The sequence below is a fragment of the Nostoc sp. 106C genome (assembly GCF_002154725.1).
Classification (GTDB): Bacteria; Cyanobacteriota; Cyanobacteriia; order Cyanobacteriales; family Nostocaceae; genus Aulosira.
Window position 1 is genome coordinate 1 of record NZ_MTAW01000166.1, and the last position, 57,671, is coordinate 57,671.

The 57,671-nt window shown below is 41.6% G+C and carries 54 protein-coding genes and 2 riboswitches; of the genes, 35 read left to right on the plus strand and 19 right to left on the minus strand.

The window, feature by feature from the left end; translation table 11 throughout:
* Positions 1-1,232: 1,232 nt before the first annotated feature.
* Positions 1,233-1,382, plus strand: a complete 150-nt coding sequence (locus BV375_RS37160; protein WP_166507525.1) for a hypothetical protein — start codon at positions 1,233-1,235, stop codon at positions 1,380-1,382.
* Positions 1,361-2,341, plus strand: coding sequence for a DUF1517 domain-containing protein (locus BV375_RS24960; protein ID WP_086765506.1), 981 nt, complete (start codon positions 1,361-1,363; stop codon positions 2,339-2,341). The genes BV375_RS37160 and BV375_RS24960 overlap by 22 nt, the downstream gene beginning before the upstream one ends.
* Before the next feature lie 197 nt (positions 2,342-2,538).
* Here BV375_RS24960 and BV375_RS24965 read toward each other — a convergent pair whose 3' ends face one another.
* From BV375_RS24965 to BV375_RS24985, 4 genes are all read right to left on the minus strand, one after another.
* Positions 2,539-3,162 (minus strand): Uma2 family endonuclease, encoded by a 624-nt coding sequence (locus BV375_RS24965; RefSeq protein ID WP_086765507.1) that lies wholly within the window; start codon positions 3,160-3,162, stop codon positions 2,539-2,541.
* 125 nt (positions 3,163-3,287) lie between these two features.
* Complete coding sequence (locus BV375_RS24970) at positions 3,288-5,078, minus strand: bifunctional serine/threonine-protein kinase/formylglycine-generating enzyme family protein (RefSeq protein WP_086765509.1); 1,791 nt, start codon at positions 5,076-5,078, stop codon at positions 3,288-3,290.
* Between the two features lie 281 nt (positions 5,079-5,359).
* Entirely contained in the window at positions 5,360-7,204 is a 1,845-nt protein-coding gene (locus BV375_RS24980; protein ID WP_086765513.1) for a bifunctional serine/threonine-protein kinase/formylglycine-generating enzyme family protein, read from the minus strand.
* Between the two features lie 354 nt (positions 7,205-7,558).
* Positions 7,559-8,359 (minus strand): ABC transporter permease, encoded by an 801-nt coding sequence (locus BV375_RS24985; RefSeq protein WP_086765515.1) that lies wholly within the window; start codon positions 8,357-8,359, stop codon positions 7,559-7,561.
* A gap of 508 nt (positions 8,360-8,867) precedes the next feature.
* On the opposite strand from BV375_RS24985, the gene BV375_RS24990 reads away from it, so the two are divergent.
* The gene (locus tag BV375_RS24990; RefSeq protein ID WP_086765517.1) at positions 8,868-9,953 is read left to right on the plus strand and encodes a glycosyltransferase family 4 protein; all 1,086 of its coding nucleotides are present in this window, start codon (positions 8,868-8,870) and stop codon (positions 9,951-9,953) included.
* A gap of 745 nt (positions 9,954-10,698) precedes the next feature.
* Complete coding sequence (locus BV375_RS24995) at positions 10,699-12,819, plus strand: DUF1565 domain-containing protein (protein WP_086765519.1); 2,121 nt, start codon at positions 10,699-10,701, stop codon at positions 12,817-12,819.
* 54 nt (positions 12,820-12,873) lie between these two features.
* Here the strand turns inward: BV375_RS24995 and BV375_RS25000 are convergent, their stop codons facing one another.
* The gene (locus BV375_RS25000) at positions 12,874-13,797 is read right to left on the minus strand and encodes a pyridoxal-phosphate dependent enzyme (RefSeq protein ID WP_086765521.1); all 924 of its coding nucleotides are present in this window, start codon (positions 13,795-13,797) and stop codon (positions 12,874-12,876) included.
* 190 nt (positions 13,798-13,987) lie between these two features.
* On the opposite strand from BV375_RS25000, the gene BV375_RS25005 reads away from it, so the two are divergent.
* From BV375_RS25005 to BV375_RS38345, 3 genes are all read left to right on the plus strand, one after another.
* On the plus strand, positions 13,988-14,548 hold the full coding sequence (locus BV375_RS25005; RefSeq protein ID WP_086765523.1) for a pyridoxamine 5'-phosphate oxidase family protein: 561 nt from the start codon (positions 13,988-13,990) through the stop codon (positions 14,546-14,548).
* Between the two features lie 348 nt (positions 14,549-14,896).
* Positions 14,897-15,241, plus strand: coding sequence for a hypothetical protein (locus tag BV375_RS38340; protein ID WP_243714041.1), 345 nt, complete (start codon positions 14,897-14,899; stop codon positions 15,239-15,241).
* A gap of 20 nt (positions 15,242-15,261) precedes the next feature.
* Complete coding sequence (locus tag BV375_RS38345) at positions 15,262-15,465, plus strand: GNAT family N-acetyltransferase (protein ID WP_243714042.1); 204 nt, start codon at positions 15,262-15,264, stop codon at positions 15,463-15,465.
* A gap of 40 nt (positions 15,466-15,505) precedes the next feature.
* Here the strand turns inward: BV375_RS38345 and BV375_RS25020 are convergent, their stop codons facing one another.
* Both BV375_RS25020 and BV375_RS25025 read right to left on the minus strand, forming a co-directional pair.
* Positions 15,506-16,174: a glutathione S-transferase family protein gene (locus tag BV375_RS25020; RefSeq protein WP_086765527.1), complete on the minus strand. Its 669-nt coding sequence runs from the start codon at positions 16,172-16,174 to the stop codon at positions 15,506-15,508.
* A gap of 8 nt (positions 16,175-16,182) precedes the next feature.
* Positions 16,183-16,455: a hypothetical protein gene (locus BV375_RS25025; protein WP_166507526.1), complete on the minus strand. Its 273-nt coding sequence runs from the start codon at positions 16,453-16,455 to the stop codon at positions 16,183-16,185.
* 177 nt (positions 16,456-16,632) lie between these two features.
* On the opposite strand from BV375_RS25025, the gene BV375_RS25030 reads away from it, so the two are divergent.
* Entirely contained in the window at positions 16,633-17,526 is an 894-nt protein-coding gene (locus tag BV375_RS25030; protein ID WP_086765529.1) for a LysR family transcriptional regulator, read from the plus strand.
* Here BV375_RS25030 and BV375_RS25035 read toward each other — a convergent pair.
* A complete protein-coding gene (locus tag BV375_RS25035) occupies positions 17,523-18,164 on the minus strand; it encodes a Uma2 family endonuclease (protein ID WP_086765530.1) in 642 nt (213 codons plus the stop codon). The two genes, BV375_RS25030 and BV375_RS25035, sit on opposite strands and share 4 nt — an antisense overlap.
* Positions 18,165-18,270: 106 nt before the next feature.
* On the opposite strand from BV375_RS25035, the gene BV375_RS25040 reads away from it, so the two are divergent.
* The 4 genes from BV375_RS25040 (at position 18,271) to BV375_RS25055 (ending at position 22,400) form a co-directional block, all read left to right on the plus strand.
* Entirely contained in the window at positions 18,271-18,684 is a 414-nt protein-coding gene (locus BV375_RS25040; RefSeq protein WP_086765532.1) for a GNAT family N-acetyltransferase, read from the plus strand.
* A gap of 13 nt (positions 18,685-18,697) precedes the next feature.
* Positions 18,698-19,159, plus strand: coding sequence for a cupin domain-containing protein (locus BV375_RS25045; RefSeq protein ID WP_086765534.1), 462 nt, complete (start codon positions 18,698-18,700; stop codon positions 19,157-19,159).
* A gap of 286 nt (positions 19,160-19,445) precedes the next feature.
* The gene (locus tag BV375_RS25050; RefSeq protein ID WP_086765536.1) at positions 19,446-21,536 is read left to right on the plus strand and encodes an S-layer homology domain-containing protein; all 2,091 of its coding nucleotides are present in this window, start codon (positions 19,446-19,448) and stop codon (positions 21,534-21,536) included.
* Between the two features lie 105 nt (positions 21,537-21,641).
* Positions 21,642-22,400, plus strand: coding sequence for a hypothetical protein (locus BV375_RS25055; RefSeq protein ID WP_243714043.1), 759 nt, complete (start codon positions 21,642-21,644; stop codon positions 22,398-22,400).
* A 175-nt stretch (positions 22,401-22,575) separates the two neighbouring features.
* Here BV375_RS25055 and BV375_RS25060 read toward each other — a convergent pair whose 3' ends face one another.
* The 4 genes from BV375_RS25060 to glsA all read right to left on the minus strand — a co-directional run bounded on the left by BV375_RS25060 (position 22,576) and on the right by glsA (position 27,515).
* A complete protein-coding gene (locus BV375_RS25060) occupies positions 22,576-23,838 on the minus strand; it encodes an ABC transporter ATP-binding protein (RefSeq protein WP_086765540.1) in 1,263 nt (420 codons plus the stop codon).
* A 2-nt stretch (positions 23,839-23,840) separates the two neighbouring features.
* Positions 23,841-24,713, minus strand: coding sequence for an ABC transporter permease (locus tag BV375_RS25065; protein WP_086765542.1), 873 nt, complete (start codon positions 24,711-24,713; stop codon positions 23,841-23,843).
* A gap of 249 nt (positions 24,714-24,962) precedes the next feature.
* A complete protein-coding gene (locus BV375_RS25070; protein ID WP_086765543.1) occupies positions 24,963-26,387 on the minus strand; it encodes a WGR domain-containing protein in 1,425 nt (474 codons plus the stop codon).
* A 132-nt stretch (positions 26,388-26,519) separates the two neighbouring features.
* On the minus strand, positions 26,520-27,515 hold the full coding sequence (gene glsA, locus BV375_RS25075; protein ID WP_086765600.1) for a glutaminase A: 996 nt from the start codon (positions 27,513-27,515) through the stop codon (positions 26,520-26,522).
* Between the two features lie 813 nt (positions 27,516-28,328).
* Between glsA and BV375_RS25080 the strand changes: the two genes are divergently transcribed.
* The 7 genes from BV375_RS25080 to BV375_RS25105 all read left to right on the plus strand — a co-directional run bounded on the left by BV375_RS25080 (position 28,329) and on the right by BV375_RS25105 (position 36,140).
* Complete coding sequence (locus BV375_RS25080) at positions 28,329-29,432, plus strand: septal ring lytic transglycosylase RlpA family protein (protein ID WP_086765544.1); 1,104 nt, start codon at positions 28,329-28,331, stop codon at positions 29,430-29,432.
* A 182-nt stretch (positions 29,433-29,614) separates the two neighbouring features.
* Positions 29,615-31,219, plus strand: a complete 1,605-nt coding sequence (locus tag BV375_RS25085; RefSeq protein ID WP_086765546.1) for a bifunctional pantoate--beta-alanine ligase/(d)CMP kinase — start codon at positions 29,615-29,617, stop codon at positions 31,217-31,219.
* A 690-nt stretch (positions 31,220-31,909) separates the two neighbouring features.
* Positions 31,910-32,512: a superoxide dismutase gene (locus BV375_RS25090; RefSeq protein ID WP_086765548.1), complete on the plus strand. Its 603-nt coding sequence runs from the start codon at positions 31,910-31,912 to the stop codon at positions 32,510-32,512.
* A 411-nt stretch (positions 32,513-32,923) separates the two neighbouring features.
* Positions 32,924-33,130, plus strand: a complete 207-nt coding sequence (locus BV375_RS25095; protein WP_086765550.1) for a hypothetical protein — start codon at positions 32,924-32,926, stop codon at positions 33,128-33,130.
* A gap of 279 nt (positions 33,131-33,409) precedes the next feature.
* Positions 33,410-35,041 (plus strand): tetratricopeptide repeat protein, encoded by a 1,632-nt coding sequence (locus tag BV375_RS25100; RefSeq protein WP_086765552.1) that lies wholly within the window; start codon positions 33,410-33,412, stop codon positions 35,039-35,041.
* A 62-nt stretch (positions 35,042-35,103) separates the two neighbouring features.
* Positions 35,104-35,226, plus strand: a complete 123-nt coding sequence (locus BV375_RS38840) for a hypothetical protein (protein WP_279432963.1) — start codon at positions 35,104-35,106, stop codon at positions 35,224-35,226.
* 155 nt (positions 35,227-35,381) lie between these two features.
* Positions 35,382-36,140: a hypothetical protein gene (locus BV375_RS25105; protein WP_086765554.1), complete on the plus strand. Its 759-nt coding sequence runs from the start codon at positions 35,382-35,384 to the stop codon at positions 36,138-36,140.
* A 252-nt stretch (positions 36,141-36,392) separates the two neighbouring features.
* On the opposite strand, the gene BV375_RS25110 is transcribed toward BV375_RS25105, so the two are convergent.
* The gene (locus BV375_RS25110) at positions 36,393-36,827 is read right to left on the minus strand and encodes a hypothetical protein (RefSeq protein WP_086765555.1); all 435 of its coding nucleotides are present in this window, start codon (positions 36,825-36,827) and stop codon (positions 36,393-36,395) included.
* A 462-nt stretch (positions 36,828-37,289) separates the two neighbouring features.
* On the opposite strand from BV375_RS25110, the gene BV375_RS25115 reads away from it, so the two are divergent.
* From BV375_RS25115 to BV375_RS25145, 7 genes are all read left to right on the plus strand, one after another.
* Entirely contained in the window at positions 37,290-37,634 is a 345-nt protein-coding gene (locus BV375_RS25115; protein WP_086765557.1) for a hypothetical protein, read from the plus strand.
* A 57-nt stretch (positions 37,635-37,691) separates the two neighbouring features.
* Positions 37,692-39,842, plus strand: coding sequence for a pentapeptide repeat-containing protein (locus tag BV375_RS25120; RefSeq protein ID WP_086765559.1), 2,151 nt, complete (start codon positions 37,692-37,694; stop codon positions 39,840-39,842).
* Between the two features lie 172 nt (positions 39,843-40,014).
* Positions 40,015-40,509, plus strand: a complete 495-nt coding sequence (locus tag BV375_RS25125; protein WP_086765561.1) for a hypothetical protein — start codon at positions 40,015-40,017, stop codon at positions 40,507-40,509.
* A gap of 132 nt (positions 40,510-40,641) precedes the next feature.
* Positions 40,642-40,797: riboswitch (cobalamin riboswitch) on the plus strand.
* A 22-nt stretch (positions 40,798-40,819) separates the two neighbouring features.
* Complete coding sequence (locus BV375_RS25130; RefSeq protein WP_086765563.1) at positions 40,820-41,239, plus strand: DUF1636 domain-containing protein; 420 nt, start codon at positions 40,820-40,822, stop codon at positions 41,237-41,239.
* On the plus strand, positions 41,236-41,982 hold the full coding sequence (locus tag BV375_RS25135) for a cobalt-precorrin-6A reductase (protein WP_086765564.1): 747 nt from the start codon (positions 41,236-41,238) through the stop codon (positions 41,980-41,982). Before BV375_RS25130 ends, BV375_RS25135 begins: the two co-directional genes overlap by 4 nt.
* A 70-nt stretch (positions 41,983-42,052) precedes the next feature.
* Entirely contained in the window at positions 42,053-42,763 is a 711-nt protein-coding gene (locus BV375_RS25140; RefSeq protein WP_086765566.1) for a Uma2 family endonuclease, read from the plus strand.
* Positions 42,764-42,873: 110 nt separating this feature from the next.
* Entirely contained in the window at positions 42,874-43,302 is a 429-nt protein-coding gene (locus BV375_RS25145; protein WP_086765568.1) for a hypothetical protein, read from the plus strand.
* A 21-nt stretch (positions 43,303-43,323) separates the two neighbouring features.
* On the opposite strand, the gene cbiE is transcribed toward BV375_RS25145, so the two are convergent.
* The gene (cbiE, locus tag BV375_RS25150; protein WP_243714044.1) at positions 43,324-44,541 is read right to left on the minus strand and encodes a precorrin-6y C5,15-methyltransferase (decarboxylating) subunit CbiE; all 1,218 of its coding nucleotides are present in this window, start codon (positions 44,539-44,541) and stop codon (positions 43,324-43,326) included.
* 96 nt (positions 44,542-44,637) lie between these two features.
* A riboswitch (adenosylcobalamin-variant (AdoCbl-variant) riboswitch) is annotated at positions 44,638-44,750 on the plus strand.
* A 31-nt stretch (positions 44,751-44,781) separates the two neighbouring features.
* On the opposite strand from cbiE, the gene cobG reads away from it, so the two are divergent.
* The 6 genes from cobG (at position 44,782) to BV375_RS25180 (ending at position 49,159) form a co-directional block, all read left to right on the plus strand.
* Positions 44,782-46,251, plus strand: a complete 1,470-nt coding sequence (cobG, locus tag BV375_RS25155) for a precorrin-3B synthase (protein ID WP_086765604.1) — start codon at positions 44,782-44,784, stop codon at positions 46,249-46,251.
* A 51-nt stretch (positions 46,252-46,302) separates the two neighbouring features.
* Complete coding sequence (locus BV375_RS25160; protein ID WP_086765570.1) at positions 46,303-46,929, plus strand: precorrin-8X methylmutase; 627 nt, start codon at positions 46,303-46,305, stop codon at positions 46,927-46,929.
* A gap of 2 nt (positions 46,930-46,931) precedes the next feature.
* Positions 46,932-47,636: a precorrin-2 C(20)-methyltransferase gene (locus BV375_RS25165; RefSeq protein WP_086765572.1), complete on the plus strand. Its 705-nt coding sequence runs from the start codon at positions 46,932-46,934 to the stop codon at positions 47,634-47,636.
* Positions 47,637-47,737: 101 nt separating this feature from the next.
* Complete coding sequence (locus tag BV375_RS25170; protein WP_086765574.1) at positions 47,738-48,328, plus strand: Uma2 family endonuclease; 591 nt, start codon at positions 47,738-47,740, stop codon at positions 48,326-48,328.
* A gap of 118 nt (positions 48,329-48,446) precedes the next feature.
* Entirely contained in the window at positions 48,447-48,812 is a 366-nt protein-coding gene (locus BV375_RS25175) for a papain fold toxin domain-containing protein (protein WP_086765576.1), read from the plus strand.
* A gap of 11 nt (positions 48,813-48,823) precedes the next feature.
* Positions 48,824-49,159: a hypothetical protein gene (locus BV375_RS25180; RefSeq protein WP_339376853.1), complete on the plus strand. Its 336-nt coding sequence runs from the start codon at positions 48,824-48,826 to the stop codon at positions 49,157-49,159.
* A gap of 26 nt (positions 49,160-49,185) precedes the next feature.
* Here BV375_RS25180 and BV375_RS25185 read toward each other — a convergent pair whose 3' ends face one another.
* From BV375_RS25185 to BV375_RS36235, 5 genes are all read right to left on the minus strand, one after another.
* Positions 49,186-50,325, minus strand: a complete 1,140-nt coding sequence (locus BV375_RS25185) for an FAD-dependent monooxygenase (RefSeq protein WP_086765580.1) — start codon at positions 50,323-50,325, stop codon at positions 49,186-49,188.
* Between the two features lie 117 nt (positions 50,326-50,442).
* Positions 50,443-52,059, minus strand: a complete 1,617-nt coding sequence (locus BV375_RS25190) for an ATP-binding protein (protein WP_086765581.1) — start codon at positions 52,057-52,059, stop codon at positions 50,443-50,445.
* A gap of 60 nt (positions 52,060-52,119) precedes the next feature.
* Complete coding sequence (locus tag BV375_RS25195) at positions 52,120-52,725, minus strand: chemotaxis protein CheC (protein ID WP_086765583.1); 606 nt, start codon at positions 52,723-52,725, stop codon at positions 52,120-52,122.
* A 7-nt stretch (positions 52,726-52,732) separates the two neighbouring features.
* Positions 52,733-53,098 (minus strand): response regulator, encoded by a 366-nt coding sequence (locus tag BV375_RS25200; protein ID WP_086765585.1) that lies wholly within the window; start codon positions 53,096-53,098, stop codon positions 52,733-52,735.
* A gap of 174 nt (positions 53,099-53,272) precedes the next feature.
* A complete protein-coding gene (locus tag BV375_RS36235; protein ID WP_086836210.1) occupies positions 53,273-53,545 on the minus strand; it encodes a hypothetical protein in 273 nt (90 codons plus the stop codon).
* A gap of 138 nt (positions 53,546-53,683) precedes the next feature.
* On the opposite strand from BV375_RS36235, the gene BV375_RS25205 reads away from it, so the two are divergent.
* From BV375_RS25205 to BV375_RS25215, 3 genes are read left to right on the plus strand one after another with little or no spacing between them, the layout of a single operon-like run.
* Positions 53,684-55,822 carry a chemotaxis protein CheA gene (locus BV375_RS25205; protein WP_086765587.1) on the plus strand — a complete coding sequence of 713 codons (2,139 nt, stop codon included), beginning with the start codon at positions 53,684-53,686 and terminating at the stop codon, positions 55,820-55,822.
* Positions 55,812-56,282, plus strand: a complete 471-nt coding sequence (locus BV375_RS25210; RefSeq protein ID WP_243714045.1) for a chemotaxis protein CheW — start codon at positions 55,812-55,814, stop codon at positions 56,280-56,282. Before BV375_RS25205 ends, BV375_RS25210 begins: the two co-directional genes overlap by 11 nt.
* A 20-nt stretch (positions 56,283-56,302) precedes the next feature.
* Positions 56,303-57,610, plus strand: a complete 1,308-nt coding sequence (locus tag BV375_RS25215; RefSeq protein WP_086765589.1) for a methyl-accepting chemotaxis protein — start codon at positions 56,303-56,305, stop codon at positions 57,608-57,610.
* Positions 57,611-57,671 lie beyond the last annotated feature (61 nt).

Consider the following 57,671-nt stretch of genomic DNA (forward strand, 5'->3'; position numbering starts at 1 on the left):
AGGGGGGAAAGAGGAAACTATAGTACCCAACGTATTAAATTTAACTGCAATTGCTCTGTTTAACTTTTCGTTACATATTTAGGAATTTTCCTGCCCACTTACTTATCTAATTTTCGCCTGTTTTATCATCTTCACTAATATCTACCTTGCAAAAACCAGGAATATACATTATTTTTTACTATTAGTATTTATCTCAGGAATGGCAAGGATATTGGTAATAAATAATTATCACTTTATGATACATAGGCTGTAGAAACATAATTCTATATCCTTGTTTCAGCGATTGGATAATACAAATTTCAGCAGTATTTTATAACAGTAGTTGGAAATATTTTGTTTTTAATGTTGTTGATTTTTTTAATTTAAATTCCTCACCACATAAGATTTGTCTATCTGATTAACAAGCATTGAAGATCGGTACTGCCAGCTAAATCAATTGTTCATAGACTATTGTGGTAATTGCTTAATTTAGTTTCTATAAATAGATTATCCTGAAAAAAACTCAAAATTCTGCCAAAATGCCAAAAAGACTCTGGTTTGTTTTGAGTCTCAGATCAAGCAGATTTTAAGTATTAAGCCTACGGACCTCCAGTTAGATAAGTAAATGAGCCTAAATAAATATAGCTGCTTTGGCATGGGCAAAGGAGAATGTGGCTTGGTTTAATACCACCTGCCTACTTACCCATAGGCTAAAATGCAGTTAACAAAATACCCCCAACTAATTATGGTAGTTAACTGATATGCAAAAGTAAACCACTATTACTTGGTCGCTAAATCAATTTTTGTAATGAGTTCCATAAATTACTGTAATTAAGATTACGAATTTTAAAAGTGCGAAATCATTACCAGAAATTACTTAAATGATAAGTATAATTGCGTTTTATTTCAAATAAAGCACTATATTCGCTTTCTGACTGGAAGCCTAGAGCTACACAAACAAAGCTCACCTTCATAGAGAAACGGTATAAATTAGTGTTTGTCGCATCTGTACAAAAACTATAAAATCCTTTTTCCTTCTAAGGTTTGAAGCATAACTCTCTCTCCAGACACAAGATGAGCACTGGGACAACTCCTATGGGGAATGGTAAACAGGGTAATGATTAATTGATCCCAAAATTCCCACAATAGAGAAAAGATCTAAGGTACGGTTATCTACTCAAGAAATCCCCCCTAAGCTTGCTGCCTAGGCAATATAAGACGCGGTACATTGAATATGTAGCCGACGAAGACTAATGTTACGAGAGCTACTGCCAATCAAAACTCGCTTGCTTGCTACGGGCTGGCGTTACCGACCAAGCACAACTCTCCTAGCAGCGTTGGGAGAAATCATCACCAATACCGTTTTTCAAGCGACTGTATTATGCGTAAAAAACTACAACTAGCGATCAAACCGCTGTTAAAAACTTTCTTTATCCTGAGCCTGGTGTTAGCTTTGGCACTTGGTCACGCCGATGGAGCATTAGCTGCCCGTAGTGGTGGTAGAATCGGCGGTGGTTCCTTTAGAGCGCCTTCCAGCCGCACTTACACACCTCGTACCTATGCGCCTCCTGGCGGGGGAGGATATTATGCTCCTTATCCTGGTGGTGGTTTTGGATTTCCTTTCCTGATTCCCTTTTGGGGTATTGGTGGGGGATTTGGCGGGTTGTTTACCATCTTAATTTTTCTTGCGATCGCTAATTTCTTACTCCAAACCTTCCGCCGCGTTACCAGTGGTGACACTACAACCGAAGAAGGCTACAGCAGCAACCCTTCTGTGTCTGTAACTCGTTTGCAAGTAGGTTTATTAGCTCAAGCTCGTGGCTTGCAAACCGAACTCGACCGCATTGCCGAAACTGCTGATACCAACTCCCCAGAGGGGAGAGCAGAAATTCTGCAAGAAACTAGCCTAGCTTTGCTCCGCCATCCAGAGTACTGGGTATATGTTGGTGGTGGTACACAACAAGCTAAGTTAAATTCTGCTGAGGCTCAATTCAACCGTCTCTCACTAGCAGAACGCAGCAAATTTAGCGAAGAAACGCTATCTAACGTCAACAACCAACTTAGAGCAGCACTGGCGAAAGAAGCTCTACCTGGTGCTGGAAATCCTGAAAATCCTACAGACCTCATTACCTCTGGTCCTGGAGAGTATATTATTGTTACCTTGCTGGTGGCAACTCTAGGCAAGTATGCAATTCCTGAAATTAACAGTGCTGATGATTTGCGTCAAGCTTTGCGTCAAATTGGTGGCATTCCTAGCGAGCAAACCTTAGCAATAGAGGTGCTTTGGACTCCTCAAGCTGAAGGTGATACTCTTACTTCTGATGATTTGTTAGCTGAGTATCCCGATTTGAAGCTTGTTTAATCAAATCAAGCTGCTACAGTAGCATAAAAACCGCTTGCTTAACGGCAAGCGGTTTTTTGTTTCAGTATAAGCATATTTAGCATATATCTTCCTTATCGATTTTAGTATAGCAAATTTAGGATCAGCAGTCAATTACATTTTTCCCCTGAAATGTTGTGTCATTGTTAAGAACTACCCTACAAAAAATATTCCATACTCTATGTGTGTGGTACTGGGTCAAATACCTGTTCGGCAGTCAAATTAAACTCTGGCAATGTTGGTGATATTATCCGGTCAGTACCCCGAAACTGACTAACTTGATATTCATCTTCAATGAGTTGATAAACTGAAATCGTCGGTTGTTTGGGATTACCGATAAACTTCTTAGCGCCTAATGCTGCATAGTCAGCAATCCAATATTCAGGAATGCCCATCGCTTCATAATCGGCAAGTTTCAGATAGTAGTCATCGCGCCAGTTAGTACTGACAACTTCAATTACTAAAGGAATTGATGCGCCATTAATAATAGTAGAAGATTTTTCCCAAAAAGGTTCGTCAGCTAAAGCCGCATCATTTAATATCAATACGTCTGGGAAATAACCTGATTCTCTTTCGGGTGGTTTGACGATTGCTTGATTGGGGATAAAGTAGGGGAGATTTAATCTCTCAAATTCCACAGATAGCTTTCTTACTAAAAATCCTTTTACTCTTTCATGTTTTCCTGTAGGCTGTGACATTTCGACAATTTCCCCATTGTGGAGTTCGTAGCGTACCCCAGCATTTTCTGGATACCAGGCGATAAATTCATCAAAGGTGACTATTTTTGGTAAGACTTGAGTCATAACAATTGAGGTTTTTCATGACTTAGGATGCTGAACTAACAGTTAAAATGCCAATTTATCAAATGAATAACTCAGCAATTTTCAAAGTTTCTAAAATTATAGGCAGAAAGTTTAAAACGAATTCCTCACGCGCTAACGACAACACGAAATCCAATGTAGAGGTTACGGATAACTGCTCCGACGCTGCTGCGATTCGCACTGCGACAGTATCCTGGAACGTGATACCAAGAACCACCACGTAGCAGATGAGATGTCTTATCTCCGCTAGTTAACCAAAAACTACCATCAGTAGGTGCGCCTTGGTAATTTTGATAATAATTATCTTGACACCATTCCCATACATTACTGTGCATATCGTATAAACCAAAAGCGTTGGGCGGAAAACTACCTACTGGTGTTGTTTGCTGGCGATATTGACCTTTTGTCCCAGAAGCGTATGCATAATTTCCGTCGTAGTTGACTAAATCACTGGTAATAGTTTCACCAAAATAAAAGGGTGTAGTAGTTCCAGCACGACAAGCATATTCCCATTCTGCTTCACTAGGTAGCCGATAGGTGCGTCCTGTTTTCTGGCTTAACTTTTGGCAGAATTCTACAGCATCACTCCAACTCACCTGTTCTACAGGACGTTTCTCATCTTTGAATTTGGAGGGATTACTACCCATTATTGCTTGATACTGCGTTTGGGTGACTTCATATTTACCCATGAAGAACCCAGGAACCTTAACTTCATGCTGCGGTTTTTCACGATTGTCTCCTTCTCCTTGCGGTGAACCCATCATAAATGTACCGCCAGGAATGGATACCATTTCTAGAATTACTCCATTTCCCAAGTCTTCTTCAAAGAAGTTTGCACTACGACGGTTACGGCTAATTTGTTTACCTCTTGCGTCTACTGTTACTACATCAAATTCAAAAGTTTTTAGAGATGAAGTATTACTGGGTTGACTGGATTGAACAGGAATGCATTGAGGTTGTGGAATCGCTTGAATTGTTTTGGTAGAATTCAAGTCTTGCAAAACTTCTGCGGCTGATTGATATCTTTCCCTAGCTAGATGTTTTAGCAACTTATCGAGAACTTGCCCTAATTCGTTGCTAAGAGTAACACCTTTATCTTGTAACCTTTCTCGCCACAGCCATTGAGCATTATAAGCATCATACAAGCGATCGCAAAGATTACCATTGGCATCTGGTAAAGCCAAGCATTGAGTTAACAGCCGCACACAAGTCGCACCCAAAGCATATAAATCACTTGCTGGGGAAGCAAATCCATTCATTTGCTCACTCGGAGCGTAACCGATAGTATAAATTCCTGTGGCTTGTCTGGCTAAACTAGTTTGGGTTACTTGTTTCGCTCCACCAAAATCAATTAGAACAAGTTTGCCATCTTTTTGACGGCGCATGATATTTTCTGGTTTAATATCTCGATGGATGACGTTGCGATCGTAAATGAATTGCAGAACTGGCAATAAGTCAGCTAAAAGTTGCCGAATTTTTTCCTCGCTAAAGGCTTGTTGCTGAAGTTCTGTTAATAAAGTCTGTCCTTGAATAAATTCCTGTACCAGATACAAGCTTGAGCCTTGTTCAAAGTAAGCTAACAATCTGGGAATTTGGCTGTGATTTTCTCCCAGTTCATAAAGACGTTTTGCTTCTTGCTTGAATAATTCTGCTGCTTTACTTAATGCGGCTGTTCCGGAGACTTGAGGAAAGAATTGCTTGATGACGCAAACATCATCAAATCTACCTGTGTCTTCTGCTGTATAGGTTTTGCCAAACCCACCTTCGCCTAAGATTTTCAAAACACGGTAGCGGTTCCCCAGAAGCTTACCAAAGCTGCTTTGTCCACAACTTATGCAAAACCTGTTGCTATCAGGGTTGAAGGGATTTGAGCAATTAAGATTTTGGCAGATTTGCATAACTTGGGATGATTTAGCGCTTCTGGTTTATGGTTCCCAAAGTTAAGCCTAAGAATTCCCCGCAGTTATTGATAATGATGCAAAAGTTAGTTTGAAAGTCACAATAGCTAGTTTGAAAGTTACAATAGCTAGTTTGAAAGTCACAATAGCTAGTTTGAAAGTCACAATAGCTAGTTTGAAAGTCACAAATGCTAGTTTGAAAGTTACAAATGCTAGTTTGAAAGTCACAAATGCTAGTTTGAAAGTTACAAACGCTAGTTTGAAAGTCGCAAACGTTGATTTTACAGCTTCCCTTCAGCAGAAAATACCACCCGAAATCCACAAATCCTCAACCCACCATCTGATTCGTTCCAACTACGGCTGGCGCTGCGACAAAGTTCTGCACCAAAACTCCAAGAACCGCCACGCAACACCCGGCGATGCATATCACCACCATCTTCCCAAACACTTGCATCGGCGGGTGCGCCATCATAATTGTTGTGCCAAGGATCAGCGCACCATTCCCAAACTAACCCGTGCATATCGTACAACCCAAAGGCGTTCGCTATTTCAAAACTGCCAACATTGGCAGTTTCTTTACGGGATTTACTATCACTACCACTACAGCTGACTAACTCAGGAGTAATAGTTTCGCCAAAGTGAAAGGATGTCTTCGTTCCAGCACGACAAGCATATTCCCATTCCGCTTCGCTGGGTAAACGATAGTCACGTCCAGTTTTTTCGGCTAGCCTGAGACAAAATTCTACAGCTTCATGCCAGGATACATTCTCTACTGGTCGATTTGGTCCTTTGTTTTTGGATGGGTTGGGATTTAAAGGTTGTTTGACTTTAGGTAAAGTGGCTACGGCTTTCCACTGTGCTTGAGTTACAGGAAATTTCCCCATAAAAAAAGGTGCGACTGTAACTTTGTGTTGGGGACGTTCGTCTGCATCACCTTCAAATTTTGGGGAACCCATCAGGAAAGTACCGCCAGGAATCGATACCATTTCTAGGGCGATCGCTTTACTCAATTCTTCTGTAAAATATTTGCTATAAAGGCGATCGCGGTTTACTTCTCTACCAGCTGTATCTACTGTTACTACGTCAAATTCAAAGCTTTGTAAAGAGGGTAGGGGTTTTATGGCTTTTTGTGGTCTTGTTGGTGGTGATATAGGCAGTAATATCCGTTGAGATATTGCCAAAATCTCCGCTTCTAGTTCAGATGTGGTTGTAGACTTCAAGTCATTCAGAACTTCGGCTGCGGATTGATATCTATCTTTTGGTAAATGTTGGAGTAATTTATCTAGAATCTTCCCTAAACCATCACTAATAATAATGCCATGTTCGTGCAAACGCTCCGGCCATAACCACTTAGCATTCATGGCATCATAAAGATTGTCATAAATCTGTCCATCAGTATTTTGTAAGGGCAAACATTGAGTTAAAAGACGTACGCAAGTTACACCCAAAGCATATAAATCACTAGCATGGCAAGCAAACCCAGCCATTTGTTCTGTGGGAGCATAACCAATTGTGTAAATTACCGTAGCTTGTCTAGCTAAACTAGTTTGGGTTACCTGTTTAGCACCACCAAAATCAATTAATACGGGTTTACCATCACTATCGCGGCGGATAATATTTTCAGGTTTGATATCCCGATGAATAACATTACGCGAGTGAATGAAATCAAGAACTGGCAATAAATCAGCTAAAAGTTGGCGAATTTCTTGTTCAGTAAAGGATTGTTCTTGAACTTCTTGTAAAAGTGTTTTTCCTTGAATAAATTCTTGGACAAGATATAAGCTTGAACCTTGTTCAAAGTAAGCTAGTAAGCGAGGAATTTGGGTATGATTTTCTCCCAATTCATACAAGCGAAATGCTTCTTCTTTAAAGAATTCTGCTGCTTTAGTACGTTGTCCGGTTCCTTGAACTTGGGGAAAAAATTGCTTGATTACACAGGGAGCATCTAATCTATCTACATCCTCTGCTGCATAAGTTCTACTGAAACCACCTTCACCTAATAGCCTTAACACACGGTAGCGGTTTCTGAGTAGTTTGCCAAAGTTGCTTTGTCCACAACTTATGCAAAATCTATTGCCGTCATGATTGAATGGATTTGAGCAATTGGGATTTTGGCAGATTTGCATAATGAAGAGGAAGTAGCATCTTGTCCAAAGTTAGCCCCAATATTATCGAAGTGAAAACAGATCTATAGACAAATAAATATGGACAGACTTAATCTGAGTAGATACTTAGATAAGTAAATACTGATGGAGCCATTTTATTTATTTTTTTGATCTCTGTTTGTAACTTTTTAAATATGAGTATATATGAAAGCAATGATTTACATTACAGAAAGAATAATAATGGTAATTTACTAGATTTGTCAAGGGGATGATAGTTGTATTTGTAAATACAGCTACTTTTAAAGTCTATTAATTGATATGGCAAAATTCAGTTCCGCTTCGGGAATACGTTTGCTTTTCAATTAACTAACAAATTTAAATTTCATCTCCGTAAGCGCGAATTAATTCTGCTACAAAAGCGACCATTGCAGATGCTAAAATTAAGATAACGCTGAGAGCATTAATATCAGGTTTAACTCCAGTTCTAATGCGACTAAAAATTTCCATTGGTAGGGTGTTAGAACCACTACCTGCGGTGAAACTAGCGATCAAAAAGTCATCTAAACTCAGGACAAAGGCTAGCAGACAGCCAGCGACAATACCAGGCATTAACTGTGGTAATAATACTTTGATGAAAGCCTGTACTGGTGTTGCTCCTAAATCTAAAGCAGCTTCCTCTAAATGGGGATTTAAGTGCGAGAGTCGGGAAGCAACCACAAGTCCGACGTAGGCGAGACAGAATACTACATGAGCCGCGATAATTGTCCACAAACTCAAGGGAATTGCAAATGCTGCTAAAAAAACTAGGGTAGCTACGGCGATCGCAATATCAGGGATAATCAACGGTAAATAAGAAATGCCGCGATACAATTTCTTAAGTGGAAACTGATAACGTGCTAAACCCACAGCCATTAATGTTCCTAGCACGGCTGAAATAATCACTGCACTAAAGGCAACTATTAAACTATTCTGCAAAGCCGATACAATGCGCTCATCATTGAACAATTGGCGATACCAATCGAGGGTGAATCCTTGCCAAGTTGCACTGTAAGGCGACTTGTTAAAGCTGTAAAATGCAAGTACTAATATAGGCAAATACATAAAGATAAATATAATTACTGATAAAACCGCCTGCCATACGACACGCGGTTTTTTTGAGGATGGAGAAATATTCATGTTATTTATTTTTTAAATAATTTTAATCAGCCAATGATTATATTATCCTTACCCTTAAAAGTCAATACTATCTAGCTCAGAAGCGATCGCGCCTAGCAATTGATAGCCTTTTCACTGATCGGTAATGACAACCGCAACTGCTAGAAATTAGCGATTCACGTCTTCTCAAAAAGGTAATAAGCGCAAATACTTGATAACCCTTAGAAACCATTAACCTAGTGCTGAATTAATCAATTTCAGCAACATTCGTGGAAAACTCTAAATATAGAGATGTGGTGCGGTTTGAGTAAATAACATAATTTTTCTCTCTTAAGGAGAAGATAATTTCCCTACAAAGATAGAAGATAAAGCGAGAAGTGAAAGCGTAGGATTAGAAAGTAATTCATAATTTGCTTGGCTTTCAAAGAGAGCTTAGGGCTTAGGTTTTATTGCTTGTAATCATTCATTAAATACGAAGCTCACAAAGCATAAATCTCTTAGCCAAGACTAACTTTTCAGGAGGTTTGTGATGCGAATTGCTCAGATAGCCCCACTATGGGAAAGAGTGCCCCCTCCAGGTTATGGAGGTATAGAGTTAGTAGTGGGGTTGCTGACCGATGAACTGGTGCGACGTGGACATGAAGTTACACTATTTGCATCGGGAGATTCTATCAGTTTGGCAGAGCTAGAATCAGTTCACCCCCGTGCCCTCAGACTTGATCCTAATATCAAAGAGTATGGCATCTACGAGATGTTGCAATTGGGTTTAGTTTACGAGCAGGCAGAAAAGTTTGATATTATTCATTCCCATATGGGTTGTGCAGCACTGCCCTATGCGAATCTTGTAAAAACCCCCACAGTTCATACCTTGCACGGTATTTTTACCCCTGATAACGAAAAGATGTTTCAATTTGCTAAACATCAACCTTATATCAGTATTTCTAATTCCCAACGGGAAGCAAGATTAGGACTGAACTATGTAGGAACTGCATATAACGGGATTGATGTTAGCAGTTATAAATTTCATGCCCAGCCAAACGATCCGCCTTACCTAGCATTTTTAGGCCGGATATCTCCAGAGAAAGGAACACATATAGCGATAGCTGTTGCCAAACAAGCTGGTTGGCATTTAAAAATCGCCGGGAAGGTAGATGTCGTTGATGTAGAATATTACGAAAAAGAAGTCAAACCGCTAATTGACGGCAAACAAATTGAGTACTTGGGTGAAGCAGGCCATGCTCAAAAAAATGCCCTCATGGGAGGTGCGGTAGCAACTTTATTCCCCATCACTTGGCGAGAACCATTTGGGTTAGTCATGGTTGAATCAATGGCCGCAGGTACGCCAGTGATTGCAATGAAACTTGGATCTACAGTCGAAGTAATTGACCACGGAAAAACAGGCTTCCTCTGCGAAAATACTGAAGACTTTGTCAGTGCCATTAACAAGGTAACAGAGTTAGACCGCCACGCTTGTCGGCAGCATGTTGAAAATCGCTTTAGCCTTCAGAAGATGACTGACAGTTACGAAGAAGTTTATCGACAAGTTCTGCAAAAGCGATTTGCTCAAAATGGCCGTTCCCGTAGTTTAGCTGGTTTAAGCAAGAGCAGCATTTAGGTGAATCTTTCTGGTTCACCTTTTTATTGTCTGTAGCTATTACGTAAGCTAGAGAGCAATTAGCTTCCTACCTAATTAAATATCCCCCTAACTAATCAACACAGATATTCAGTTATCTGTGTTTTTATTTTTGGACGCTGTTAGTCTCCCAAAGGGTAGAGATTTTCTCTACAGTAGACTTCTTGCAAAAATCCGAATAAGAACAAAAAAACCACAGATGTAGACACGTAGACGCGAAGCGGCTTCTCGAAGAGTAGTGGCTTCCCGTAGGGTACACAGATAAACACCAATATTTATCTGTGTTCATCTGCGTTTATCTGTGGTTCGATATTCAAAAAATCGACTTATGCAAGAGGTCTAATCAGCGTCAAGCTTTTTTGTCTTCAATCTTTTGCCATATTTGCAAGACACATACCACAAATATGGTTAATATAGTTTAAAAATGTTGAATCTACTGAATTTAACATTTTTCTGAACTAATTAGTTCTTTGAACGCAACAGTTAGCATCTGCCATCAGAGCTATATTTTTCGGCTCTTTGAGGATTTACCAGGTCTGAGCCATTAAAGACGGGTGTGATCTACCAGGGTTTAAGAATACTTCATATTTCAGTTCGTAAAACCAGTCTTTTAACTCATGACTGTGTATTCCCAATAGGCAATCCGTCAGATGTTGAGTAACATAATCGACATAGTATTACTTCAGAGTATAAAAATTTATTCTATTTTCACAGGAGTGCTGTCAAGGTGATTTCCCCTATTGTGTTTCCTAGAAATCGTAGGTCTGATATTCTCCCAGCAACGGTAGTTGCTAAAGGCGATCGCCCATATTCTGAGCGAGAATTCGGACTAAATACAGTTATACGTGCTTCAGTATTATCTCTGAGCGTTGGTATAAGTTTAGCTACTTTTGCTTTACTGGGGATAAGCTTTGGCAGCGCTATTGCGCAAGTGCCGCCTGTGGGTGAAAAACAACTTTCTCAGGTTAATGTGCTGTTTGTCAATCCTGCTATTGGGGAAGACAAAGAAGGTAATGGTGGTGAACGCACTCCCTTGAAAACCATTACCCAAGCGTTACAAAAAGCTACTCCCAATAGCGTGATTACGCTGGCGACCGGAACTTACAGTGCCGAAACAGGAGAGGTATTTCCCTTAATCCTCAGACAAGGAATTTCTATTCAAGGGGACGCTGGCAATCAAGGTAAGGGGATTACGATTCAAGGAGGTGGTGAATACCTCAGTCGTAGTTACGGTGGTCAAAACGTCACAATTGTCGGGGCAAACCAAGCAGGTTTAACTGGGGTAACAGTAACAAATCCCAACCCTCGCGGTTATGGTTTGTTCATTGAATCGAGTAATCCAGTAGTTTCGCAAAACACATTTACTGGCAATACCCAAGATGGGGTGTTTGTTACTGGCAATGCCACACCAACCATTAGCCAGAATAACTTTTATCGTAATGGAGCCAATGGGATCACGATCGCTGGTAATTCCCAAGCCCAAGTTCGAGAAAATCTCTTTCAAGAAACTGGCTATGGCATTAATATTGCGCAAAATGCTGCTCCCACAATTTCAAACAATCAAATTCAAAACAACAGATCTGGGATTATCGTACAAGCTAGCGCCCACCCAGTTTTGCGAAATAACATCATCGAGGGTAGTAAAGAAGATGGTATGGTAGCGATCGCCCAAGCAATGCCAGATTTGGGTAATGATTCCGAACCAGGTGGTAATCAATTTCGCAATAATGCTCGCTACGATATTAACGCCAGTGCTGCTAAACAAGTAATTGCTGCTGTTGGTAACAGTCTTATTAACAATCGCATCGCTGGTAAGGTAGATATTAGAGTTCCAACAACGGTTATAGCTCGGAATGCGCAATCGGCGGCTGGTGGGCCTCAAGACGTACCTACAAATGGTGAAATCATCTTCTCAGCCCCGGAACTTTCTGAAGCTCCCAACAGGCTAAACGTACCTGCCGACAACAGCAATCCTCGTAATAATCTGACAATTGGCAAATTGAATCCCCAACTATTACCACTGCTACCAGCCAATGCATCGCGTGTTGTTCCCAAATTCGATCCACCACCATCTACCCCTACACTCAACTCTCCAGTTCCCGGCTTTCCTGTTCCCAGCAGCTTGGTAGGTAAAGACACACCACTAAATCCTCCAGCTCCCCCAACGGCAAGTATGCCTCCTGTACCTGGTAATTCACCTGATACACCACAGTTAAATTACGTACAGGTGAATACCAATGCAATTGAGTTTGCCCCACCTCAGCCTCCGAGCAATTCTGTAGTCAAACCACACGCTACAAGAGGTAGAGGTAAGAAGCAGCCATCACAAAAGCGACAAGCAGCTCCTCCTGTAGGTAACTCAAATCTTTTGCCCGTTCCTAATTCCAATATCCCAATGGGCAATACTCGAAATATGCGAAAAGTACCAGTACCAGAAGGTTATCCCAGTGGGAATGATGGTGGTTCATTGCCAAATAATGTAGCTCCGATGGGTGCCGGTTCACTGCCCTATCGTGGTACAACTCCAATGAATCCCGACTCATTACCCCCCGGTGCAGTTCCGATGGGTAACAGTCCATTGCCCCCTGGTGCGGTTCCGATGAGTAGCAATCCACCACAATATGGTGCTATCAGCCCGATGGGTGTACGTTACCGCGTATTAGTAGAAGTAGCTACCGAAAGGGATCAAGAGTTAGTCCGATACCTTGCCCCTGGTGCTTTTTCTACAGTCTCCCAGGGTCGAAGCTTCATGCAAGTGGGAGTATTTAGCAATCGCTCTAATGCTGAAGGCATGATGAACACGCTCAATAGCAACGGTTTAAGAGCGATCGTTGAAGTGTTAAATTGATTAAAAGGGAACAGGGAACGGGCAACAGGGAACAGATGCCCTTACCCTGTTCAATTACTGAAGCAACCGCTTTTCCATGCCGAGATTGCCCTGTAAGCCGCCAGTGTGGATCAATAGTAGGCGATCGCCTCGATGAAAGAATCCCTGCTTCATTAAATCCATCACTCCATAAAACATTTTGGCGGTGTAGACATAATCTAAAGGGATGCCGTGTTCTTGGGTGAATTGCTGGCTAAACATTAATAGTTCTTCGTTCACCTTGGCATAACCACCCATGTGATAATCACATATCAGTTCCCAGGATGCGATTGCCTTATCAACAATTGATAAACCAGAGGCGAGGTAATTCTTTAGCCAACTATCTATTTCCGGCGCGAGGAATCCCCCATCTTTGAGAACAGGAAAGCCGATGGCGCACTGCCCTTTTTGCAGCGACAGTATAATTCCAGCTAAGGTAGTACCTGTACCACAAGCCACGCATACAGTATCAAATGCTGCCGTGTTTACTATTTCCATGCAGCCACGCACACCGTTGAGATTGCTGCCACCTTCAGGAATGATAAACACCTCACCGAAGCGCTGCTGTAATTCTGCTTGTAATGCTGTGGTTTGTCGCTGTCGGTATTTCTGGCGGTCGAGGTAGTAAAGCTGCATCCCTTGCTGCATGGCATAACTTAGCGTCGGGTTCAGTGGCAATCTCTCCTCTCCCCGAATCATGCCAATAGTGCGGAAGCCGAAAAGATTTCCGGCTGCGGCGGTGGCAAAGATATGGTTAGAATAAGCACCACCAAAGGTCAACAACGTTGTGCAATTTTTCTGTTTAGCCTCCAAGAGGTTGTACTTCAGCTTGAACCACTTATTGCCATTAACCCACGGATGCATACAATCGAGGCGGAGTACAGATAAATCAACTCCAGCTCGTTGAGCAATTGCGCTATAGATAGGTTGTATCGTAGGAGGCAAAAAAGTTGAAGACATTCACAACTGAGAAATGGGGATGCAATGATTGTGATGAGTCAACAGCGCGTAGGCGTAGCTCATCGTAGATATCGCCAAATTTGTGGGTATTAATTTAGCTTGAACAGCATGACAGTAAAAGTCAACCCTTGCTTAATCCCTAGCTAAGAAATAGGCTGAGGACATAGAAAATTTCTAAATTTACTTGGTTATGGCTAAAGTTTTTGACTGTATCACTGAGGAACTACAAGAATTTATTGCTGCCCAACACCTTTTTTTTGTAGGTAGCGCACCTTTGAGTCCTACAGGTCACGTTAACCTTTCTCCCAAAGGAATGGAGAGTTTTCGCGTGCTTTCTTCCAACCGCGTAGGCTACTTAGATCTAACAGGTAGTGGTAACGAAACTTCAGCTCACCTGCAAGAAAATGGGCGAATTACGTTTCTATTTTGTGCTTTTCAAGAACCTGCCCGCATTTTACGGCTCTACGGTCAAGGATACACGATTTTGCCAGGTACTCCAGATTGGAAAGCTGTTGACTCTCTTTTTCCTTCCTTGCCTGGATCTCGCCAAATTATCATAGCTGATATTGAACGGGTACAAACTTCATGTGGCTTTGGTGTACCACTCTATGAATATCAAGGACAGCGCCAGACTTTAGTAAATTGGGCAACTAAAAAAGGCGAAGAGGGAGTTAGAGAATATCAACAGCAAAAAAATCTTGTCAGTATTGATGGTTTACCAACTCCACTGAGCAATTTACCTGGGGATTGAGAAAGAATCAGGGGAATATGGAGGGGCAAGAGAGACAAAGGGGAGATTTCGTTACTAACATCGAGGCGTTCATCAATAACATTGCGACGTTCATCAATAACATCGCGGCGTTCATCAATAACATCGCGGCGTTTATCAATAACATCGTGGCGTTCATCAATAACATCGCGATGTTTTTAAATAAATTAGGAAAAACTTATATTTACAACAGACCATGCAGTTAGAATATTTTGTCTTGAAGAGATAGGTAGGTCAAATAAAGGGAAATGGCTGTGAATATCGATTTTTTTATTCTTAAATATTTCTCGTAGCAGCCTGAATAGATACCTGTTTTCAAAATATTGACATATGAATTATTCAATTCGTCCACTGACGCAGAAAGATGAGCCTTTCCTCTGGCAAATGCTATATGAAGCGGCGCACATGACCGAAGAAGGGAATCTGACGGTACAGGATGCGATGAATCATCCTGAATTAGCTAGATATGTTAATAACTGGGGAACTAAGGATGATATGGGCTTCCTTGCTAGCCAGGTAAGTAGTAATCAGCCAGTAGGTGCTGCATGGCTGAGGTTACTGACAGGCGAAAATTGTGGGTACGGTTATGTTGATAGCCAAACGCCTGAACTTGCGATGTCTGACGACAAGCCGCTTCGCGTCTACGCTATTCTCCCCGAATATAGAAATCAATAGGTACACAGTTACTCACTCACTTGTTGTCAGCAGCGAAAGCTTATTATCCTTTTGTATCACTGAGCATTAGAAGCTCAAATCCGGCTTTACGTTTATATCAACGATTGGGTTGGGAAGTTGTTGATGGTAGTGAGACAATCAACCGAGTTGGTGGTATTTCTTTCAAGATGAAATTTGATTTAATGAGAATTCAACCACAGATAAACACCGATAAACACAGATGAATAATTTGTCTGTTTTCTGTCTCTAAAAGTGATTTAGGAATCAAATCGGATTGCTATACAACTCGTATTGAGAAAGAACTTCTGTCTCATTTTTAGCTGCTTGTATCCAGTCTTGGATTGCAGGAAGTTCTAAAATTGTCTCCACATATTTTCTAGAAATACTATCTAATTGCACATCGTAAGTGACAAACCGCAATACCACAGGGGCAAACATGGCATCAGCAATTGTAAACTTGCCAAATAACATATCGCCCTCTGCTGCAAATTTTTGACGGAATTCTTGCCAAATGTTTGTAATGCGGTCAATATCTTTTTGCACTTCAAGTGTTAGACCTTTCCCAGGTAATTTAGCTCGGCAATTCATGGGCATATTCTGCCGGAGATTTTGAAATCCTGAGTGCATTTCTGCACTAATAGAACGAGCTAATGCCCTGGCAATTTTATCTTTTGGCCACCAATGCGGATGGGGGAATTCTTCAGCTAAGTATTCGCAAATCGCTAAAGAATCCCAGATGGTTTGATGATTGTGTAACAGCACTGGTACTTTTGCTGAAGGCGAATATTGCCGAAGTTTTGATGTTGTTTCTGGAGTGTAAAGAGGAATGCGAATTTCATCAAATTGCACCCCAAATTGCTTCAAAGCTAGCCAAGGACGTAATGACCAAGATGAATAATTTTTATTACCAATTACTAAGGTAAGTTGTGTCATGTTGATTTTTAGTGTCTGTAAAGCTGCTCAATCCACATAGATACATCAACTTCCGAACCGGAAGAGAAGGACTTTCCTGTTACAGGATCGTAAGCTTGCCAATAGATATTACCGTGGCGATCAACCTTTTGTATAACTTGTAATTCGTCAGGTGCTAGTAGTGTTTGAATCGCTTTTTGCCAAAAAACATGCAATGCTTGGTAGACAGATGTGAAGATATTTCTGGTTCTAGAAGTTATTTCTATCTCTTCGGGTTGCAGACATCTAATTTCATTTCTCATAGCATTATTCCCGATAGATGCTCATTACATACGAACTGTAACAACCCCTAAGTTATTAATCAAAACATGGCTTGTATAGTTTCTATAAATGGCATTTATAGATATAAAAAACACGAATACAATCTTTTTGAGACAATTAAATCAGGAATTTTCTCACTTCTATCTGATTAATTGACCATGAAACTCTCCCAACTTCGAGCCGTAGTTGCAGTAGCAGATTGTGGTAACTTCAGTGAGGCAGCCTTAGAATTGCAACTTTCGCAACCAGCAATTAGTCATGCGATCGCCACCTTAGAAGAAGAATTAGGTGTGCCTTTATTTGCTAGAGGTCGTCATGGTGCTGTCCTCACACCTGCTGGAGAGCGCATCTTATATCATGCCCGTCAGTCATTGCAACATCTAGAGATGATGCAAAAAGAAGCGAATCTGCATAAAGGATTACACGGTGGTCATGTGCGGATTGCAGCTTTTCGCAGTGTTGCTACTCATTTACTCCCAAAAGCGATCGCGCAGTTTCACGATCAATTTCCAGAAGTTGCTGTGACAATCATAGAGTGTCTTTCCTACATTGAGGTAGAACAGTGTTTGCGCGAAGGACGTGCCGATATTGGCATTACCTATCTACCTACTAGTGATGAGTTTGAAGTGTGGGAAATTATCAGGGATGAATATGTAGCGCTGCTACCACCAAACGCTAAAGTTAGTAGTTCGACAATTACTTGGGAAGATATAGCTGTATATTCTCCAGTTTTGCTATCTTGCCTACCTTGTGGACGCCCTCTGCATAATCACTTGAAGATGGTAGCAAACTTTATGAATACTATTAGCAATATTCAGGAAGACTCTACTGTTGTCAGCTTAGTAAATCAAGGACTGAGAGCCGCTATTCTGCCTCGTTTAGCAGCTGTGCCGATTCCACAAAATGTCCAGGTGTATAGTTTACCAATACCGCTAGAAAGAGTTATGGCAGTTGCTGTTTTATCTAATGGACTCCATATTCCGGCCGTCTTTACATTTTTAGAAATGCTGAAGAAATTTGATTTTTATACTTTGGCTAAATCCACTTATTAATGAGAGAAATCTTGGAGTTGCTGTTTAAGGTGGCGGATAGCTGCGCTGGTATTGCGTTCATAGGCAATTTGGACACAGCGAGCGATGGCACTTTGCAAGTCAAACTCTGGAAAATAGCGACTCTGGATTTGCAGTTGGTAATCTTCTCCTTGCAGTTGGTAAATCAATAACCGCTGCTTTTTGAATAACCAAACTTCGGGAACGCGGTAGGGAAGATAATCTTGGACATCAGAATAACTGGTCACGTCAATTTCGATGACGAGATCCGGTGGTGGATCTTGTTGCCAGTCAATCCGCTTTTTGCCGGAAACAGCTTGCCAATTGTCGATGTAGAAACAATAGTCAGGTTCAATGCCGCTTTCTTGGGGCAGTTCCATCGTCACGGGTGTAAACGCATCGTATTCCCGTCCATCGTGATCCAAAAGAGTGACGACGATATTGGCAATCAAATGAGCATCTCGACCATGCACAGGTAAAGGTGACATCAGCAATACTTCTCCATCGCGGTATTTGATGCGCGGAATTGACCCATCTCCTCGCTGCTCACAGAGGATTTGATACTCTTGCCAGGTAGCTGGCAACCGCACTACACATCCAGAGGGTAATTGAATTTTTTCTAAGGAGACAAGGGCAAACATGGCTTAAGCTCCTCTTGGTAGCGGCTTATTGCCATGATAACAAGATTGATATGAGCGATATTCTACTGCTTATTGCTCGTTCCCTTTTTCAATTCCTTAACCGCTCATGAATTATCAGATTGTTGACCATCTGACAGACAATCAAATTGTGGAATTAGTTGATTTGTACAAAAACGAATTTTGGAGTAAAAAACGTACATATCAAGATGTTGCCAAGATGCTTGCTGCGTCAGATATTATTATTGGTTTAGTTGATGACAGCAAACAATTAATTGGTTTTACCCGCATTCTTACAGATTTTGTCTATCGAGCAACTGTTTACGATGTCATCATCAAACCTACTCACAGAAAAATGGGGCTTGGTGCTAAGTTGATTGATGCAGCGATTAATCATCCCCAATTATGTGAAGTTGAGCAAATTGCTCTTTACTGCTTGCCAGAAATGATCCCCTTTTATCAACGCTGGGACTTTACTAATGAGGTAGGCGAAATTCAGTTGATGTATCGTTACAAGCAATGATCCCTAGAAGCAGATGATTATTAACCCAGAAAACGTACCTAATCGCACAACTACAATTTACCCTCAAGAATTTAAATCCTTGGTATTAGGAAGAGTCAAAAAAGCTGTAGGTAATGCAGCCGGATTGAAAAATTTCGGTGTCAACTTAGTGACTCTGGCTCCAGGAAGTTGTTCGGCTTTACGACATTGGCACACCCGACAAGATGAGTTCATTTATGTGCTCGAAGGTGAAGTGACTCTAGTTACTAACGAAGGTGCGCAAATCCTTCAACCAGGAATGATGGCAGGTTTTCCCGCGGGTGAGGACAATGGACACCATTTGGTGAATCGTTCCCAAGCAGCGGTAGTTTATTTAGAAATTGGCGATAGAACTGCTGATGATGAAGCTCACTATCCAGACAATGATTTGATGGCTCGAGCCTCTGCTGACGGTTGGATCTTGACGCATAAAGACGGTACTTTGTACGAAAGTTAGCTGGCTCGTAGTAGCGCTTTAGCGCTAAATCGCTACTACGAGCTTGTATCTTTGCTGCCTAGGGCTTTGGATAGATTTGATTTCGCGATCGCCCATGCTTCGATCTTTCTAGCAGGGCTACTTACCATGCCTTGATTTTCTCCACGAGGTAGGTAAGCTATAGCTATCTACATATGGAATTACCCAGATATATTTTGTACTTAGCTGTACTTATTTTATAAGAGTGATTATAACTAGGTTATTATTTATCGCTGTCATAATTTAAACAATTAAATTGCAACAACTAATGGTGACCTCTACCCTCGTGACCACATTCTATGTCAACTCTGTTCAGGGGAATGATGCTAACGCTGGTTCACGGTTGAGTCCCTTTAAAAGCCTCACCCGTGCTCTAAAAGCATCTACAAAATCTACAATTATTCAGTTGGGGCCTGGAACGTATAGCACTGTTACCGGTGAGGTGTTTCCACTAATGATCCCGGCGGGGGTGATAGTGGTAGGTAATGAAGCTAGCAAAGGTGCTGGCATTGTGATTATCGGGAATGGCGCTTACCAGAGTCCTAGCTTTGGTATGCAAAACATTACGTTGCTATTACAGGAAGACGCCAGTCTCCGGGGTGTAAGCGTCATAAATACCACTTCTAAAGGTACTGGTGTCTGGATCGAATCTACAGCACCAACTGTAGCTAACAATACATTTATTAACTGTGCTCGGGAAGGTGTATTTACGACCGGTGCAGCTAAACCGGCAATTTTAGATAACGTATTTTTGCAAAATGCGGCCAGTGGGTTAACGATGGCACGTAATAGCAAAGGCGAAGTGTTGCGGAATGTTTTTCAGAAAAATGCCTTGGGGATCGCAATTAGTGACTCTGCTGCTCCTTTGGTGGCAAATAATAAACTATCAGAAAATCAAACTGCGATCGCTCTTTCCCGAGATGCACGACCTGTACTGCGGCAAAATATCATTACCAACAATACCCAAGGTGGTCTGTTGGTGAATGGTAATGCGATCCCCGATTTAGGTAGCACTCAAGACGCTGCTGGTAACGTTTTTCGCGATAATAAAGAATTCGATTTACAAAATGTCACATCACAGCAGTTAGTTTCCGTCGGTAATCAGTTGAATCCCATCCAGGTAAAAGGAGCAGTAGATTTTCTTTCAGCTACAGTAGAATCTGCCAGCCAAGTATCAGTTGGCACTAGTTTTTATGACCTAGGCGGACATTGGGCAGCGGCTTTTGTCGAAGCATTGGTTAGTAAAAACTTGATCAGTGGCTTTCCTGATGGTTCCTTCAGTCCAAATGCCCCGATCACTCGTGCCCAGTACGCTGCTATAATTGCCAAGACTTTTCCACCACCCAATGGTAGCAAAGTCAGTAATTTTACGGACGTAAAACCCGACTATTGGGCGGCATCAGCTATCTTGCGTGCTGCCAATATGGGCTTTATCAGTGGATTCCCTGATGGGACTTTTCGACCAGGACAAAATTTAACAAGAATTCAGGCAATAGTATCTATCGTGAATGGTTTGAAATGGAGTGGGGGAAACCCAAATGTGTTGAGCGTCTACCGCGATCGCGCTCAAATTCCTAGTTACGCTACTAATGCAGTGGCAATTGCCACGCAAAAACTATTAGTAGTCAACTACCCAAAAGCTGAACAACTAGAACCACTGCGCGATATCAACCGTGCTGAAGTAGCGGCAATAATTTATCAGGCCTTAGTAGCTATTGGTCAAGAAAAAGCGATCGCTTCGCCCTATATTGTCAATCCTGATGTTGATATTCCTTCTTTCAGCGACTTAAAAGGACATTGGGCAGAAGCATTTATTCGGGCATTAGTGAGTATGGGTCTAACTACAGGTTTTGCTGACGGTAGCTATCAGCCAGATAAACCGATGACTCGCGCTCAATATGCGGCTTTAGTAGCCAGTGCTTTTAACCCCACTCCCAAACGTCCAGCCATCGATTTTACTGACGTAGCCAAGGATTTTTGGGCTGCTAAGGCAATCCAAATTGCCGCTATGGGCGGTTTTGTCAGCGGATTTAGCGATCGCACCTTCCGCCCAGATCAAAACGTGCAAAGATTACAAGTAGTAGTCTCCTTAGTCAATGGGCTGGCCTTACCAGCAGCCGATAACGATACCCTGCTTGTTTACAGCGATCGCAATGCGATTCCCGAATATGCCCGTAAAGCTGTAGCCACTGCGACCCAACAGCAAATAGCAGTGAATTATCCCGATCCTAAGCAGCTTGTGCCAGTTCGTGAAGCGACACGCGCCGAAGTAGCAGCTATGGTTTATCAAGCTTTGGTGGCTATCCAGCGTACAACCGCAATTAAATCACCATATATCGTCTCGCACACAACCAATTGACCAAGTAGAATAAGAAACATTTCCTATTAATTTAAAAATACTTGGGCAAAAACCCTATAGCTAAAAGCTCTTTTGCCTATAAGCAATGGGTAGAAAATATAACTTATGTCTGAAGCTCATAGCTCGATGTTAAAACCAGTTACAGACACTGCTAATGACTTGGCAACTGCCTTATTAACTCACTATAGCTTTGACCTCAGTGGTTATAGTGTCAGTGAGCTAATTAGACGTTGGAAACACCATTACCCACTTGAGTGGATACACATTGCAGTGATCGAAGCATTGTATCAAGGCCGCTATAAAGCAGTGTCCGTACAGCAAATTTTAAACTTCTGGCAACGGCGAGGTCAGGCTACCTATCATTTCAACATGGAATTTGAACGCCTGATTTGCAGCAAATTTCCTGAAAGCTTAACCTCAATTTCAACCCCAGTTTTATATCCTGCTAAGAAAATCACCACTATTGAGAAGACTAATTATCATTTAGCATCCTCATCTGTGAACACCGATCCATCACCAACCAAGGTGGATCGTGACTATAGCCAAAAAAAACTTGCGCCGTTAAAAGTGGTGCGTGAAGCAGAAACGCAACTTACTAGTAAGGATACAGAAGACGTTGTACTATCTTCTGCACCTAGTGCTACCAATGCTGCCATGACTCAAGGGGATTCTGAACTACTACAACCCAGCCTCAAGCCGGAAAATAGCCTTGAGCTTAATTCTCCAGTTTCTCCAGTCAATAATAAACCACAGCAACTACTGCCAGCTGGTGTCAATCATCGGGCAATTGGGCAATTTACTCCCGATAAGAGCGATCGCACTGAATCATTCACATCAAAACTCAAAGCGATGTCTGGTGGATAAATACGCCGAACAACCTTATACAAGAGAAAAATTGAGATTTCTAAGACAGAGGGCAGAAGGTAGAGGGAATTTTAGTTTGAATTAATTTCATCTACTTACATATTATTTTTAACTAGGGTTCTAGAACTAGCCCAAATTTATCTGTGTTTATCTGTGTGCATCTGTGGTTGATATTTCAAATTCTACCTTTACTAATAACTTTCCACTTCCGTGGTTGATAAAATAACGAACGGCTAGTAATCTTGCTGGCTTTAACAGTGAATCGAAAATATTCAACTATATCAAAAGAACACACACCTTCTTTTATATATATTTTGGCACTGTATAAACCGGGTAATAAGCAAAAGTAGGGCATCTGCATCTGGATTTCAACTCTTCCGGGAAGTATATTTAAAGGTTCATTATCGCTGGCAGAGGTTATATATAAAATTCGCTCATTTTGTCCAGATAAAGCGGTAATAGCTACACCTAAATTTGCATAATCAACTTTTTTGTAGGATTTGCATTCTACGCATAAATAAGCTAATTCCCCACAAAGAGGAGCCGCAAGTATATTGCCTTGGGCATCTTTAAAACTCAGAGAAATAATATCTACCCCTAAGCTTTCACTCTGTGGCTTTTCTGGTAGAAACATCATTCCTAAAGATGTTTCTGTACCAGCTAAACTTAAATCTTCTTCGTATTGACGAATTACTGTTTCTGTCTCGCCATATTTAATCAATTCGCCTTTGAAAAGATATAGAGAAGTTTCACATACATTCAAGACAACATGAGGATTATGAGAAACTAAAATAAAAGCTGTCCCACCTTCTCTAAGTTTTGCTAGTTTCTTGTAACATTTGACTCTAAAATTGATATCGCCAACAGCTAACACTTCATCAATTAGTAAAATATCTGGTTCGATGTGAACTGCACAAGCAAAACCCAATCTAGCCGCCATACCAGAACTATAAGTCTGTACAGGTGCATCAATGGCATCTGCAATACCAGCAAAATTTATGACATCTTGAAATCTCTCTGCTATTTCTTTAGTAGATAAACCTAGAATTGACATATTAGCATAGATATTTTCTCGCCCTGTAAGAATCGGATTAAACCCTGCTCCTAAAGCAATTAATGGAGCTAATTTTCCCCTAACCTTCACACAGCCAGTATCAGGATTAATCAAACCACTAATAATGCGTAGCAGGGTACTTTTTCCGGCTCCATTTGCTCCCACTAATCCTAAGGCTTCTCCCCGTCGTAGTTCAAAGCTGACATTTTTTAGTGCCCAAAATTCTTGTGGACGTAGATTTTCACTGTTTCTATTTCTACCTATTAGCTCCTGACAAATGTCTTGCACACCATACATTAAAGACTGTTTTAAGTTTCGACAAAACTTCTTAGAAACTTTGTCAACGGAAATTAGTAATTCAGAATTATCTCTTAAATTAATCATTTTTAAGAACTAACTCTTTCAACCACAAAAGGCATAGCTAAACGGAAAGTAACCCAGGTTATTATTAAGCCTACTAAGCTAATTGCGCTTACCAGCCAAAAACGATAAGGGTCTGATATCACTCCTGTGGTTGCTAACTCTCTTGCTGTTACTAGTAAAGGAGTGACAGGATTAATCTGTACTAAAAAACCAAAAATTCCCTGTTTTGGCACTGGATACACTACTGGAGTTAGAAACAGCCAAAAGCCTGTAATTAAAGTTAAACCTCTAGATATATCTTGATATAATACTCCTAATGGTGCTAATAAAATGCCAAAAAATACTCCCAGCAAAACTAAATTGATGATTGCTACTGGCGCGAGAATTACTGTCCAAGTTACAGATATATGAAACCAGAAGAAAAATGCCACTATTAAAATTAGCTTGATGGCAAAGTTAAAAAATACCTCGCCTATTTTTGCTAAGATCAGTGCTTCTCTAGGAAAGTTGACTCTTGCTAACATCGGTTTTGCTAGTGTCACAGCTTGCACTGGCCCATTTAAAGCTTCCACAAATGTTTGCCATAATGCCGTGCTGAACATCACATAAGCTGGATAAGGCAAATCTGTAGCCTGAATATTAATGACATTGGCATCATGAGCAAGGGTAAATCCCGATGCCATAATAATTGGTGGTAAAAAAGCCCAAGCTATTCCGAAAAAAGATTGACGATACTGTGCACTAATATCTCTTACCATCAGTCGCCAAGCCAGTTCACGAGAAGCTAGCAAGTCTCGCCACATTTGTTTACCCAATTTTATGGGATGTCTCAACTTACTTTCGGAGGTATAAATAACTTCCGATAGCTGAGAATTTAAACGCTGATGCTGCTTCATCTAAAACCTCCAAGAGACCCCAACTGAATTCTTTACTCAGAATCAGTGGTGGGAGTAATTCCCAATTTCTTGGGTTTAAGTTGCATAGAAGTAACCATCCTTTGCGTGAATTTTTTGACAATATTTGTGAGAAATCCGCTGCACTAAACCATTCTTAGTGGATTTTAAATCACAATATGCAAAACTTCGACTTATGCAACAGGTAAATTACTCAATTAGTATTCCAGGACTAGCTGGGCGATCGCTAAATCAATTAATTAATTTTTTAATATTACCGTAGGCGCGGTAGAAGCCACCACTAGCTGACTCGCGTATTTCTTCGACAAGATAACATTCACCCTCTTGGCGAATATCTTTAGGAAACTGTACTTTCCACTTCGAGTTATATCCTGGCGAGATAACGCGCACCCTGAGTTTATTCCCTTCCCGAAAGCACTCAACAATTACTCCTTGAGTTGTATCTGTTGTAGTTTCCACAACTGCGGAGGGTGCTGCGCCTTCTGCTGCTGGTGCTTTAATAATAGCTGCTTGCGGAATTGTACCCACTTGGGCAGCTTGGATAGCGGCTTCACTAGTATCAATACAAGCGAGAGAGCCATCGGTGGTGACAATATAAATGCGATTTTCAAAAAACTGCATAGATAAGGCCGAACCGCAACCAGTTCCAAGTTTCCAAAGGCGTTCTCCTGATTTGTTGAAGCAGTAAATAGAAGAACTATTGTCACCAGCAAACACATACTTCTCATCTAAGGCGGTAGCGCAAGAGTACACAGCAGCATCGCACTTGTAGACTGGGCCAGCCTCACCCTTTTTACTAAAACAGTAAATCTTTTGGTCGCTTGCACCAGCATAAACGGCTGATGCTTCTTGCCAACCAAATAGTACACCGCCGCCAGTCTTTTGATGCCATAGCATCCGACCGTCTTTGTTATCATACATAGTCACACCTTGACTATGACCGTGATAGATACCAACTTCGTCACAACGTACCATCCAGCCAGAATTACCTTGGCTTAAACGAGTCCACTGCGACTCATCATCATGATCGATGGTGGTGACACCACCGTTCGCATCGGACACTGCTAATAAACCGTTTTTGATATCAAGCCAGAAAATATCAACATTTTCATCAATTTCATAAGCAATACGTGGTAATTTCCCCGTGAGATCGTAGACATTGCCGTTATCGCAGCCAGCATAAATCCAAATATCATCAGCAACTAAACATTTAACACCATCGGGAAGCTTAAACTGATTGATAACTTGACTTTGGTGATTTAGCGCAAAAACTTGACCGACTTGATTTCCTACCCAGCAACGATTACTGTCAATAAAAATTCCAAAGGCGGCGGAATTAGAGTTAAATTTCCAGAGGATTGGGGCTTGTTGTGCTGTCGATGTGGTACTGGTGACTGCGCGCCGTGTAACGGGACGCTTCTGGCGCATACCCATGACAGCATGTTCGTAACCTTTTGCCAGCTTTTCTTTGATCTTCTTGTTCGCGTCTGCTTTAGCTTTATCTGGGGTGGGGTAAGTTTTAGTTTGAGTCTGTCCTAAGTCGCCAATGCGACCATAGCGGATACTTACTTGCGTATCTTTGACGATGACTTCATAAAATTTATGGGAGCTGCCACTAGCCTCTGAAAGCTCAAGATAGGTCTTTTCTTCAGCCATGATATTTTCTCGTTAAAACAAAATTTAAAAGTACAGATTCTTACTTTGTTCTAACTGCTACCTTAATTAAATGTCGAACAATGGCGATCGCTTTCAATTAACTGTCATGAGTTCTATTCGGCTATTACTCTGTCACGGATGACTTAAAGCAGGGTTCATCAAACTTGAGCCTTTACTGGAACACTCAAATAGATGTAAACCTAGCTGCTGGGAAAGTTCTTCACATACCTTAACACCCCGCACACTGTTACCACGTTTATCCAATGGTGGCGAAAATACTGCAATTCCCATCTGATGCGGGACGACGGCTATAATTCCGCCACAAACGCCGCTTTTCGCAGGAATACCGACCTTGTAAGCCCATTCACCAGCAAAATTATACATTCCACAAGTGTACATAACACTCAAAATGTCTTTAATATAACTTTTATGTACTGCTTGTTCGTTCGTAATCGGGTTGATACCTTTGTTAGCTAAAGTCGCCGCCATTACTGCTAAATCACGACAATTTACCATTACCGCACACTGCTGGAAGTAGAGATCCAAGGACTCTTCAATATTCTGGTCAATCATGCCAAAGTTGAGCATGAGATGCGCCATTGCGCGGTTGCGATGTCCAGTACTGCGTTCTGAGGTGAATACAGAAATATCAACAAATACATCATGTCCGATGTATCGTTTGAACATTTCTAGCATTCGGTTGAGGCGTTCAGTGGGGCCAGAACCTTTGATTAGACTAGTGGTAGCGATCGCCCCGGCGTTTACCATTGGGTTTAATGGTCGATTTGATTGTTCATCGAGGATAATGGCGTTGAATGCATCTCCTGTCGGTTCCACGCCTACCCTGGTCAAAACATAATCTCTTCCATGATCTTCAAGGGCCAGTCCGTATGCAAATACTTTGGAAATCGACTGAATGGTAAATAGTTGCTCGTAATCCCCAACTTCGTAAATCTGCCCATCTATGGTAACAATGCAGATGCTGAACGAGTCGGGATTTACCTTTGCTAATTCTGGAATGTAGTTTGTGACTGCACCTTCTTTGAGTAACTTGTACTTGGAATACAAGTCTTCAAGAACATCTGAATAGGGTGATGGGACTGTTTCTAAATCTCCTTGAGTTGCCATGAGGCTTACAGCTTGTGCTAAAAAATCATACTCGCTCAACTACTGTAAGCACAAATGTGATTCTATTTTCTCAATTGGCAAATTAATCCACACGTACTTATATTATTTGTCATAATTCTTTTGATATATTTTCTTTACTTGTAAAAAATACTACATACCCTTTTTTCCTCTATAAGCTCTTAGTAATACGGTTAGTTTGAGTATCTTATATAACTAATATTTAAATATTATAAAGTTTTTATAATCATTTTCTATGTAGCAATCATAACTTTATGAAGTATTCTTAAGAATATGTTTTTTTTAGAATAAATAAGCTGTAACTCCTGTTACAAAATACTTAAAAGTAAATACAAAGATTTATTAAAAATAATATTTTTAAGTATTTATTCGCAATATCAAAAATATGAAGTTATGAAGTTACTAATTTTTATCTACATGAATATTGGGAGGCAGATAATTACATACAGGTGCGATATTTGGGCAAATATTTTCAGGTAGCTGGCTCAATTTCAAGCCTGGAAAATGTTAATTTTTCATAAGAAAAGTTTTACTTATCAATAAAAACGTTACACAGTTGAAATCCGCATTTGAAAAAGGTTTGAGGCTTGAAAACAGAATTTAAATTTGCTAAAGTTACCAAGACTTACGCTAAAACCCTGATCCCCAAGCTCATAGGTTCGTGTTAGTCTGTTGCAGTTATGAACAAAAAGTGAAAGCGGAACGAGTTCGAGTTGTAGGGGTCGTCACTTTACTGTGGTTAAATTCCCACGAACCGTAAAACTTCTGTTCTACAGTCGCTTTAAAATCGGACGCATGAATCAAAGACATTTGTGGACTATTGTCGCCCTGTTTCTGACTGTTTTAGGGATGCCCTCAGTCGGTCGCACTCAAAGTACCAAGGGAACTGCGCTTGCTTCCCAACAACCACCAGCAGGTGATGTTGTCAAGGTAGGAGAGTATCAATCCCCAGCAGGGAAACCTACTTCTGATGCTGCGATCGCAGAAATTCATCCTCACAGCATTGGAGGACGTCAGGCGGCAACCCTTTTTATCCGAAATATTCCTGTTCTTACCTTTCTGAGTTCTTTACCAGCTGGGAGTGCTGATAGTAAAGTTGGCTCAATTGAAAACTCTGGGGGCGTACAAATGTACGCCCCTCTTGCTAGCAACTCAACCAAGGTGGCAAGTATTGGAAATATCTCGGATGTGGGTAACCAAATTACTGCGGCTCAAAATGACCCGGTGCAAAAAGCTGGTGTAATAGCAGCGAAAATCAACCAGTTGCTTCGGGACAATGTGGACGCCAGCCAGATTAAAGTTAGTTGGAAAGGAGGCGGCGAATCGAAAGTTGCCAATCAAGCCCAAAATAAAGCTGCTTCCTCCCAACAAAAAGGCGATCGCTATACGATCAAGGTAAATGGCGAAGAATTGGTGGAAATTAATGAGAATACCCGACTAGCAAATCCCACCAATGACCTCGCGCAAGATGCATTGCAAGCGACTAATCGTATGCGCAGACTCATCGGCAATGCATCTCCCATCAGCGAGATTTCTAATTTACCAGTTCGTTCCACCTTATCAATGCCAAAGTTGCCCAAAGAGATTGCCATTGGGCCAGTGCGAATTACACTGAGTGGCATCGCTTCCTGGTATGGATATGATGGTTCGAGCAGCCGTACTGCCAGTGGTAAGAGATTTCATCCAGAAGGAATGACTGCCGCCCATCGGAGCTTACCTTTTGGTACACGAGTTCGTGTGACTAACACCCACAATGGTCGTTCTGTAGTGGTGTCTATTACCGACCGAGGACCCTACATTCGAGGTCGAATTCTTGACCTTTCTGCTGGTGCAGCTCGAATTTTAGGCATGATGGGCAGTGGCGTTGCACCTGTGAAGATAGAAGTTTTAGGCAGATAAAGAGAATCTTCACTGCTGACAGTTGATATTCAACCGACAACTGTCAATTTCTTACCCGCTTTCAACTCCCTACGCTCTAGTTTCCAATAGCTATCACTTAATTTCCCCTAGTTCAACATCTCTTCCCCCTATTTCAGATATAAACTAACGGGGGAGGGATCAAGAAAAACTAGGGGTATTTTGTGCGCCTGCTGACAACAGTTGCAGCTTTAAGCTGCTATTTAACTAAACGCCGCTCGGAAAATAAGTGTGCAGTTCTAGAAGATGTGGTTCTAGACGAGATGACTAGTTGGGACCAAACTGCTGTCGGTCTAGTACCGACAATGGGAGGGTTACATGAAGGTCATTTAAGCTTGATTCAACGAGCTAGGCAAGAAAATTCTACGGTGATTGTCAGTATTTTCGTCAATCCGCTGCAATTTTCGCCAAATGAGGATTTTCAACGCTACCCCCGAACTTTAGAGTTAGACATGCAACTGTGCGAGCAAGCTGGGGTAGACCTAATTTTTGCGCCCACTCCGGAAGAAATGGGAGTTCCGCAGAAGAGTATACAAGAAGCGAAGGTTACACAAGTAATCCCTCCATCTGCTATGATAACAGGCTTGTGTGGTGGGTCTCGGCAAGGGCACTTCCAAGGTGTGGCCACGATTGTGACCAAGCTTTTCAACTTGGTACAGCCTGACCGAGCCTACTTTGGCCAAAAGGACGGTCAGCAACTAGCAATTATTAAACGGCTGGTGGCTGATTTGAATTTTGCGATCGAGATTGTTGCTTGTCCAACGGTGCGGGAAGCGTCTGGTCTTGCCTTAAGTTCTCGCAATCAATATTTGACTGCAACGGAAAAAGAGCAAGCCGCGGTGTTGTATCGCGGCTTGCAGCAAGCTGAGGCTATTTTCAAAGCAGGGGTTCGCGACAGCAGCCAGCTGATCGCAGCAGTACAGCAAGAAGTAGCAATGGTCAGTACTGTCTTAGTGGAATATATTGAATTGGTTGAGCCGACTACATTAATGTCTTTAGTAAAAGTTGAGGAGGAAGGAATGCTCGCGATCGCAGCTCGTCTTGGTTCTACACGTTTGATTGACAATATTCTCTTGTGCGATCGCCTACCAATCATCGCCATTGATGGCCCAGCCGGCGCTGGAAAATCTACAGTAGCTCGTCAAGTAGCGAACAAACTAGGTTTGGTGTATTTAGACACCGGATCTATGTACCGTGCTGTTACTTGGCTGGTACTGCAAAATGACATTGCCATTGACGATGAATGTGCGATCGCTGAATTAGCCAGCTCCTGTGAAATCCAACTGACTCCTAGCCAGGATCTACAATCTCCTGTGCAGGTTTGGATTAATGGTATGAATATTACGCAAGCAATTCGGACTATTGAGGTTACATCAAAAGTATCGGCGATCGCTGCACAGAGCGCTGTACGTAAAGCCTTGGTGAAACAACAACAAAGCTGGGGTAAAAGAGGTGGTTTAGTAGCTGAAGGCAGAGATATTGGTACCCATGTATTCCCCGATGCTGAAGTAAAAATTTTCTTAACTGCCTCTGTTAGCGAACGTGCTCGCCGCCGACAGCAAGACTTTAAAAAACAAAACCAGCCTGAAGTTAGTCTAGAGCAGCTGGAACGTGATATTGCTGAACGTGACTGGAAAGATAGCACGCGCAAAGTTTCACCCTTACAAAAAGCAGCAGATGCGATTGAAATTCAAACTGATGGTCTCAGCGCATCTGAAGTTACAGCCAAAATTGTTACCTATTGCCAACAGCAATTATCTCAATGGTAATTTCTATAATTTTCTGTTACTTGCTGACTTGATGTACAGAGGTGAGTGACTTAGCACCCACTCACCATTCTGAAATTGTAGATATTAAAGACTTTACGAAAATTTGTTTTGAATTGCAGCCTTGTGTATTTGAATATTAGCGGATTGTGTCATTAATTCATCTAGCTAAAGACTGATTTTAAATAATTTAATTTCTAGTTCCAGAGTTAGAAGTTTTATAGTAAGCGAAAAATAAAGTTTAAAATCCAGGTAATGAGAACTATCATCCAATGTCCATTGCCTCAATTTGATAAAATTATGCCTGTACTCACTAACATAGGATCAATAAAATCCTTAATTTGTCCCTTGTTGACAAATTAATTGTTAAGAGTAGGTTAAATAGTATTACCCCAGGTATCAGAGCCAAAATATAGGTGCACATCTAGACTTTTGAATTTTGTAAAAACCTGCCGAGATGGTTTTTTGAGTTAGCAAACTTTTTTTGAAGAATTTTGGAATTCCCCACAGCACTAGAGGGATTTGACTAATTGCAACAGTCCTATGTTTTAATCTTCACTTTGGTAGTAAAATGACGATGTTAAGTTTTATGTTCCAGCATGAAGGGCATAAAACTTCTCAAAACAAAACCTGTAATTCCTAAGCTTATAAATAGCTTTAAACTGGAAAACGGTAAAGAGAGGATTTCACACAATGGCATTTCAACAAGCCCCCCTACCCTATGACTTTAATGCTCTAGAGCCATATGGCATGAAAGGTGAGACTTTCGAGTATCACTATGGCAAGCATCACAAAGCTTATGTAGACAACCTTAATAAGCTCACCGACGGTACAGAATTGGCTGATAAGCCACTAGAAGAAGTCATTAAAGCTTCTTTTAAAGATGCTTCTAAGGCGGGAATCTTTAACAACGCTGCTCAAGTTTGGAACCACACCTTTTTCTGGAACTCGCTGAAGCCAGCAGGTGGTGGTCAACCTTCAGGCGCACTGGCTGATAAGATCGATAAAGATTTTGGTAGCTTCGATAAATTTAAGGAAGAGTTCTCTAACGCTGCTGCAACTCAGTTTGGCAGTGGATGGGCTTGGTTGATTGATGATGGTGGTACTTTGAAAGTAATCAAGACACCGAATGCAGAAAACCCTTTAGCTTATGGACAGAAGGCACTGTTAACCTTAGATGTTTGGGAACACGCTTACTATATCGACTACAGAAATGCTCGTCCTGCATTTATCAAGAACTATCTCGATCAGTTAGTCAACTGGGACTTTGCTGCTGAAAATTTAGCCAAAGCCTAACTGCCTACAGGAATAGCTTTTGACAATTTTCTCAAGCTGAAAAAACTTAGTTGGATTTATTCATCTTGCAGCAGTCACGGCTACTATCGTGGCTGCTTTTGATTTCCTTGACAGATTAACAGCCAATACAGTTCAGTTAAGAAAATTCATTGACAACAAAGCTCACAAATAATTACTAAACAAAAAACCGAACAATTATTTTGGAGAGGGCTTGGGGGACGCAACCGTCCCCCAATCGGGGGTTTGGGGGATTCTCCCCCAAATCTTAGTTTTTGTCCGACAGATGAGAACTCTTATCACCTTAACTGAACCGTATTGGATTAACAGCACAACAGTTCTGTTGAAGAAAAGTGGCCACTTCTAGCTGGCTCATGTATCTTAAAAAGTAATCGCATCGAAAATATAAATATTATGGATAGCAAAGAATTAGCTCAATACTTGGAAGCAACAGATAGCATCTCAAAACCTTGGCTGCTAGTGCAACTTCGGCTCAAAAAACTCCAAGAACGTCAACCTACGCTTTCAGAAGATGCCTATGCCAACGAATTACAAGATATTTACCAAGATTTGATGAATTTAGGCGAATGGTGGCGCGGCATTGAACATCAGGTATTTTGATTAGTCAATAGTTAAGATATCCGAGATTTAGGAATTGGGCGTACTCTTGAGGGATGTAAGTATACCCTGTTTTAGCGAATTGCCCTAGCGATCGCAGTTATAATTTTTTCATCTCTTCTAGATCCTTCCTTGCTTACCTTTTTCAGGCTGGCAAGGGAGGATCAATTGCAATTAGGGGTACAAACAAGGAGGACAAACGACTATTGATTTCATTTCACGGTTTACGCCGATTTGATATTTTAATAAAATAATCTCATCAAAAGACTCGCAGAAATATAAATGGACTGGATTACTTTACTGCGATCGCTACAGTCTGATTTTATTAAGAGGTTAACAACTGGTTGTCTGCTTCATTGTGAAACAGAAGGTCAATATAGTGAAATAACTATAATCTCTGGAGAGAGGTTAAAATCCCTACGAGAATTTTGCTGGCAGATGGCAGAAAAATATAAACGTACTTCGCCAGTCCGTGACGTTTTTATCAACAACTTAAAAGGCAAACTTGGTGAAGAAGTTGTTAAAGAACGTTTAGCTGATTTTATTACAGAAGTAGATTATGAAAAACGATTCGGTGGTGATGGAAAAGTTGATTTTACCCTCACTTGCGATCCATCAATTGGCGTTGAGGTAAAATCCCGTCACGGTACTATTGATAGAGTTAGATGGTCTGTTAGTTCAGAAGAAGTTGAGAAAAATGCAGTTGTAGTCTGTGTTCTTATCCAAGAAGAGGTGCATGAAGCTCAAAGCGAATATCACCTTTTCTTGGCTGGTTTTTTGCCTACTCAAATGATTAAGCTAAAAACTGGTAGAATCTCATTCGGTATTAATCAATTGCTGTATGGTGGGGGTTTGTGGTGTTATTTGGAACAATTTCAGGCTACTAAACCTAGTCAAAAGCAATCTTCAATTGATAATTATAATCATCCGCAAGATCCACCAATTAATCAAAGTAACAATCAGTTAATTAAGCTCTTAGGATATCGTGAAAAAGAAGATGTGTTCTTTGAACATCAGCCTGATTTAAATCTCTTTTATGTAAATCTGGGCGATAAATCTTTCGAGCAAGGCGAGTCTGATACAGCGATTATCAACTACAACCAAGCCTTGCAACTTAATCCTCACAATGCCGAGGTTTATTACAAACGTGGTATGGTTCGTTATCACCTGGGAGATTACGAAGGTGCGATCGCAGATTATACTCAGGTTATCCAAATTAATCTTAATCACACCAAAGCTTATAACCAGCGTGGTTTAGCTCGTTATCAGCTAGGAGATTATCAAGCAGCAATTGAGGATTATACGCAAGCCCTGAGAATCAATCCTCATTTTGCCGTTACTTATAGAAACCGTGCTGATGCTCGTTCACATTTAGGAGATCATCAAGGAGCAATTGAAGATTACACTCAAGCAATCAAAATTAATCCCCATTATGCCATTACTGATAAAAACAGTAGTATTTCCCGTTATCTCCTATTAGAACAGCAGAAATTGACTCAAACAATTAAGATTGATCCTCATGATGCCGTCGCTTACTATAACCGTGGTAAAGCGCGTGCTGACTTAGGAGATTATGACGGTACAATTGCTGATTATACTCAGGCAATCAAAATTAATCCTAATTATGCTGATGCTTATTACAGCCGTGGTAACGCTCGTTTTGACTTAGGAGATTATGAGAGTGCAATTATAGATTACAGCCAGGCAATTAAAATTAATAGTAATTATGTCGATGCTTATTATAATCGTGGTCATGCTCGCTTTGGATTAGGAGATAAGCAAGGCGCACTCGAAGATTTTCAAAAAGCAGCGGAAATTTATTGGAAAGAAGGCAAGATAGCAGAACACAACGATGCACGGGAAAAAATTTTAGATTTAGAAATTGAAGAATCTTTAGATATTTTAAATTTCTAGGAAGTAAAATCTCTAACTTGAAAATCAGACAGTCTCGATGAAACGAGTTTCACGAGCGTTGCATGAAAGTGGATCTGGGATTTTTACTCAGCACTCAACACTTTCACGTCAGAGGACAGAAGGATAAAGATGTTCATGCCCTTGTTGTATGGTTATTACATGGCTATGAACCACAGAGGAACTAAGACACAAAGAGGGGAGGAACTTGAGAATTCAACTAGATGCTTAATAACAACACAATATCAAAAAATGTAAAAAAAATTTAGTTTATTGAAAGATTTTTTAAACTTTATGGTAGCTTAACTTTTTAAACATTAAGTAATCTAATCAGCTCAATTCAATGATTTATAACCGCCAATTGCCAAGAAATTTGGCTTTTTTGTCTTTATCAGTAATATTAGGAGCTGATTTAGCAATCACAGAAATAGCTCCTTTAGCTGTTGCACAAACCACTCCTATACAGTCATCTGTTGGTAAGTCTGTGACATTTACTTGTAATGACAGTGAAGCAACCATCAAAGCTAAAAATGGCCCCAAGGTAACTACTGGATCAACAACAATCTACATAGGTTATCAGCAGGTATCATCTACTAACAAAGATCCTCGCCTCGTTCGTTTTGATAATGGTGTTAAAAGATGGTGTCTTAGTAATTATGAAACAACTGGTGATGATGGTTCAGGCTATGGCTTGCTTTGGGATGGAGGAAGCATTTTATATGGTGTTTTCTCCTCCACCGGAACCCAAACAGGAAATAATTTTGGGCGCTTTGCTATTGGTCGTTGGCTAACTAGTTATGGTAGTGGTGGCGGTCCTAAAGTAGCAGTTATAGCTCGGATTGATCCAACTAATGGTAGCGTTAAATATGCCACATTTCTGACTTCCAAAAGGCCGGATAACGGTAAAACTAATTCTTTACTGGTCACCAGTTTATTATGGAATGGTACAAATTTAACTGTAAGGGCAACTTCCTGGTGGACTCCGCGTCGCACTAATACAAGTGCAATGAATTGTTCTGGCTCATCACCTTATCAATATACAGCTGTATTCACTAGCGATTTAAAAAAGATGAACTCAGCTTCGGCAGCTACTTGTAGTTAATAGAAATTAGCGACTGAAGACTGAGAAATAAGTTTTTGTAGTTTTTGTAGTGGAGTGACGCACTTAAACTGGTGCAATAGAAAAATTAGGTTATGCTTCTAAAATTCAATTTTCCAATGAGATTAACTTTAACGTGAGTCTCCAAGGAAGGCATCCACAATCTTTTGGTATATCAAAATTATTTTACTGGTGCCGTGCCCCTACAAAAATTTATCAGGAGCAAACATTATTTGAATTGGTATAACAAAGCAGCTACTTCGATGGCTTTTGTGAAATTGACAGGGTATAGCTATAGTTCCCTTGAGATGAGTCACCTACATAAAATGAGTATTCTCCAGCTGGCCAGTAACCAGTAAGCTCTGCTTTGCCTCCAGAGTAACTGTCTGCTAAAACACAGAACCGTCCTCCAGGCCCGTCAATCAGCAAAGTTGGCTGTCCTTTACTCTCAACAGTAATGCGCAAATAAGGCAGTGACTCTGGAACCTGAATAACTTGACTGGGTGTAGCAGGAATATTACCACAATTGCTTTTTACCGAACCCCCAGAATTGCCATTGAAAACTAAAGGGTCAGGGCTGAAGTTGCGATTAACGATTTTTGGAGCGTCCTTTGCTAAATTAACATCGTTAAGCGCTAAACTCATTGCCAAGGCTGCGGGAACGACTGTAAATATTCTATGTATTTTCATATTATTAAATTAATGCTCCCGACTGTTTATTAAGCGATATTTTTAGACTTAATCTATGTTTATTAGACGATGTTCATCAGTTTGTGTTCCAAACTACAGCGTATAAATTTTTATATTCATATATGAAAAATGTATGAGATAAAGAAGGATGAAAAAAGCGTCAAATAACTGTATGGTAGGGAACTAGCAGTAGAGAGTACTTACTGGTAAGGCAAAAACCGAAGTAGCTAGTATGACTTTTATTAATTAAGGTTTTAGTTCCTGTTCAGTCCTGTACTGTTTCGGAATTTCCGGATTTGAAACGACGGATGATGAAATCCTTGCCATGAAGGTGTTTGAGAAATTTATGATTGTAAATTTTCAACAAAATGATATTGTCAATTGTCTAAAAATATTTGGCAACCAGATACATTAGCTAAAATCACAGACAAAACCGCCTACAAGCTGAGGTCAAAAAGATTTATGAATCCTCAACCAGAAGAAGACTTGCAGCGTCGCCTGCAAAAGCTAGAGGCAGAGATTAATTCCTCGTCAGCCGAAGTTTCGCCGCCAGAAGAACGAAGACAAACCTTTGAATTTAGTTTTGAAAGCTTAAACTCGCAGCTAACGCGATTGCAAAGCTGGTTCAATAGCTTGTCTGGAACGAGAAAGCTAGTAGTCTTGGGCGTGACGGTCGTATTAGGTATAGCGATGTTGCAAGCAGTTCTTAAGCTTGTAGCCTCCGTTATCAGTCTGGCAGTGTTGGCAGTGTTGGTGTATGTTGGATACAAATTTTTTGTGTCTAGTAGCTTTCAACATAAAAAATAGTCTATTTAAACCACGCCGCAAGCGGTGTAGAAATAAAGTCACAGGGATATTAATACGATGGCGACCCCAATTGTCAGGAGAAGTAATAATCAATCTAGTCGGTCAAAAGACCCAGAAAAATCCAATTCGCTGCCATTAGTAACTAGACGTGTTGCCGCTTGGGCAGCGGAAATCACACTGGTGGTTACCAGTGGCTTGATTCCCTTCGGCTTAGGTGTGTATGCCAATTCCAGAAGCGATTTGAACCGTGTACCCGTTAACCCTGTGCTGGTAGTAACAGAAAGAGCGATCGCCCGACCTTTAGCTTTGCCTGTTAGCTATGGTATCCGTAACGTAGCCTGGCCCACTAATATCTTGTGGAGTCTCGCCTTATTAGCACCCGTGACAATATCGGGATGGCAGTTATATCTACTGGCAAAAACAGGTAGCACTATTCCCAAGCGGCGATTTGGTATTCGCGTAGTCAACGAGCAAGGGACAGCACCAGGTTTTGGAGCGGTAATAGTTCGAGAAGGACTTGGGCGTTGGACTGTACCTCTATCTGTCGCCTATCTGCTGTGGCGCTACAGTTTAGCCTTTCCTAACTTAGGAATTTTTGCAGTTTTGGCTTTATTAGCGATCGCAAGCGAAGGAATTGGCTTGCCTTCAAAGCAGGGGCGGCGTGCATTGCATGATATTTTGGCAGGTACTCATACAGTAGATGCCACTCGTCCTTTGCCAGCCTCACTCGCAGGTGACAACAAGCAAAATCAGCCCAATGACGCGGAGCAATCGCCCCAAGAAAATCAAGAGGTAGCAAGTGCAGCTGAAAATACACAGTTGCATCCCCTATTAGCGTTGATCCGGCGTAATCCTAATCTCACCCTGAGCGGAGTCGCACTCCTGAGCATGGTAGCGGTGTTGGCAACTTTAGTAGGCACTCAAGTTTACGTCCAAACTCAGGAAACCCAGCGTAAATCTCAGCAAATCAACAGCCAACAGTTTTTAGAACTCGTAAAACAGCTCAACCCCAACTCGGCTGCTACTGATGAAGAGCGCCGCAGTGCAATTCTCGCTATGGGTACTCTTAATGACCCGCAGGCGATTCAGTTTCTTGCGGATCTCCTGGTGAAGGAAACCAATCCTACCCTAGTAGATACAGTTCAACAAGCTTTGGCACATGTCGGGCTGAAAGCTATCCCAGAATTAAAAAATCAGAATCAGTTTCTTGCTGGCGAGATAGATGGAAACGTCAATGCACCCCTAAATCAAGAAACGCGACAAAAGCGGTTACAACTCAACCAAAAAGCGATCAACAAAATTCTCGCTGTTTACAGTGGTCAAAGCAGTGGAATCGATTTGAGCCGTACTCAATTGGGTTTCACTGGTTCCCAAGCCAATTCCCTGTTCAACCTAGTACTAGACAACGTTGATTTATCGGGAATTAAATTCAAGTCTGCAAATCTGAATCAAGCTAGTTTTCGCGGTAGTCGCTTTCGCAGCGTAGGTGAAGATGGGCGCTGGGATACTTACGACGATATCATGGCTGATTTGAGCCAGGTACAGATGAAGCAAGCCAATCTTAGCGATGCAAATCTCAGCCGCGTAGTGTTGAACCGTAGTGATTTGAGTCGTTCCACTCTCAACAGAGCTAACTTATCCGATGCGCGGTTAATTGGTGCTAACCTCAGCAGCACCCAGCTAGTAGGAGCCGATTTGCGTGGTGCAGCTTTAGAAAATGCCAGCCTGACTGGAGCAGATTTAGGCGATGCCAAATTGAACGAAGCTGATTTATATGCGGCTCGTTTAGGTCGCGTAGTAGCCATCGGTACTCAATTGTCATACGCGAACTTAACCAAAACCGATTGGCAAGGAGCAGACTTATCTGGAGCCGATTTAGAACGCGCCAACCTCAGCAATGCTAATTTGAGCGCTACTCGTATGACTGGTGCTGTTTTACGTTCTGCCCAGATGCAAAATGCTAATTTCCAAAATGCTGACCTGAGCCTTGTCGATTTACGGGGAGCAAATGTCGCAGGCGCTGATTTTAAGGGGGCAATTATTTCGCCTAGCAAACAAGATCCAGCAGATGAATTTGTCCAAACGCCATCTAAAGGTTCAGTCTCAGCCGTAGTGCAAGGGGTTGATTTTTCTCAAGCCAAGAACTTAGACCCCAAACAACTGGCTTACATTTGTACTCAAGGAGGCATTCATCCTCGTTGCCCGTAGGTCTGTAGGAAGCAGGGGAAGAAATAACCCTTGACCCTTGACTCTTGCCCAATGCCCCATACCCCATTACCAATAACAACTGACCACTAATCACTGATTATTACCAATAACAGCGATAACATAGGTATTAAAAGGAACCTTGACAATTTCAGATGGTGTGAGGAAACGGGCAATGAAGCATCTCCGGTATTTGATTGTAGTTCTAGGGGCTGGTTCGCTGTTGAATCTTGCTATGAGCATTCAGCCAGCACAAGCGCAAGTAGCATATGGTAGTTATGTCGGTATAGGTCCATCTGTGGGTTTGAGTGATGGTCTTCAACTCGGTGGGGTGATTGCCTTTCGCTATAAACTTTTGGAGTCACCGATTTCTTTCCGTGCTCAGGCTTTAATAGGTCAGGGTACAGCAATTGTGCCCACGGTTTCTTACGATGTACCTTTAAACTGGCAAACTGATGCCTACTTAGGAGCAGGATTAGCCTTGGCTAGTGGGGATGACCCTTCTCCTGTGGGTAATAAAATCAGCTTTGCCTTGCAACCAGGAATTGATTACGTTGTACCAAATAGCAACACTGTTCTTTTTGGCAACGCTATTATTGCTTTTGACGCCTACCGTAATGGTAGTGGTACTGCTTTTTCGTTGCAAGGTGGCGTAGGTTTAAGATTTTAAGAGTAATTTATAGATAGTACGGAATTCAGATTCCCAAGTCTTTAAGGCGTGGGATTTTTTTTATTTTTAACCGCACAGAGAAGTCGGAGCACAGGAGAGCAGAGTTTGCTTTCATCTGATAGCAGTAGTGTATGATTTAACAAGTCATTTGGTTCTGGTGGGGAGCAGCCACCAGAGGTAACGGGGAAAGTTCGGTGTAAATCCGGCGCTGTCCCGCAACTGTGAACCAATTTTCCAAATTCTAAAATTGAGTGAGTCAGGATGCCCACCAAATGCTGAGTGTTTTATTATAAACATCTGCGAGGTACAGATGACTGCTGTCAATAATTCTGAAACTAGTAAATTTGGTGTATCTTCCCATACCCTATTTGTTTGCAAAACCTGTGCCAGTGTTTGGCAAGATGGCAAACGTTTGGGTGAAAGTGGCGGAGAAAAACTACTAAAACAGCTTCAAGATCTGGCACAAAATTGGGACTTGCGAGATGAATTCCCCATTCAGCAAGTAGAATGCATGAGTGCTTGTAATCGTTCCTGCGTCGTCGCTTTCGCTGCACAAGGCAAAATTACTTATCTGTTTGGTGATTTAGTAGTTGATGCAAGTGCATCTGCGGTTTTGGAATGTGCCAGCCAATACTACAGTAAGATTGATGGTTTACTGCCTTGGTCAGAACGACCAGAAGCGCTAAAAAAGGGTATTTTGGCGAAGATTCCACCCATACCTGTGGTATGAGGCGGGTTTTAATTTTGGGTGGAACGGGAGATGCAGCAGAACTATCTGCTAGAGTCGCTACTATCCCAGGAATTGAGGCGATCGCATCTTTAGCCGGTCGTACCCGCCAACCATCAGTCCCATCTGGTAATGTCAGAATAGGGGGATTTGGTGGTGTAGCTGGATTGGCCAGCTATTTGCATGAGATGAATATCGATTTGTTGATTGATGCTACTCATCCCTTTGCTTGTCAAATTTCCTTTAATGCGGCGGCGGCGGCGATGGAAGTTGGTATACCTCGTCTGATTTTAAACCGTCCTCCTTGGGAGAAATTAAGTGGCGATCGCTGGATTGAAGTCGATAATATTGTAGCCGCAACCGCAGCACTGCCAAATCAAGCACAGCGAGTATTTTTAACTGTTGGCAGACAAGAACTCAGCGCCTTTGTGCACTTAAAAGGAATTTGGTTTTTGATGCGGGTGATAGATCCGCCTAACCCTGATGTATTGATACCGCCAGGTTTGGTATTGTGCGATCGCGGCCCTTTTGCTTTGGATAATGAGCGAGAAATCCTTATTCACCACAAAATCGATACGATTGTCAGCAAAAATAGCGGCGGTGATGCGACTTACGCCAAGATTATTGCAGCACGTGAACTGGGTGTAAAAGTTGTGATGGTGAATCGTCCAGCCATACCGCCAGGGGAGCAAGTAAGTAACGTTGAAGATGCTGTAACTTGGTTACTTGACAAATTGCACAATTAGTTTACTAACCACGTGATAGTGACTCAAACTAATAAAATGAAAGTGTTCACACTATCTGGAGGGATGCTACATGGTGACACAACAGCAACCACAGCAACCACACATTAATGAAACTCCAGCTTTGGAAAGCGGTGATAGATTGTCTCGCTACGAATTTGAGCGTCGCTATCAAGCTATGCCCGAACATAAGAAAGCTGAATTAATTGAAGGAGTCGTCTATTTGGCATCACCACTACGTTTTGAACGTCATGCAGAACCACATGGAAAGATAGTTATTTGGTTGGGAACTTATCAAATTGCTACTCCAGGTGTGAAGTTAGGAATTGATCCAACGGTAAGGCTAGATCAAGATAATGAACCACAACCAGATGGAGTTTTGTTAATCGATCAAAGCTTGGGCGGACAATCGCGCTTAACGGAGGATGACTACATTGAAGGTGCACCAGAGTTAGTCGTAGAAATTGCTGCTAGTAGTGCAGCTTATGATTTGCACGACAAAAAAAAGGCTTATCGGCGCAATGGAATTCAAGAGTATATTGTTTGGCAGATATTAGAAAATAAGCTGGATTGGTTTCGGTTAAGTGAAAGTGAATATATGTCTTTAGAGCCAAATGCAGATGGGATTTTGCAAAGTCAAGTAATGCCAGGGTTATGGTTAGCGATTCCAGCGTTGCTTGCAGGAGATATGCCCCAGGTTATGGCAGTTTTGCAAGCAGGATTAAGTTCACCAGAACATACAGAATTTGTGAAAACATTATCACAAGGGATTAGGAAAAAATAGATTCTCATGCTTTATGGTGTAATCCCTTATATGTCTTTGGGTTGCAATAGAGAACTGAGAAAACCACTAAGATTGTTGCTAAATTTTTGAGTATAGATATTTTTACCGCTATGAGGACTGCTGATTCATTTTATAAAATTCTTTTGGCTTTGCCTGACCCGGCACTGAAAGGATTTATGAGTTGGGCAGTCCTCGACATGGCAAAGCAAGTGAATTATCCCCTCGTTCTCGATCTCAGCAAACTGGATCATCTTCCACTTACTACATATATTGAAAAACTCGAAAAACAATTTCAGGCTCATGTCGATACTGAGTCATTAAGTGATGGAGTCGCCTCATTAATCGCTGCACAACTCGCTGATTCCAGAAATTTACCAAATCCGATCGCGTTGATTGAGACTCTGTTACTATATGTCCAATTTTCTTGCATTGCGACTATCGAGGATGAGGAGCTAGCAAATAAAGTGTCGGCAGAGATGATTGCTCGCCAATACGCCACACTGGACAAAATAGCCAGAATTTATGGTGTTAAGGATTAAGCATTAAACTTTTGTAGCGAGTCACGACTTTATTGCGACCCATTGTGTTACAGGTGCCATTCCTCGCCAACCTAAAAATTTACCAATTGGTTCCGCACGTTGGATCACAATGCGGGTGAAATTACCACCAACTTGTTCATACCATTTAAATAAGGTTTGCTCGCCCTCAATCGTGACAACATTTGCTACTAAACGTCCACCAGGCTTGAGTGCTGACCAACAAATATCAAATAAGCCATCGGCTGTTACGCCACCACCAATAAAAATAGCGTCAGGTTGGAGTAAATCTTTGAGAACATTTGGCGCTTTTCCCTCAATAATTTGCAGATTTGGTACACCTAAAGCCGCAGCATTATCGGCAATATAGCCCAGTCTAGATGAGTTTTGTTCAATAGCGATCGCTCGACATCTCGGATGAGTCCGCATCCATTCTATAGAAATTGAACCACACCCCGCGCCAACATCCCACAGTAGTTGTCCTGGTGTAGGTGCTAGGGTCGCTAGGGTAATCGCTCTAACTTCATGCTTGGTTAACTGTCCATCGTGGTGATAGGCGTTATCTGGCAATCCTGCGATTCTGGGTAAAGATACTACCCCAGCATCGGCAAGACAATCAACTGCGATCGCATTTAAAGGAGCAATCTCTGTTTCACTCCAAGTTGCAGCTCTACCTTCTACAATGTGTTCTTGGGTGCCACCTATCCGTTCTAAAACCTTGATTTTACTGCCACCATAGCCCCGTTGCGTCAAAATTTGCGCCACAATCGCGGGTGTTTCTTTACCTTCACTCAAAATTAGTAGCCGCGCCCCAGGATAGATGTAAGGCTGGATTAGGGAGGGTGGACGACCACACAAACTAATGGTTTCCACTTCCGTCAAAGACCATCCCAGTCTGGCACAAGCGAGACTGAAGGTTGAAGGTGCAGGAATAATCGTGATTTCCGAGATGGGGATTTGCTTTGTTAATGTCACCCCAATGCCGTAACACATGGGATCGCCGCTAGCTAGTACACATACAAATTGACCGCGACGTTGGATAATTTCTGCGACTGACTTGCTAATCGGGGAAGTCCAGGCAATTCTTGGGCGTTGGTCGTTACTAGGAAGCATTGCCAAATGGCGATCGCCTCCTACTATAACTTCAGCTTGATCCACTAGGGATCGGGCGATCGCACTTAACCCCTGTAACCCATCTTCACCAATGCCTACGATAGAAAGCCATTTATGTGAGTCTATCAATGAAGTTTTAGATATATAGCTCAATTAAGGAAATATTATCAGGTGATGAAAATTATGAAGCATCGAGAATTCTGACAGGCTTCTCATGCTAAATTACTAAAGCTTAGAGTTGGGAAACTCCGGTGGAATTCCGGGACTGTGCCGCAGCTGTAAAGTAAGTCAGAATGCCAACTCTTAGGCTGTCCAGAAAAGACATATATCATCTACATCCTTGCGTTGCACGGGGAAGGAGTTCCAGTTTTGCTGTCCGGATTTACCAAATGTCCAGGCTTATTTTACGCCACACCTGCTCAAGATGGTATATTATCTCGCATTAGAATACCAGGTGGCATTTTAAATAGCAAGCAGTGCCGCGCGATCGCAGAGATAGCTGACCTATATGGCGGTGGCTATGTTGATGTGACTAATCGGGCTAACCTGCAAATTCGGGAAATTCATCAAGGGATCAATACCGAGGTGCTGAAGCGCCTACAAGAGTTAGGGTTAGGTTCCAATAACACAGCGGTAGATCAGATCCGCAATATTATGACCAGCCCAACTGCTGGTATCGATTCCCAAGAATTAGTAGACACCCGTCCCTTTGTCCAAGCCTGGGATAATTACATCAAAGCTAATTCTCAACTATCAGCACTGTCTGCTAAATTTAGTGTCTGCTTTGATGGCGGCGGCATTGTTTCAGTAAGCGATCGCGTCAATGATATCGTCTTTGCTGCTGTGTTAGTAGATGGTATTGTGTACTTCCGTCTTTGTATAAGTGACGGCGCAAAGGGTAAACCAGCCAAAGATACAAAAATTTTATTACCACTACAGAAATGCTTACCAGTCTTGGCAGCTTTAGCAGATGTCTACCTAGCTCATATTGAGCCTAATAGTAAACCTAAGCTGCGCCTGCGAGAGGTAGTAAACAATTTGGGCTGTGAAAATTATCTTCAAGAAGTTCAGCAGCGTCTAGCTTTTGCTCTGTCTTTTCTTCAGCAAAAAGAGGAATTTGTAGAGAGAATTTCTAATTATCACCATATTGGCATTCATCCCCAGCGTCAGCCGAGTTTATTTTATCTTGGGGTTGTGTTGCCCTTAGGTCGTATAGAAACAATGCAGATATTGGGGTTAGCTGAGTTAGCAGAAAAATATGGTAGCGGTACTCTTAGGCTCACCCCTTGGCAAAATATACTGCTTACAGATATTCCGCAACAATGGGTTGCTGATGTTCAAAGTGAAATTGCTGCTTTGGGATTAGATTGTTCAGTTAGCAACATTAACAGTGGATTAGTTGCCTGTTCTGGCAAAAGAGGATGTGCAGCTTCTGCTACTGACACCAAAGGCGACGCTTTAGTATTAGCAGAATATCTCAAAAATCGCGTTTCCTTAGACAGCCCTGTAAATATCCACTTCAGCGGCTGTGCTAAATCCTGCGCCCAACATAGCAAAAGTGATATTACTTTACTCGGTGTCAGCGTTGAGGATGACAATGGAACGGTGGAGGGTTATCGGGTTTATGTAGGTGTTGACGATAATGACCTACAATTTGGCCGCGAATATCAATTTGTAACTGTTGCGAACTTGCCTGCGTTGATAGAACAGATGCTGTTAGTATATAAAACCCAACGCCTGAACCATGATGAGACTTTTAGGGAATTTGCTAATCGATATGAAATCACTCAATTAAAACAATTATGCGATCGCTCCCGTGTTCTAACGAACCTACCCTGATAGCTATTTACTAAATAAATCTAAAATTTAAAATCCAAAATCTCAAATTGAATGCCTGATTATATCCAAGATGCCAAGGAAATCTACCGTAATTCATTCGCAATCATCCGGTCGGAAGCAAATCTAGAAATTTTGCCGCCAGATGTAGCAAAAGTTGCAGTCCGTCTAATTCATGCCTGTGGAATGACGGATATTGTCACTGATATCGGATATTCACCAACAGCGGTGCAGTCTGGACGGACAGCATTGGCAGCTGGAGCGCCAATTCTTTGTGATTGCCGAATGGTGGCTGATGGTGTTACAAGGCGGCGATTACCTGCAAATAACCAAGTCATCTGCACTCTCAACGCTCCCGAAGTCCCAGAACTGGCTGAAAAGATGGGTACTACCAGGTCGGCGGCTGCCTTAGAATTATGGCGAAAGCATCTTCAAGGAGCAGTAGTGGCAATTGGTAATGCGCCCACCGCCCTATTTCGGCTGTTGGAAATGCTGGATCAAGGATGCCCCAAACCTGCGGTTATCTTGGGTTTTCCCGTTGGGTTTGTGGGTGCAGCCGAGTCGAAAGCCGCCCTGGCAGCAGATAGCCGTAATGTACCATTTTTAACATTACATGGTCGGCGTGGCGGAAGTGCGATCGCCGCCGCCGCAGTTAACGCCCTAGCAACAGAGGAAGAATAATCATGACAGCTAAAGGTCGTCTTTATGGTGTTGGTATAGGCCCTGGCGATCCCGAACTTTTGACCCTAAAAGCGCTACGGCTATTGCAAGCTGCGCCTGTAGTCGCCTATCAATCGGCAACAGATAAAGAAAGTATTGCCAGAAAAATTATCGCGCCATATCTTTCCGGGAATCAAATCGAGGTACTGTATCACCTTCCTCGTGCTTTAGAGCCAGAAAAAGCACAATCAATTTATGACAAAGAAGTTGAACCGATTGCCACACATTTAGAAGCAGGGCGGGATGTGGTAGTAGTTTGTGAAGGCGACCCGTTTTTCTACGGTTCGTTTATGTATGTTTTCACACGCTTATCTGAGCATTATGAAACAGAAGTTGTTCCTGGAGTCTCTTCTTTGATGGCTTGTCCAGTAGCTTTGGGCGTACCTTTCACCTACTACAACGATATTCTCACCGTTTTGCCTGCACCGTTACCAGCAGAAGAACTGATCACACAACTATTAACCACCGATGCAGCCGCAATCATGAAATTGGGCCGTCACTTTACCAAAGTGCGTGATATTCTCCATCAGCTAGGGTTAGCATCGCGGGCGCTGTATATTGAACGAGCAACAATGGCGCAGCAAAGAATTGTACCTTTAGATGAAGTCGATCCGGCAGAGGTGCCTTATTTTGCGATGATTGTTATACCAAGTAAGAGTAGGTTATAGGTGGAGAAAATAGATCTTTTTTTCTCACGCAGAGGCGCAGAGGCGCAAAGAAGAAAACAGGAATGTTATTTTTTGCATAAGCACTATTGGCTGGATTTGCCATGAATGTTGTCACACCTAAACGATTTACAGTGGATGAGTATCATCGGCTGATTGAACTCGGATTTGTAAAAGAGAGCGATCGCATTGAGTTGATTCGAGGAGAACTGATCCAGATGACAGCCAAGGGAACACCGCACACAGTCTGTTGTTCTATCTTATGCCGTCAACTGGATCGCCTCTTGGGTGATAGAGCCGTCATTCGTGGGCAAGATCCGATTACTCTTCCTAATAACAGTGAACCTGAGCCAGATGTTGCGATCGCACGCGGAACAGATGAAGATTATCTCGCTCATCATCCATATCCTGAAGATATTTTGTTAGTTATCGAAATTTCAGATAAAACATTAGATTACGATCAAAATACAAAGTTAAAACTTTATGCAGAAGCAGGTATTTCTGATTACTGGATTGTGAACTTAATTGCTCGCCAATTAGAACGTTACAATCAGCCATATCAAACTTCTCAAGGAGAGTTTGGTTATCTCAGCAAGCAAATTTCTCTACCTCATCAGTCAGTTGCAATTCCTGGGATTGAAGATAGTTTATTAGAATTGAATAGGATTTTTTTAGAAACCAGTAATGCTGGATAATTTAGTTTAATATATTAAATTTTACTAATAATTTACTTGTTTATTAATTCAAGCAATTAATTTCAGATATCATCGCACGATGTAATAGTTTGAGGGATGATCTACCTATTTAGCAATTGTGACCAATTCCCAGTTGCGCCAGCAGATTTCAGAAATTGCTGAAGCTTTCCCATTGTTTGAATGTATCCAGTGCGCTAATGCAATCCAAACATTCTTACTTGAAAGAGGCATTGCGGGAAAACGGCTACAATTATTCACAGGCAGCAACGAAGAACCCTACTGCAACATCTACCACGAGATCCTTCAGCAAAATATTTCTACTAATGGGATACATGAGGCGATCGCAGTTGAAATAGCACAAGAAGAGCTAATATTTGATAACATTCATTCGCAAGGAGTTCAAAGACAAGTTTGGCTTAACAACCTCTACTGTGCTGCTAAAGATATCGGAGGCGACTTTCAGATTACAGAAACAGATTTTTAACCAGGAGATATATGATGAGCAGTCTGTACGATTTAATTCGCAAAATCCAAAAACGTCCTTCTTTGTATCTGGGTAAACCTTCTGTGTGTAACCTACGTTCCTGTATTTCTGGCTATATTCTAGCCCGTCGCGAACTTGGTATTTCTCAAACCGACGAAGAACGGCAATTTACAGAATTTCAAACTTGGATTCAAAGCAAATTTCACATTTCCTCATCGCAATCTTGGGACAAAATAATCCTGTTTTACTCCGAAGACGAACACAGCGCTTTGGATAGCTTTTTCAAGCTATTTGAAGAATTTACCCAATCCCATCCACTTCAAAACGAGCGCCCGCTTGTAGGATGAATGCGATAAATTAAGAAGAGTTAAAATTAAACTCTGTAGGCGTGAATTGTATGAAAGCTGTTGTTAATTGCTGCTCCCATGAGTTTCATAAATGTGTTGCGTAAGGCTACAGCATAACGATTTTCTAATTCTCCCATTTTCCCTGATCGCAAGGATTGCTCGACAATCGATTTAGTCCGCGCAAACCTTTGTGATTCGTATTGTTGAAAGGCAGATGTTGGGTTTGATTGTGCTTGTAAACACTTGGTAATTACAACTGCGTCTTCTAATGCCATGCAGGCGCCTTGTCCTAAGGTTGGTAGCATAGGGTGGGCAGCATCTCCTAAGAGCGTAATATTTTGCTTGCTCCAAGGGCGAGTGGGAATGCGATCGTAGAGATCTGTTTTGAGGATATTGGCTTCATCTGTCGCCGCAATCAATTCTAGAATCGACGGAAACCAACCTTGAAACATTTGCTCAAGTTCTCTTTTGCGTCCCAGTGCTGAATCAGGTTGTCCCTCTGGTGCTTTAGCTGCTGCGTACCAATACATCCGATTTTTACCCAGCATCATAAATCCAAAGGCTTTAGCTGGACCAAAAAACTCTCTGATATAGCTAGAACGGTATCCGCTGGGAATGTAATCTGTTAGACCACGCCAAGTGGTAAAGTTGCGATAAATGGGTGGGTAATCTCCGAATAGTCCTGCTCTTACCCGCGATTTAAGTCCATCAGCACCAATCAAAGCATCGCCATCAACCATCAAGCCAGAGGCGAAATAAGCCCGAATCTTGTCTCCTACTTGCTCAAATCGCTCAAAAAGTTGTCCTAAAACAAACTTTTCTCTTGGTACATTACTCCAAAGTAGTGCGTGTAAGTCGGCACGATGGATTCCCAGAACTGGCAGATCGAATCTATTAACAGCTACGTTGATTAATTCTTTTCCGCTTTGCGAATTAAATTGATAATTTGTGATGGGATTGCCTACACGGATCGCATCTTCTAACAAGCCTAAATTTTTGAGAACATGAGTAGCGTTTGCCCACAGCGCAATTCCTGCCCCGACTTCTCGTAACTCAGAGGTGCGTTCGTAAACAGCGACTTCAAAGCCAGCACGATTAAGGGCGAAGGCGGTTGCTGCGCCGCCAATACCTCCCCCAACTATGATGATTTTCTTTGTTGTCTGCATATTACACCTTCTGCATAAGTCGATGTTTTGGATATCAAACCACAGATAAACACCGATGCACACCGATATTATCTGTGTTTATCTGTGTACATCTGTGGTTCCTTTATTTTCTTAATATCAACTTTTAACAAGTGAAGCGATCGCGGCTATCAGTTTTGAGGGATCGGCGGGTTTAGCTATATGCAGTTGAAATCCGGCAGCAAATACCTGTTGTTGTGTCGTCTCTGCGGCGTAAGCAGTTAGGGCGATCGCCGGAATCTGTCCACCTTGATCAACTGACATGGCGCGGAGTTTGCGGATCAAGGCGTAGCCATCAACTTCTGGCATACCTAAATCACTCAACAACAAATGTGGCTTTGATTGGGCGATCGCATTTAGTGCTTCCTCGGCTGAGGCCGCGATCGTCACAATCGCTCCTTGCTGTTCTAACAAAAAGGCGAGAAACTCTCTGGTATCAACATCATCATCCACAACTAACACTTTGACTCCTTCTAGGGGAGTGTAGAGCATAGAGAATGAATAGGAATCATCATATAAGTTTCGATCTCTCTGTGCTAATTTCAAAGTTCTTTGCAGCGCTGGTAGAGAAACTGTAAATGTTGCGCCTTTTTCTTCTCCGGGACTTTCTGCCCAAACTCTACCGCCATGTAACTCTACAAGTTGCCGTACAATCGCTAAACCCAGTCCTAATCCACCCGATCTTCTGGTTATACTACTATCTGCCTGACGGAAATACTCAAATACATAGGGTAAAAATTCCGGACTGATACCCTTGCCTGTATCCTTGACTTGAATTTCTATTTGAGACTCAATTTGTTTTAAATTAACTTCGATTTGTCCCCCTGAAGGTGTGAATTTGATAGCGTTAGATAGCAGATTCCAAACAATTTGTTGCAGACGACTACTATCGCCTTTAACTGATCCAACTCTTGGCTCTAGATTTAGTTTAATTTGAATTGACTTTGCTTCTGCTGCCAGCCGCACTGTGTCTAAGGCTGCTTCAATAATAGCAGTTAGATTAACAGTTTCTAAACTCATTGCTAGCTTGCCTCGCAGTATCCGAGAAATATCTAACAAATCGTCAATTAACTGAGCTTGGAGTTCAGCATTGCGTTCGATAGTTTCAACAGCGCGAAGAGTTGCAGTTTCATTTAACGAACGTTTTTTGAGTAATTTTGCCCAACCCAAAATTGGATTTAGAGGAGAACGAAGTTCATGGGAAACAATGGCGAGAAATTCATCTTTAATACGATTTGCGGCTTCTGCGGCTTCTTGCGCTCGTTGGCGTTCTTCTGCTTCCGCTAATGCCTGATCTCGTAAGTTCTTATATTCCTGAACTCGGAAGGTTAAATCGGTAACATCTTGAATTGAAAACAGGGCATAAAATTCATCTCCACCATATGCAGGTACGGCAGTTACAGTTGTGTGCTGAATGCGGTACTTCCCTTGGGGTAGTGGTACGGGAATGACATATTTATGCAGTTGCGAAGAAAAGATTGTCGGCGGCCCACCTTGAAAAATTTGCTGTAAGCGACTAGCGTAACGAGGTTGATTAAGATGAGGAAAATATTGCAGAACGGAAACTCCTAAAATTTGGTTCCTCGGAATTTTAGTCCATTCCTCTAAACAACTATTCCAGAATAAAACAATATGGTCTGACTGTAGAACAAAAGCTCCTAAAGTAATCTTATCTAAAAGTCCAAATTGTTCTTGAGCTTGTTCAACTTTGTTCATAATTTCATCAGACCACTTTTGCAGATTTTCTTGTACAAAAACTAGTTTTTATTCTCCTGTTCAGGATACTCCCAATTCTTCGTTAATCACTTTAATTAACGCATCAAATGTACCTAACTCAAAGATTAAAATAATATCGCCAATTAGTTCTAATTGTTCAATTGTGAATCTTGCTTGTGCTAGTAAAATTTGCGACTTGCTGACATTTGCAGAAGTCAGGAGATTTTCAATTTTATCTTCTAAATAAACTGGTAATGTATAATTCAGGTGCTGCCTTAGCACATTACTAATCGAACCCATCACTCCATTTATTACTATATTGCCAATTTCGCTTAATGTACCAATTTTTACGGCATCAAGGTCAGTCGAACCTGGCTCTTCACCAGTTAGCACTGCAACCAATGTAGATGCACTTTCAGTTGGAAAAATTAAGCCAGCGGTGCCATAAAACGATCCTGTAAAGCCAAGTCTGACAGCTGCCAAACAATCATCATGAAATCGTGTGGCTAATTCTTGATAAGCATCCGCAGATGTTAATACTTTTACAAACGGAATTTCTAGATGAATGTGAGAGTCTACCATCTCATTCAGTAAACTTGCCGCTCGACCGACTCCAATATTAATCAACTCTTGTAGGGCATCCAGTTGTTCTCCTGTCACATTCATGTATGCTTTATTCCTTTGTATTCAGAACTTGCTGAACTGCGAGCCGCAGTTCATTTTCCTTAGGCGGTTTATTAATAAAATCAACTGCTCCCAGATTGAAACTTTGATTGCGTGCTCCTTCTTGGATGTCAGCTGAAATAATAATGGTAGGAATTTGCAATTTCTCATCTTGTAGAGCTTGCAGAAATTCAAATCCATTCATATCAGGCATTAAAATATCAGCTAATACACAGTTGGGCTTGTGGTTGTGAACCATTTCTAAACCTTCACGCCCATTACTTGCTTCTAGAATTTCATAGCCATCGATTTGCAGAAACTTGCGGATCATTCTGCGAGAAAATGCTGCATCATCGATAATTAAAACCAATGCCATCAGTTTTATCCTTTTGACCTATTACTTCAATTATTGTGAATTTAGTCCTTTTAGCCTGGATTTTAAACATTTTTTTAGATGAACAAATAAATATAAATTACTACTGATTATTGATATGAATTTCTAAAATATTTATATTTAATTTTTCTAAATCTCTAACAAAGTTTCTGTTTATTAGGTATTAGAAATATCTTCTATTTTCTGTTTTGCTTTACGCAACCAATACAAAATTGTGGTGTGGTGAATGTTAGTTAATTGTTCTATTTTTCGCAGACTCATGCCATCAAGATGCATTTTAAGGCAAAGTTGCTTGATATCATTTGAGTAGCGCCAAGGTTGATAAAATTCTAGAAACTGGCGACCACATTGTTTGCACTTGTAACATTGTCTTGTTTTTCGGTGTCCGTTCTTAAAAATTTGGGTGGAATGGCAATTAGGACATTGCATCTATCTCACTTCGTTATTTAGTGTAGCATTATATTTTCAGCAATCAGTGAGATAAACATCTCTCATAAGAGAGATTTATATTAGGTGTAAAATTATAACTAGTATTTAACAAATATAGATTTCTAGTCTATCAATGCAATGGAGTTAGCAGAAATTGACGATGATATAGAAGCATTTCTCGTTGAGAGCTATGAGAATCTGGATGAAATTGAACGAGACATTATCGATCTAGAGAAAGCGCCTCCCAGTGGAGAAGTGCTAGTTCGGATTTATCGCTCACTCCACACATTAAAAGGGAACTGCGGCTTTTTACCCTTTCCTAGGTTAGAAGCACTAGCTCATGCGGCGGAAAGTTTGCTCTCGCGGCTGCGCGATCGCCAATTAGCCGTGACGCCTGGGATCGTTAGCGCCTTACTGCAAACCATTGACACCATCCGGCAAATTTTGTCTGAAATTAAAGCTACAAGACATGAAGGCGATCGCGATTATGCAGAACTCATTCAAGCTTTAACTAAATTACAGGAGACTGAGCAAGTTGTCACTACTGTAAAGCAGTCTGTCCCATCGTTTGATAGCGAAACGGATGACTCAACTCTTACAGCCTCAGAATTGTATATTCGAGTGAATGTGGCGCTTTTAGATCGAGTAATGGACTTGGTGGGTGAACTGGTATTAGCTCGTAACCAGGCGATCGCATTTTCAGATAAGTTTCAGAATAGTAGTTTTGCCGCTACTTGCCAACGCTTGAACCAAATTACAGCCGATTTACAAGCAGGAGTGATGAAAACTCGACTGCAACCGATTAGTAGTATCTGGCAAAAGTTCCCGCGTGTAATTCGCGATTTAGCGATCGCTTCTGGTAAACAAGTTCAAGTAGAAATGATAGGGGTAGATACTGAAATCGACAAAAGTATTATTGAAGCCATTAAAGACCCTTTAACTCATCTAGTACGCAACTGCATAGATCATGGCATTGAGTTACCAACCGAACGCAGTGCTATTGGTAAATCAATTATCGGAAGGATATTTCTGAGAGCCTTTCATGAAAGCGGTAAAGTCAATATTGAAATAGGCGATGATGGTCGCGGAATCAATCCCGAAAAACTCAAACAGCGATCGCAGCAACTCGGTTTAGTCAGTGCTACTCAGGCTGCTGCAATGAGCGACTCGGAAGCAATCAACTTAATTTTCTTACCTGGCTTCTCGACCAGTGAACGAGTCACTAGCCTTTCTGGGCGAGGGGTAGGTATGGATATTGTCAAGAGCAATATTGAAAAAATTAACGGTAGCATTGAAATTTACAGTCAGCAGGGACAAGGCACAACATTTAAAATTAAAATGCCGCTGACATTAACAATTATCCCAGCGTTAATGGTTACTAGTGGCGGCGATCGCTATGCTATTCCTCAAACGAGTTTACAAGAGCTAGTTTGTTTAGAAGCACAGGCGGCACTAAATAATATTGAGATGCTTTACGATGTACCCGTGTATCGCTTGCGGGGAAATCTTGTGCCATTGATTTACCTCAATCAAGCTTTGCAGATTCAAGATAAGATCACCAACTTGGAAACCCTTAGCCTCGTAATTGTCCAAGCTGATAACTATCGATTTGGGCTAGTTGTGGACACAATAGAAGATATTCAAGACATCGTTGTTAAACCACTAGGAAAGCAGTTAAAAAGTTTATCTCTGTTTGCGGGAGCCACTATTCTAGGTGATGGCAAAGTCGCATTAATTCTGGATATTGTAGGTTTGGCAAAACAAGCTGGTGTGCGCGAGAAACATCAGCAATTGGCGAGTGTAGAAGTTGCAAATATCCCAGAACCAACAAGCGATCGCCAAATGATTTTACTATTTACAGGGCCTGAAGGCGCACCTATGGGTGTGCCGCTAACAACAGCATTTCGGCTGGAAAAAATTTCTGCCGCGGCTGTGGAAAAAGTGGGTAACCAGTATGTTGTGCAGTTGAACAGTAAAATTTTACCCCTGATCGATCTTCACACCATATTTAGCGATCGCCACCACAGAGAACTCGATCAAGCAACAGAGACATTAGAGATTGCGATCGTCTCCCCTGATTCCAAACTCAGTATTGGGCTAGTAGTTGAGCGCATTCTTGACATTGTAGACGAACCACTGACAATTAAAGGTATCCCTAGCAGACCAGGCGTGCTTTTCTGTGCAGTAATTCAAGGTCAAATCACAGAAATTCTTGACGTTGAGGCTGTGATTAGGATTGCCAACCCTTATTTATTGCCAGGGAGCGATGGTGGTTGAACTACAACTTTGCACTTTTTTTCTCAATGGACTTTTTTTTGGCATTGATGTGCAGCACGTTCAAGAAGTGATTCGTCCCCAAGGTGTGACTCGTGTACCTTTAGCTCCACCAGATATTTGTGGATTAATTAACCTCAGGGGACAAATTCTGACTGTAATTGATTTGCAGCAGCGATTAGAAATGGGTGAATCGGCGATGCGTTCAACTACTAAGCTTATAGATGAGCTTGAGGGATTTAATATCGTTGTCCGTTCTAGCGATCAAGTAGTTAGCCTGCTCGTTGATGATGTCGGGGATGTCTTAGCGTTGCCAAAAAACACCGTTCAACCCCCACCAGCAACGTTAAAAGGTAAAATGCGTCAGATGCTAGCAGGAGCTTACCCGCTACCAGAAGGGTTTCTGCTAATTCTAGACATTGAAAAAATTCTAGATCTTAACTTTAGAAGTTCTTTTATTTAAAAATTTAGGAGAATTTGGCAATGGCTACAAATAGGACTGGGAAAGCAGCGAACAACTCTAAATCTCCCTCAAATAATACTACAGATGCGATAGATACGAATTACGGCACAACAGATCCGCAACTGCAACCATTACTAACAGCAATGCAAGCAGCCAAAAACGGTGATTTTAGCGTTCGTCTGCCAGTGGAAAACAATGGCATGGGTGAAATTGCTTCAGTTTTTAATGAATTGATGAGTTTCAACCAAAACTTTGCTACCGAAGTAACTCGCCTAGCAACCGAGATTGGCAAAGAAGGAAAACTTGGTTCTCAAGTTGTGCTTAAAGAAGCAGAAGGTTCTTGGAAAGAATTGCTGGACAATTTGAATCAAATGTCCACTAATCTAGCACAACAGATAAAAAGTATTAATGAAGTTACCCTAGCTGTTTCCCAAGGAAATTTGGCAAAACAAATCAAAGCACGCAATGCAGGAGAGTTCAAACAACTCAGCGATAATGCCAATCAGATGATTAGCAGCCTCAAGTCTTCCATCAGACAAATGGCAGAAGTTGCCACAGCTGTTGCGTCTTCTTCCGAAGAACTAACCGCAGTTAGTAAAGAAATGACCACAAATGCTGAACAAACCTCTGAACAAGCAACCTCCGCATCCGCCTCAGCAGAACAGGTAAATCAAAACACGATTACAGTAGTAACTGCGGTAGAAGAAATGAATGCCAGCATTCGCGAAATCGCTAAGACTGTTGCTAGCGGAGCACAAGTGGCGGCTGAGGCAGTTAAAACTGCCGATCGCACAAACCAAACAATTGGGAAACTCGGTCAAAGTAGCGTTGAAATTGGCAAAGTAATCAAAGTCATTACCTCGATTGCGCAACAAACAAACTTGTTAGCTTTGAATGCTACGATTGAGGCAGCTAGAGCAGGGGATGCTGGTAGAGGATTTGCAGTAGTAGCAAATGAGGTTAAGGAACTCGCCAAACAAACGGCAAATGCTACCGAAGATATTAGCCAGCGAATAGAAGCAATTCAGTCTGATACCAAAAGTGCAGTTGGTGCTATCACTCAAATTACTGACATCATCAACCAGATTAACGACCTTCAAAGTACGATCGCTAGTGCGGTTGAGGAGCAAACAGTAACCACTAATGAAATCGCTCGAAATATAGCTGAGGCAGCCCAAGGAACCTCGGATATTGCTAAAAATATCGGCATTGTGGCAATCAATGCTCAAACTACGACAATTGGTGCCAGTAATACTTCACAAGCAGCTACAGAACTAGCTCGCATGGCTGTAGATATGCAGAAAGTTGTCAGTCAGTTTAAATATTAGCGATCATTGGTCATTGGTCATTTGTCATTGGTTATTAGTTAAGAGTCAAGAGTTATTTCTC

Excerpts from the sequence above, each read along its gene's own strand:
- BV375_RS25080 (WP_086765544.1), top strand. The coding sequence starts at position 28,329 with ATGAATCAAAGACATTTGTGGACTATTGTCGCCCTGTTTCTGACTGTT.
- BV375_RS25205 (WP_086765587.1), top strand. The coding sequence starts at position 53,684 with ATGGAGTTAGCAGAAATTGACGATGATATAGAAGCATTTCTCGTTGAG.
- BV375_RS25115 (WP_086765557.1), top strand. The coding sequence starts at position 37,290 with ATGAATCCTCAACCAGAAGAAGACTTGCAGCGTCGCCTGCAAAAGCTA.
- BV375_RS24990 (WP_086765517.1), top strand. The coding sequence starts at position 8,868 with ATGCGAATTGCTCAGATAGCCCCACTATGGGAAAGAGTGCCCCCTCCA.
- BV375_RS25100 (WP_086765552.1), top strand. The coding sequence starts at position 33,410 with ATGGACTGGATTACTTTACTGCGATCGCTACAGTCTGATTTTATTAAG.
- BV375_RS25160 (WP_086765570.1), top strand. The coding sequence starts at position 46,303 with ATGCCTGATTATATCCAAGATGCCAAGGAAATCTACCGTAATTCATTC.
- BV375_RS36235 (WP_086836210.1), bottom strand. The coding sequence starts at position 53,545 with ATGCAATGTCCTAATTGCCATTCCACCCAAATTTTTAAGAACGGACAC.
- BV375_RS25060 (WP_086765540.1), bottom strand. The coding sequence starts at position 23,838 with ATGATTAATTTAAGAGATAATTCTGAATTACTAATTTCCGTTGACAAA.
- BV375_RS25140 (WP_086765566.1), top strand. The coding sequence starts at position 42,053 with ATGGTGACACAACAGCAACCACAGCAACCACACATTAATGAAACTCCA.
- BV375_RS25105 (WP_086765554.1), top strand. The coding sequence starts at position 35,382 with ATGATTTATAACCGCCAATTGCCAAGAAATTTGGCTTTTTTGTCTTTA.
- BV375_RS25005 (WP_086765523.1), top strand. The coding sequence starts at position 13,988 with ATGGCTAAAGTTTTTGACTGTATCACTGAGGAACTACAAGAATTTATT.
- BV375_RS25215 (WP_086765589.1), top strand. The coding sequence starts at position 56,303 with ATGGCTACAAATAGGACTGGGAAAGCAGCGAACAACTCTAAATCTCCC.
- BV375_RS25065 (WP_086765542.1), bottom strand. The coding sequence starts at position 24,713 with ATGAAGCAGCATCAGCGTTTAAATTCTCAGCTATCGGAAGTTATTTAT.
- BV375_RS24985 (WP_086765515.1), bottom strand. The coding sequence starts at position 8,359 with ATGAATATTTCTCCATCCTCAAAAAAACCGCGTGTCGTATGGCAGGCG.
- BV375_RS37160 (WP_166507525.1), top strand. The coding sequence starts at position 1,233 with ATGTTACGAGAGCTACTGCCAATCAAAACTCGCTTGCTTGCTACGGGC.
- BV375_RS25210 (WP_243714045.1), top strand. The coding sequence starts at position 55,812 with ATGGTGGTTGAACTACAACTTTGCACTTTTTTTCTCAATGGACTTTTT.
- BV375_RS25000 (WP_086765521.1), bottom strand. The coding sequence starts at position 13,797 with ATGTCTTCAACTTTTTTGCCTCCTACGATACAACCTATCTATAGCGCA.
- BV375_RS25020 (WP_086765527.1), bottom strand. The coding sequence starts at position 16,174 with ATGACACAACTTACCTTAGTAATTGGTAATAAAAATTATTCATCTTGG.
- BV375_RS25025 (WP_166507526.1), bottom strand. The coding sequence starts at position 16,455 with ATGAGAAATGAAATTAGATGTCTGCAACCCGAAGAGATAGAAATAACT.
- BV375_RS24970 (WP_086765509.1), bottom strand. The coding sequence starts at position 5,078 with ATGCAAATCTGCCAAAATCTTAATTGCTCAAATCCCTTCAACCCTGAT.
- BV375_RS38840 (WP_279432963.1), top strand. The coding sequence starts at position 35,104 with ATGAAAGTGGATCTGGGATTTTTACTCAGCACTCAACACTTTCACGTC.
- BV375_RS38340 (WP_243714041.1), top strand. The coding sequence starts at position 14,897 with ATGAATTATTCAATTCGTCCACTGACGCAGAAAGATGAGCCTTTCCTC.
- BV375_RS25055 (WP_243714043.1), top strand. The coding sequence starts at position 21,642 with ATGTCTGAAGCTCATAGCTCGATGTTAAAACCAGTTACAGACACTGCT.
- BV375_RS25070 (WP_086765543.1), bottom strand. The coding sequence starts at position 26,387 with ATGGCTGAAGAAAAGACCTATCTTGAGCTTTCAGAGGCTAGTGGCAGC.
- BV375_RS25125 (WP_086765561.1), top strand. The coding sequence starts at position 40,015 with ATGAAGCATCTCCGGTATTTGATTGTAGTTCTAGGGGCTGGTTCGCTG.
- BV375_RS25185 (WP_086765580.1), bottom strand. The coding sequence starts at position 50,325 with ATGCAGACAACAAAGAAAATCATCATAGTTGGGGGAGGTATTGGCGGC.
- BV375_RS25090 (WP_086765548.1), top strand. The coding sequence starts at position 31,910 with ATGGCATTTCAACAAGCCCCCCTACCCTATGACTTTAATGCTCTAGAG.
- BV375_RS25180 (WP_339376853.1), top strand. The coding sequence starts at position 48,824 with ATGATGAGCAGTCTGTACGATTTAATTCGCAAAATCCAAAAACGTCCT.
- BV375_RS24960 (WP_086765506.1), top strand. The coding sequence starts at position 1,361 with ATGCGTAAAAAACTACAACTAGCGATCAAACCGCTGTTAAAAACTTTC.
- BV375_RS25190 (WP_086765581.1), bottom strand. The coding sequence starts at position 52,059 with ATGAACAAAGTTGAACAAGCTCAAGAACAATTTGGACTTTTAGATAAG.
- BV375_RS25145 (WP_086765568.1), top strand. The coding sequence starts at position 42,874 with ATGAGGACTGCTGATTCATTTTATAAAATTCTTTTGGCTTTGCCTGAC.
- BV375_RS25135 (WP_086765564.1), top strand. The coding sequence starts at position 41,236 with ATGAGGCGGGTTTTAATTTTGGGTGGAACGGGAGATGCAGCAGAACTA.
- BV375_RS25095 (WP_086765550.1), top strand. The coding sequence starts at position 32,924 with ATGGATAGCAAAGAATTAGCTCAATACTTGGAAGCAACAGATAGCATC.
- BV375_RS25120 (WP_086765559.1), top strand. The coding sequence starts at position 37,692 with ATGGCGACCCCAATTGTCAGGAGAAGTAATAATCAATCTAGTCGGTCA.
- BV375_RS25040 (WP_086765532.1), top strand. The coding sequence starts at position 18,271 with ATGAATTATCAGATTGTTGACCATCTGACAGACAATCAAATTGTGGAA.
- BV375_RS25045 (WP_086765534.1), top strand. The coding sequence starts at position 18,698 with ATGATTATTAACCCAGAAAACGTACCTAATCGCACAACTACAATTTAC.
- BV375_RS25165 (WP_086765572.1), top strand. The coding sequence starts at position 46,932 with ATGACAGCTAAAGGTCGTCTTTATGGTGTTGGTATAGGCCCTGGCGAT.
- BV375_RS25200 (WP_086765585.1), bottom strand. The coding sequence starts at position 53,098 with ATGGCATTGGTTTTAATTATCGATGATGCAGCATTTTCTCGCAGAATG.
- BV375_RS25030 (WP_086765529.1), top strand. The coding sequence starts at position 16,633 with ATGAAACTCTCCCAACTTCGAGCCGTAGTTGCAGTAGCAGATTGTGGT.
- BV375_RS25195 (WP_086765583.1), bottom strand. The coding sequence starts at position 52,725 with ATGAATGTGACAGGAGAACAACTGGATGCCCTACAAGAGTTGATTAAT.
- BV375_RS25130 (WP_086765563.1), top strand. The coding sequence starts at position 40,820 with ATGACTGCTGTCAATAATTCTGAAACTAGTAAATTTGGTGTATCTTCC.
- BV375_RS25170 (WP_086765574.1), top strand. The coding sequence starts at position 47,738 with ATGAATGTTGTCACACCTAAACGATTTACAGTGGATGAGTATCATCGG.
- BV375_RS25110 (WP_086765555.1), bottom strand. The coding sequence starts at position 36,827 with ATGAAAATACATAGAATATTTACAGTCGTTCCCGCAGCCTTGGCAATG.
- BV375_RS24965 (WP_086765507.1), bottom strand. The coding sequence starts at position 3,162 with ATGACTCAAGTCTTACCAAAAATAGTCACCTTTGATGAATTTATCGCC.
- BV375_RS24980 (WP_086765513.1), bottom strand. The coding sequence starts at position 7,204 with ATGCAAATCTGCCAAAATCCCAATTGCTCAAATCCATTCAATCATGAC.
- glsA (WP_086765600.1), bottom strand. The coding sequence starts at position 27,515 with ATGGCAACTCAAGGAGATTTAGAAACAGTCCCATCACCCTATTCAGAT.
- BV375_RS25050 (WP_086765536.1), top strand. The coding sequence starts at position 19,446 with ATGGTGACCTCTACCCTCGTGACCACATTCTATGTCAACTCTGTTCAG.
- BV375_RS25035 (WP_086765530.1), bottom strand. The coding sequence starts at position 18,164 with ATGTTTGCCCTTGTCTCCTTAGAAAAAATTCAATTACCCTCTGGATGT.